This is a genomic window from Aeromonas sp. L_1B5_3 (assembly GCF_963866575.1).
Taxonomy (GTDB): Bacteria; Pseudomonadota; Gammaproteobacteria; order Enterobacterales; family Aeromonadaceae; genus Aeromonas; species Aeromonas jandaei.
The window spans coordinates 1-57671 of sequence record NZ_CAWMDN010000114.1; the positions used below are offsets into that span (position 1 = coordinate 1).

Annotated in this window: 52 protein-coding genes and 2 pseudogenes; 25 read left to right on the plus strand and 29 right to left on the minus strand. The window is 56.6% G+C overall.

The features are described from left to right. Positions 1-323, minus strand: a pseudogene (locus AACR93_RS10800) (tyrosine-type recombinase/integrase); the annotation flags it as partial. A gap of 105 nt (positions 324-428) precedes the next feature. Here AACR93_RS10800 and AACR93_RS10805 point away from each other — a divergent pair. Further along, a pseudogene (locus AACR93_RS10805) lies at positions 429-860 on the plus strand (helix-turn-helix domain-containing protein); the annotation flags it as partial. Between the two features lie 177 nt (positions 861-1037). On the opposite strand, the gene AACR93_RS10810 reads toward AACR93_RS10805, so the two are convergent. From AACR93_RS10810 to potA, 4 genes are all read right to left on the minus strand, one after another. Continuing rightward, positions 1038-2105 (minus strand): extracellular solute-binding protein, encoded by a 1068-nt coding sequence (locus AACR93_RS10810; RefSeq protein WP_082044096.1) that lies wholly within the window; start codon positions 2103-2105, stop codon positions 1038-1040. Positions 2106-2186: 81 nt separating this feature from the next. Further along, positions 2187-2957: a spermidine/putrescine ABC transporter permease PotC gene (potC, locus tag AACR93_RS10815; protein WP_005336644.1), complete on the minus strand. Its 771-nt coding sequence runs from the start codon at positions 2955-2957 to the stop codon at positions 2187-2189. After that, positions 2954-3841 carry a spermidine/putrescine ABC transporter permease PotB gene (gene potB, locus AACR93_RS10820; RefSeq protein WP_043850771.1) on the minus strand — a complete coding sequence of 296 codons (888 nt, stop codon included), beginning with the start codon at positions 3839-3841 and terminating at the stop codon, positions 2954-2956. Before potB ends, potC begins: the two co-directional genes overlap by 4 nt. Continuing rightward, positions 3828-4931: a spermidine/putrescine ABC transporter ATP-binding protein PotA gene (gene potA, locus AACR93_RS10825; RefSeq protein WP_043850772.1), complete on the minus strand. Its 1104-nt coding sequence runs from the start codon at positions 4929-4931 to the stop codon at positions 3828-3830. Before potA ends, potB begins: the two co-directional genes overlap by 14 nt. A gap of 191 nt (positions 4932-5122) precedes the next feature. On the opposite strand from potA, the gene AACR93_RS10830 reads away from it, so the two are divergent. Together AACR93_RS10830 and AACR93_RS10835 are read left to right on the plus strand one after the other, a co-directional pair. After that, a complete protein-coding gene (locus AACR93_RS10830; RefSeq protein WP_043850773.1) occupies positions 5123-5860 on the plus strand; it encodes a hypothetical protein in 738 nt (245 codons plus the stop codon). A gap of 16 nt (positions 5861-5876) precedes the next feature. Beyond that, positions 5877-6566, plus strand: a complete 690-nt coding sequence (locus AACR93_RS10835) for a DUF2987 domain-containing protein (RefSeq protein ID WP_043850774.1) — start codon at positions 5877-5879, stop codon at positions 6564-6566. A 104-nt stretch (positions 6567-6670) separates the two neighbouring features. Here the strand turns inward: AACR93_RS10835 and ttcA are convergent, their stop codons facing one another. The 11 genes from ttcA to ccoN all read right to left on the minus strand — a co-directional run bounded on the left by ttcA (position 6671) and on the right by ccoN (position 16923). Continuing rightward, the gene (gene ttcA / locus AACR93_RS10840; protein WP_005336634.1) at positions 6671-7579 is read right to left on the minus strand and encodes a tRNA 2-thiocytidine(32) synthetase TtcA; all 909 of its coding nucleotides are present in this window, start codon (positions 7577-7579) and stop codon (positions 6671-6673) included. Positions 7580-7653: 74 nt separating this feature from the next. Further along, a complete protein-coding gene (uspE, locus tag AACR93_RS10845; protein ID WP_042031012.1) occupies positions 7654-8601 on the minus strand; it encodes a universal stress protein UspE in 948 nt (315 codons plus the stop codon). A 151-nt stretch (positions 8602-8752) separates the two neighbouring features. Then, positions 8753-9508 carry an FNR family transcription factor gene (locus AACR93_RS10850; protein WP_033113524.1) on the minus strand — a complete coding sequence of 252 codons (756 nt, stop codon included), beginning with the start codon at positions 9506-9508 and terminating at the stop codon, positions 8753-8755. 68 nt (positions 9509-9576) lie between these two features. After that, positions 9577-10263 carry a sulfite exporter TauE/SafE family protein gene (locus tag AACR93_RS10855; RefSeq protein WP_043850775.1) on the minus strand — a complete coding sequence of 229 codons (687 nt, stop codon included), beginning with the start codon at positions 10261-10263 and terminating at the stop codon, positions 9577-9579. Next, positions 10247-10435 (minus strand): cbb3-type cytochrome oxidase assembly protein CcoS, encoded by a 189-nt coding sequence (ccoS, locus tag AACR93_RS10860; RefSeq protein WP_043850927.1) that lies wholly within the window; start codon positions 10433-10435, stop codon positions 10247-10249. The genes AACR93_RS10855 and ccoS overlap by 17 nt, the downstream gene beginning before the upstream one ends. A gap of 138 nt (positions 10436-10573) precedes the next feature. Continuing rightward, positions 10574-12970, minus strand: a complete 2397-nt coding sequence (locus tag AACR93_RS10865; protein ID WP_043850776.1) for a heavy metal translocating P-type ATPase — start codon at positions 12968-12970, stop codon at positions 10574-10576. An 86-nt stretch (positions 12971-13056) separates the two neighbouring features. Further along, entirely contained in the window at positions 13057-13557 is a 501-nt protein-coding gene (locus tag AACR93_RS10870; RefSeq protein WP_043850777.1) for a FixH family protein, read from the minus strand. A 140-nt stretch (positions 13558-13697) separates the two neighbouring features. Then, positions 13698-14678, minus strand: a complete 981-nt coding sequence (ccoP, locus tag AACR93_RS10875; protein ID WP_041207798.1) for a cytochrome-c oxidase, cbb3-type subunit III — start codon at positions 14676-14678, stop codon at positions 13698-13700. Further along, positions 14675-14857, minus strand: a complete 183-nt coding sequence (locus AACR93_RS10880; RefSeq protein WP_041207797.1) for a CcoQ/FixQ family Cbb3-type cytochrome c oxidase assembly chaperone — start codon at positions 14855-14857, stop codon at positions 14675-14677. Before AACR93_RS10880 ends, ccoP begins: the two co-directional genes overlap by 4 nt. Positions 14858-14867: 10 nt before the next feature. Continuing rightward, the gene (ccoO, locus tag AACR93_RS10885) at positions 14868-15482 is read right to left on the minus strand and encodes a cytochrome-c oxidase, cbb3-type subunit II (protein WP_041207796.1); all 615 of its coding nucleotides are present in this window, start codon (positions 15480-15482) and stop codon (positions 14868-14870) included. Between the two features lie 16 nt (positions 15483-15498). Further along, on the minus strand, positions 15499-16923 hold the full coding sequence (gene ccoN, locus AACR93_RS10890; protein WP_042031008.1) for a cytochrome-c oxidase, cbb3-type subunit I: 1425 nt from the start codon (positions 16921-16923) through the stop codon (positions 15499-15501). On the opposite strand from ccoN, the gene AACR93_RS10895 reads away from it, so the two are divergent. From AACR93_RS10895 to AACR93_RS10940, 10 genes are all read left to right on the plus strand, one after another. Then, positions 16915-17082 (plus strand): hypothetical protein, encoded by a 168-nt coding sequence (locus tag AACR93_RS10895; protein ID WP_156033901.1) that lies wholly within the window; start codon positions 16915-16917, stop codon positions 17080-17082. The genes ccoN and AACR93_RS10895 overlap by 9 nt on opposite strands. Before the next feature lie 124 nt (positions 17083-17206). Next, positions 17207-17668 (plus strand): hypothetical protein, encoded by a 462-nt coding sequence (locus AACR93_RS10900; RefSeq protein ID WP_043850778.1) that lies wholly within the window; start codon positions 17207-17209, stop codon positions 17666-17668. A gap of 102 nt (positions 17669-17770) precedes the next feature. Next, a complete protein-coding gene (locus AACR93_RS10905; RefSeq protein WP_043850779.1) occupies positions 17771-18229 on the plus strand; it encodes a GAF domain-containing protein in 459 nt (152 codons plus the stop codon). 101 nt (positions 18230-18330) lie between these two features. Then, positions 18331-18969 (plus strand): RNA chaperone ProQ, encoded by a 639-nt coding sequence (gene proQ / locus AACR93_RS10910; protein WP_043850780.1) that lies wholly within the window; start codon positions 18331-18333, stop codon positions 18967-18969. 8 nt (positions 18970-18977) lie between these two features. Continuing rightward, positions 18978-20993 (plus strand): carboxy terminal-processing peptidase, encoded by a 2016-nt coding sequence (gene prc, locus AACR93_RS10915; protein WP_043850781.1) that lies wholly within the window; start codon positions 18978-18980, stop codon positions 20991-20993. A gap of 129 nt (positions 20994-21122) precedes the next feature. Continuing rightward, on the plus strand, positions 21123-23747 hold the full coding sequence (gene pepN, locus AACR93_RS10920; RefSeq protein ID WP_043850782.1) for an aminopeptidase N: 2625 nt from the start codon (positions 21123-21125) through the stop codon (positions 23745-23747). A gap of 93 nt (positions 23748-23840) precedes the next feature. Next, entirely contained in the window at positions 23841-24062 is a 222-nt protein-coding gene (locus AACR93_RS10925) for a DUF2835 family protein (protein ID WP_043850783.1), read from the plus strand. 278 nt (positions 24063-24340) lie between these two features. Beyond that, positions 24341-29179, plus strand: a complete 4839-nt coding sequence (locus tag AACR93_RS10930; RefSeq protein WP_043850784.1) for an NAD-glutamate dehydrogenase — start codon at positions 24341-24343, stop codon at positions 29177-29179. Positions 29180-29253: 74 nt separating this feature from the next. After that, positions 29254-30264 (plus strand): quinone-dependent dihydroorotate dehydrogenase, encoded by a 1011-nt coding sequence (pyrD, locus tag AACR93_RS10935; RefSeq protein ID WP_033113539.1) that lies wholly within the window; start codon positions 29254-29256, stop codon positions 30262-30264. Positions 30265-30353: 89 nt separating this feature from the next. Beyond that, a complete protein-coding gene (locus AACR93_RS10940; protein ID WP_043850785.1) occupies positions 30354-30890 on the plus strand; it encodes a cell division protein ZapC in 537 nt (178 codons plus the stop codon). 254 nt (positions 30891-31144) lie between these two features. Here the strand turns inward: AACR93_RS10940 and AACR93_RS10945 are convergent, their stop codons facing one another. From AACR93_RS10945 to AACR93_RS10985, 9 genes are all read right to left on the minus strand, one after another. Beyond that, a complete protein-coding gene (locus AACR93_RS10945) occupies positions 31145-32776 on the minus strand; it encodes a methyl-accepting chemotaxis protein (RefSeq protein ID WP_043850928.1) in 1632 nt (543 codons plus the stop codon). Positions 32777-32851: 75 nt separating this feature from the next. Further along, positions 32852-34081 carry an EAL domain-containing response regulator gene (locus AACR93_RS10950; protein WP_043850786.1) on the minus strand — a complete coding sequence of 410 codons (1230 nt, stop codon included), beginning with the start codon at positions 34079-34081 and terminating at the stop codon, positions 32852-32854. Between the two features lie 11 nt (positions 34082-34092). After that, a complete protein-coding gene (locus AACR93_RS10955; protein ID WP_043850787.1) occupies positions 34093-35163 on the minus strand; it encodes a protein-glutamate methylesterase/protein-glutamine glutaminase in 1071 nt (356 codons plus the stop codon). Further along, a complete protein-coding gene (locus AACR93_RS10960) occupies positions 35160-36023 on the minus strand; it encodes a CheR family methyltransferase (protein ID WP_043850788.1) in 864 nt (287 codons plus the stop codon). Before AACR93_RS10960 ends, AACR93_RS10955 begins: the two co-directional genes overlap by 4 nt. Next, positions 36023-36556, minus strand: coding sequence for a chemotaxis protein CheW (locus tag AACR93_RS10965; RefSeq protein WP_033113544.1), 534 nt, complete (start codon positions 36554-36556; stop codon positions 36023-36025). Before AACR93_RS10965 ends, AACR93_RS10960 begins: the two co-directional genes overlap by 1 nt. Positions 36557-36566: 10 nt before the next feature. After that, positions 36567-38243, minus strand: coding sequence for a methyl-accepting chemotaxis protein (locus tag AACR93_RS10970; RefSeq protein WP_043850789.1), 1677 nt, complete (start codon positions 38241-38243; stop codon positions 36567-36569). A 43-nt stretch (positions 38244-38286) separates the two neighbouring features. Continuing rightward, on the minus strand, positions 38287-40461 hold the full coding sequence (locus tag AACR93_RS10975; RefSeq protein WP_043850790.1) for a chemotaxis protein CheA: 2175 nt from the start codon (positions 40459-40461) through the stop codon (positions 38287-38289). Next, positions 40448-40768: an STAS domain-containing protein gene (locus AACR93_RS10980; protein ID WP_043850791.1), complete on the minus strand. Its 321-nt coding sequence runs from the start codon at positions 40766-40768 to the stop codon at positions 40448-40450. Before AACR93_RS10980 ends, AACR93_RS10975 begins: the two co-directional genes overlap by 14 nt. Positions 40769-40783: 15 nt before the next feature. Beyond that, positions 40784-41152: a response regulator gene (locus AACR93_RS10985; RefSeq protein WP_043850792.1), complete on the minus strand. Its 369-nt coding sequence runs from the start codon at positions 41150-41152 to the stop codon at positions 40784-40786. A gap of 250 nt (positions 41153-41402) precedes the next feature. Here AACR93_RS10985 and rlmKL point away from each other — a divergent pair, with 250 nt between their 5' ends. The 4 genes from rlmKL to rmf all read left to right on the plus strand — a co-directional run bounded on the left by rlmKL (position 41403) and on the right by rmf (position 46135). Beyond that, positions 41403-43580 carry a bifunctional 23S rRNA (guanine(2069)-N(7))-methyltransferase RlmK/23S rRNA (guanine(2445)-N(2))-methyltransferase RlmL gene (gene rlmKL, locus AACR93_RS10990; RefSeq protein WP_043850793.1) on the plus strand — a complete coding sequence of 726 codons (2178 nt, stop codon included), beginning with the start codon at positions 41403-41405 and terminating at the stop codon, positions 43578-43580. Beyond that, on the plus strand, positions 43580-43810 hold the full coding sequence (locus AACR93_RS10995) for a glutaredoxin family protein (RefSeq protein ID WP_043850794.1): 231 nt from the start codon (positions 43580-43582) through the stop codon (positions 43808-43810). The genes rlmKL and AACR93_RS10995 overlap by 1 nt, the downstream gene beginning before the upstream one ends. Positions 43811-43883: 73 nt before the next feature. Then, positions 43884-45797, plus strand: a complete 1914-nt coding sequence (gene uup, locus AACR93_RS11000; RefSeq protein WP_043850795.1) for an ATP-binding cassette ATPase Uup — start codon at positions 43884-43886, stop codon at positions 45795-45797. 158 nt (positions 45798-45955) lie between these two features. Beyond that, positions 45956-46135, plus strand: a complete 180-nt coding sequence (rmf, locus tag AACR93_RS11005; RefSeq protein ID WP_005315693.1) for a ribosome modulation factor — start codon at positions 45956-45958, stop codon at positions 46133-46135. Positions 46136-46222: 87 nt separating this feature from the next. On the opposite strand, the gene fabA is transcribed toward rmf, so the two are convergent. The 3 genes from fabA to AACR93_RS11020 form a co-directional block, all read right to left on the minus strand. After that, complete coding sequence (gene fabA, locus AACR93_RS11010) at positions 46223-46783, minus strand: 3-hydroxyacyl-[acyl-carrier-protein] dehydratase FabA (protein ID WP_033113552.1); 561 nt, start codon at positions 46781-46783, stop codon at positions 46223-46225. A 76-nt stretch (positions 46784-46859) separates the two neighbouring features. Further along, positions 46860-48836, minus strand: a complete 1977-nt coding sequence (locus AACR93_RS11015) for a Lon protease family protein (RefSeq protein WP_033113553.1) — start codon at positions 48834-48836, stop codon at positions 46860-46862. Between the two features lie 49 nt (positions 48837-48885). Then, entirely contained in the window at positions 48886-49278 is a 393-nt protein-coding gene (locus AACR93_RS11020) for a helix-turn-helix domain-containing protein (protein WP_043850796.1), read from the minus strand. Between the two features lie 124 nt (positions 49279-49402). On the opposite strand from AACR93_RS11020, the gene AACR93_RS11025 reads away from it, so the two are divergent. The 8 genes from AACR93_RS11025 (at position 49403) to AACR93_RS11060 (ending at position 56274) form a co-directional block, all read left to right on the plus strand. Next, positions 49403-49654 (plus strand): hypothetical protein, encoded by a 252-nt coding sequence (locus tag AACR93_RS11025; protein ID WP_043850797.1) that lies wholly within the window; start codon positions 49403-49405, stop codon positions 49652-49654. Continuing rightward, positions 49641-51113, plus strand: a complete 1473-nt coding sequence (locus AACR93_RS11030; RefSeq protein WP_043850798.1) for a replication initiation factor domain-containing protein — start codon at positions 49641-49643, stop codon at positions 51111-51113. The genes AACR93_RS11025 and AACR93_RS11030 overlap by 14 nt, the downstream gene beginning before the upstream one ends. A gap of 27 nt (positions 51114-51140) precedes the next feature. Next, positions 51141-51461, plus strand: a complete 321-nt coding sequence (locus AACR93_RS11035; protein WP_031227589.1) for a hypothetical protein — start codon at positions 51141-51143, stop codon at positions 51459-51461. 298 nt (positions 51462-51759) lie between these two features. Next, positions 51760-51981, plus strand: coding sequence for a hypothetical protein (locus AACR93_RS11040; protein WP_043850799.1), 222 nt, complete (start codon positions 51760-51762; stop codon positions 51979-51981). A gap of 111 nt (positions 51982-52092) precedes the next feature. After that, positions 52093-53430: a hypothetical protein gene (locus tag AACR93_RS11045; protein WP_156152943.1), complete on the plus strand. Its 1338-nt coding sequence runs from the start codon at positions 52093-52095 to the stop codon at positions 53428-53430. A gap of 3 nt (positions 53431-53433) precedes the next feature. Then, positions 53434-53748, plus strand: a complete 315-nt coding sequence (locus AACR93_RS11050) for a DUF2523 family protein (RefSeq protein WP_043850800.1) — start codon at positions 53434-53436, stop codon at positions 53746-53748. Then, positions 53749-54951: a zonular occludens toxin family protein gene (locus tag AACR93_RS11055; RefSeq protein WP_082044097.1), complete on the plus strand. Its 1203-nt coding sequence runs from the start codon at positions 53749-53751 to the stop codon at positions 54949-54951. 420 nt (positions 54952-55371) lie between these two features. After that, positions 55372-56274, plus strand: coding sequence for a hypothetical protein (locus AACR93_RS11060; protein WP_043850801.1), 903 nt, complete (start codon positions 55372-55374; stop codon positions 56272-56274). Between the two features lie 412 nt (positions 56275-56686). Here AACR93_RS11060 and AACR93_RS11065 read toward each other — a convergent pair whose 3' ends face one another. Next, positions 56687-57595 carry a DUF2971 domain-containing protein gene (locus tag AACR93_RS11065; RefSeq protein ID WP_082044098.1) on the minus strand — a complete coding sequence of 303 codons (909 nt, stop codon included), beginning with the start codon at positions 57593-57595 and terminating at the stop codon, positions 56687-56689. Positions 57596-57671 lie beyond the last annotated feature (76 nt).

Genomic DNA, 57671 nt, shown 5'->3' on the forward strand with positions numbered 1-57671 from the left:
CATCTGGGTGAACAGTTACTTCTGGGCAACTGTGCATAGAGCTCTGGGCTGATGGGTACGCTGCGGCTTTTCTTGCTTTTGGTACGAGTGAAGGTGATGCGGTTGGGGGATACCTGAGACTGGGTCAGCTCCTCCACCTCAGACCAACGAGCGCCGGTGGCGAGGCAGAGTTTCACCACCAACAGCAGATCGGGGTTTGGACTCTCGGCGCAGGCAGCCAGCAGGTGCTTGAGTTCGTCAGGGTAAAGGAAGGCAAGTTCGGCCTCGGCCACCTTGTAGGCTCGCAAACCATCAAGGGGGTTTTCCCCCTGCCACTTCCCTAAATAGCTGTTCCGAATAGTAGATCACTGGAGGAAGGGAACTCAGTCCAGTTTGTGCGATCTCATTAGTCGCCAAACAAAACAAGCCACACCCAAAGGACTGAGTTGATGCCTATCCTACCACCCCTGCCACGGCCACAGCACCTCCGCATTCACAAAATCATCCATGCCACCCGTGATAAAGGACATGCTCGTCGCTTGATGGCCATCTTGCTGTTACATGAAGGACGTACGGTCACGGATGTTCATCACCTTACCGGCGCTGCTCGCTCGACCATCGGCCGTTGGCTTCGGTGGTATCGGGATGAAGGCGTGGGCGCCTTGGAAGCCTTACCGGCTGGCCGTGCCCCAGTTTTACCTATCGCCAATATTGTCACCTTATTAGTGCTGCTCATGCAGTTTTCTCCACAAGATTTTGGTTATCAGCGCAGGCGCTGGTGTACCGAACTATTGGCTATCAAAATCAATCGGTTAACAGGCCTCAACATGGCTGCCTCCACGCTCCGCCGATGGTTACCTCGTATGGGTATTGTCTGGCGCTTTAGCTCTAAAGAGTCCGGTCACGCATTTCAATGCACGCGTGTTCACATTTATCAACTTTTGATATCTGCAGGTGAGGGGCCGTTGTGATTAGGCCTCGCAGAGGTGATGACGAAGAAAAAGGGAGCTATTGCTCCCTTAATTCATTGATCCCGTCAGGGTACGTGAAAAGCCGACTTAACCGGCCTTGGCCACCATGGCTTTCAGCTGCAGGAAGTACTGCTCGTAGAGGCGGGAGGCATCCCCTACATCGGACTGAAACTCACCCTTGCGTTTGATTTCGTCGCTCGGGAAGACCATGGGGTTATTGCGAAACGCCGGGGTGAGCAGGGGAATGGCATCCTTGACCGGAGTGGGGTAGCCAATCGCCTCGGCCACCTTGGCGGCCACATCGGGGCGCATCAGGAAGTTGATCAGGGCGTGGGCCTCTTTCACATGCTTGGCCTTGGCCGGGATGGCGAGGTTGTCCATCCAGAGTACCGCCCCCTCTTCGGGATAGGTCATCTGGATGGAGGGGTATTCGCGCTGGGCGCCGTAGGCCGAGCCGTTCCACAGCATGCCGATATTGACCTCACCGGCGATAAAGGGGTCGGCCGGGTTGTCGGAGTTGAACGCCTTGACGTTGGGCATCAGCTTTTTCAGGTATTCGAACGCTTCGGCGATCTGTGCCTTGTCCCGGGTGTTGGGGCTGTAGCCCAGCTGCACCAGCGCGATATGGAACACCTCGCGGGCATCGTCCATCAGCAGCAGGCTCTCTTTCCACTCCGGTGCCCAGAGCTGCTTCCAGCTGGTAACCGGCTGTTCGATGATATCGGTGTTGGTGCCGATCCCGGTTGCGCCCCAGATATAGGGGATGGAGTAGCGGTTGTCCGGGTCGTACTCGTGGTTGAGCAAGGTTGGGTCGAGGTGCTTGAAGTTGGGCAGCTGGGCGCGATCCAGCTGCTGCAGCATCCCCTCTTTGGCCATTTTCGAGATGAAGTAGGTGCTGGGCACCACCACGTCATAGCCGTCGCCATGGGTTTTCAGCTTGGCGTAGAGGGTCTCGTTGGCTTCGTAGGTGGAGTAGATCACCTTGATGCCGGTCTCTTGCTGGAACTGCTCCAGGAGGCCGTCCGGCACATATTCCGACCAGTTGTAGAAGTAGACCACCTTGTCATCGGCCGCGTGAGCGCTCTGGCTCAGCAGCGGGGTGGTGAGGGTGAGGGCGGCTGCCAGCAGGGCGCCGGCCTTGTGTTGGATTGTCATCAACAACTCCTTGGGGTTATGGGGCCTTGCGGCCCACCGTGACAGAGTTCGCCAAAGATGGCGGGGACGAAACGGGTAGGGTCAACCCTGCCGTTTGCGCAGTAACAGTTGCGCCAGCAGCACCATCCCGAGGGAGGCGACCAGCATCAGGGTGGCCAGGGCGTTGACCTCGGGGGAGACCCCCACCTTGACCATGGAGTAGATCTTGAGCGGCAGGATCTCGTAGGCAGGGCCGGTAACAAAGGAGCTCACCACCACGTCGTCCAGCGACAGGGTAAAGGAGAGCAGCCAGCCCGCCATCACCGCCGGCAGCGCCAGCGGCAGTATGATGCGGCGCAGGATGATCCACTCGCCAGCCCCCAGATCCCGCGCGGCTTCCAGCATCCGCACATCAAAACCGCACAGCCGCGAGTAGACGGTGATCACCACAAACGGCAGGCAGAAGGTAATGTGGGCGATCAGTAGCGACCAGAAGCCCAGCGCAATGCCGGTCACCACAAACAGGGTCAGGAGCGAAATGGCCATCACGATATCGGGGGACATCATTACCACGAACAGCATGCCGCTCACGTACTGCTTGCCGCGAAAACGGTAGCGAAACAGCGCCACGGCGGTGAGGGTGCCGATCAGGGTGGCCGCGGTGGCGGTGAGGGCGGCGATGGTCAGGGAGTGCTGGGCCGCCTGCATCAGGCTGGCGCTGGCAAACAGCTTCTCATACCAGCCAAGGGTAAAGCCGCGCCAGTCGATGCCATATTTCGACAGGTTGAAGGAGTTGGCGATCAGCACCCCGATGGGCACATAGAGATAGCCAAACACCAGTAGCAGAAACAGAGCTTTCAGTGCGCGCATCATGCCAGCTCCCCCTTTTTACTGAGCAGTTTGCCCGCCCGCCAGTAGCAGTAGACCAACAGCGCCATCAGCACCGTCAGCATCACGCTGATGGCGGCGCCAAAGGGCCAGTCACGGCTGTTGAGGAACTGGGTCTTGATCAGGTTGCCGATCAGCAGGTGCTTGGCGCCACCCAGCAAGTCGGAGACGTAGAACATTCCCATCGCGGGCAGGAACACCAGCAGACAACCGGCGATGATGCCGGGCAGGGTGAGGGGCAAAATGATCCGCACCAGCCGCTGCCAGCCGTTGGCGCCAAGATCTCGCGCTGCCTCCAGCAAACGGCCATCCAGCTTCTCGATGCTGGAGTAGAGTGGCAGCACCATAAAGGGGAGCAGCACATAGACCAGCCCGATGATGACGGCCACCTCGGTATACATCATCTGCAGCGGCCGCTCGATAAGCCCCAGATCCAGCAGCCAGCCATTGATCAGCCCCCGGGTGCCGAGCAGCACTTTCAGCGCATAGGTGCGGATCAGGGAGTTGGTCCAAAACGGCACCACCACCAGAAACAGCAGCAGCGGGCGGATGCGTGTTGGAAGATGGGCCAACAGCCAGGCAAAGGGGTAGCCCACTAGCAGGCAGATGGCGGTGGCGAGCAGCGCCAGCCAGAGAGAGTGGAGCAGCACCTCGAAATAGAGCGGGTCCAGCAGGCGGCCATAGTTGCTCAGGGTAAAGAGCGGCGCGATAAGCTCGGACTCGTCACGGCTCAGGAAGCTCACGCCGATGATCATCAGGTTGGGCAGGAAGACGAACAGCGTCAGCCAGCCCAGGATCAGCGCAATGGCCGTGTTGCGAAAGCCGTTGTGGGCAAAGCTGTGCGCTACCCGCAGATTAGTGAGGCTCATAGGGCAGCACCACCTCCCAGCTGTCGACCCAGTGGATCGCCACCTCCTGACCCAGACGGTAGTCAAAGTCAGGGTCATCCTCATCGAAGAACTCGGAGATAAGCAGCTGTTTTCCACTTTCGAGTTCGATCACCGAATCCAGCGTCGCCCCCTTGTAGTTGCGCTCGCGGATGTTGCCCCGCAGCGCGCCGCTCTGATCGTCATCCTGATCGAGAATTCGCAGATCTTCCGGGCGCAGCAGCACCAGCACCTTGTCGTCTGGCTGGAACGGCAGTGTGGTATGGAGCAGGCATTCGCGCCCCTCCACCTCTGCCTGCCAGATACCGGGCTCGCGCTGATTGATCAGCTTGCCATCCATCACATTGATCTCGCCGATAAAGCGGGCCACGAACAGGTTGGCTGGCGATTCGTAGATATCGCGCGGGGTGCCGCGCTGGATGATCTTGCCTCCCTCCATCACCAGGATGCGATCAGACATGGTGAGCGCCTCTTCCTGATCATGGGTAACGAAGACAAAGGTGATGCCAAGGCGACGCTGCAGCGCCTTGAGCTCGCTCTGCATCTGCTTGCGCAGCTTGTAGTCGAGCGCCGAGAGGGATTCATCGAGCAGCAGCAGGCGGGGCTTGTTGACCACGGCGCGGGCGATGGCGACCCGTTGTTGCTGACCGCCGGAGAGCTGATCCGGGCGGCGGTTGGCCAGCTCGGTGAGCTGCACCATGGCGAGGGTCTCTTCGACCCGCTGGCGGATCTCGCTGGCCGCTACCTTCTGCATCTCGAGGCCAAAGGCGACGTTTTCAAACACCGTCATATGGGGGAAGAGCGCATAGCTCTGGAATACGGTGTTGATGTGCCTGTGTTCGGCGGGGATATTGGTGATCTCGTCACCGGCCAGATGGATGGTGCCACCATCGACCGATTCGAGCCCGGCCAGCAGGCGCAGCAGGGTCGTCTTGCCGCAGCCGGAGGGGCCCAGCAGGGTGAGAAACTCACCGTCATAGATCTCAAGGTCAAGGTCGCTCAATATCGCCTTGCCATCATAAAGTTTGCTGATCTTGTTCAGCGCGACAATTACCTGTGGATTGTTCATCATCCGCCAGTCTCACCCCAGCCAGTGGCCATCATGTTGAAAGAGGGCCGCATTCTATGCAGCCAATCCATGAAATTAAAGGCTTTTTGGCCGCAAGTGGTCAGGAAAAACGACTACGAATAGCAGGCCAAGTCGCTATAATGTGCCACCTGATTTGGTCGTTTTCGATGTTGGATAGTCAATTGAGTAACAGAATGCGTATTGGCGGCTCTCTCGAGCAATCTTTGAACAAGGGTTATCGCCTGGACCTGAAAGGGGTCATTCAAGAGGGGTGGCAACAGACTCGCCGTACCGGATTTGGCCTGCTGCTGGCGATTGTCGGCGTCACGGCGATCTGGATCCTGCTCAGCAACATGGTGCTGGTGCCCTATATCGGCGATGACAGCCAGATGAATGTGGCGATGGTCCTGAGCCTGCTGATCACCGTCATCATGGCCCCCATGACCAGTGCCCTCGACATGCTCGGCTTACAGCAGTCGGTCGGCGTGCGCGCCCGGGCGAGCCAGGTGTTCGACTTCTTCCGCCACTTTGTGCGCCTTGGCATGCTGAGTCTGCTCGGCAGTCTGCTCACCAGCCTGTTTGGCCCGCTGTTCGAACTGATTGGGTTGCCGGTGATGTTCTCGTTTATTCCTTCCGCACTGATCGGCATGGGGCTGCTCTTTACCGTGCCGCTGGTGCTGGAGCGCGGCATGACGCCGCCGCAGGCCATTGTGGTCTCGCTCAAGATCTTCTTGCGTGGCTGGCCGAGCCTGGTGCTGTTTCACGGCGTGATGGCTGCACTCTTCTTTGTGGCCCTGATCCCGATGGGGTTGGGTCTTATCTGGGTGGCACCGCTCTACTTCAACTGCAAGGGGATCCTCTATCGGGATCTCTGCGGGGTGGCGGTAGAGGTTAACGAGGTGGCTGAAGGACCCAACCATTTCAATGCATGATGCAAAAGGACGCTGAATGATCTGTCGATATGGAGTGATCTCTACCGTACGTCGTACCCTGCTGGCCAGCCTGCTGCTGCCGACACTGACGATGGCCGGGCAACCTGTGCTGGAGCTGCAATATGGCGCCTTCTACAGCCAGATGAAGACCTTCGCCAAGGGCGAGTTTGGCCATGCCAGACTGGGGTTTTATCTGACCGATCCGCAAAATGGCAAGCGCTGTGCGCTCGACTCTGCCCGGGTCTCGACGCAGGACAAGGATGTGAAGGGGGAGGTGACGATCGACAGCGAACTGCGTCTGCCATTCGATGACGATCTCAATCTCGACAAGGCGGTGGTTGCGGTTGCCCTGAAAGTGCCGCACGCGACCTGCGATATGACGGTGCAGGTGATGGCCGATGCACCGGCCGTTCCCGACATGCCACTGGCTGAGCTTGCCAAGCGTCAGCAGCAGATGCAGCAGCTGCTGGACAAGATGGCTGGCATGGTCGGCAAGTACTTCTTGCCGAAGATGGAGGGTATCCGGATCACGCTGGTCGAGCCGCAGGGGACTGCCTACCTTGTCGATGGGGCCCGGCAGGAGCCCGTTGCGTGGCAGCATGGCCAGTTGCTCTTGAGCAATGCGCAGCTGAGTGTATTTGCGGCGGGTACCTTGCGTCTGCAGGGTGAGGTGTTGCGACTGACCCCCTGGTTGCACAAGGGCTGATGCCGATGGCGCTGTCACGTTGGTAACTGGCAGATCAAGAAAGCAAAAAAGGAGCGATTATCGCTCCTTTTTTATTGTGTGGCGTTTACTACTGTGAGCGCGGCTTAGCGCACTTCAATCACATCCAGCATGTCCATCTCGTCGATGTCCAGCAGCGGTGCTTTTGGCATCTCGGGTGGATCAAAGGCCTTGTCACCACCATCGATGATGCCGGAGTCGCGGTTGATGCTCTTGAAGTCAAACAGCTTGTGGTCGAGCAGGTGGCTCGGGATCACGTCCTGAATGGCGGTGAACATGGTCTCGATACGACCCGGGAAGCGGCGATCCCAATCCTGCATCATCTGCTTGATGGCCTGACGTTGGAGGTTCTCCTGCGAGCCGCACAGGTTGCACGGAATGATGGGGAAGGCTTTGACATCGGCGTAGCGGATCAGGTCCTTCTCTTTGCAGTAGGCCAGCGGGCGGATCACCACGTTCTTGCCATCGTCGCTCACCAGCTTGGGCGGCATGGACTTGAGCTTGCCACCGTAGAACATGTTGAGGAACAGGGTCTCGAGGATGTCGTCGCGGTGATGGCCAAGGGCAATCTTGGTGCAACCCAGCTCCTGAGCGGTCCGGTAGAGAATACCGCGGCGCAGTCGTGAGCAGAGAGAACAGGTGGTTTTACCTTCCGGCACCTTCTCCTTGACGATGGAGTAGGTATCCTCTTCGACAATCTTGTACTCGATGCCGAGGGAGTCCAGATACTCCGGCAGCACGTGCTCGGGGAAGCCGGGCTGCTTCTGATCCAGGTTGACGGCAACCAGATCGAAATGGATGGGGGCACTGGCTTTGAGGCTCATCAGTATGTCGAGCATACCGAAGCTGTCCTTGCCGCCGGAGAGGCAGACCATGACCTTGTCGCCCTCTTCAATCATGTTGAAGTCGGCAATGGCCTGACCTACGTTGCGCCGCAGGCGCTTTTGCAGTTTGTTGAAACTGTATTTTTCTTTGGCGTTCAGCTCTTCTAGCATGCTCGTAAAACCCGGGACACAAATAAGCGCGTTATTATAGCCATGTCCCGGGGGAGGGCAAGGTGCCAGGCACCTTATGATTGATTGCGACGGCTGTCGACCGGGCAGCTGTAGTCGGCCGGTTTGAGGATCAGCAGGTCGCAGGAGAGGCGGTCGATCACATGCTCAGCTGTATTGCCGAGCAAGGCGGCCGAAAGGCCGGTGCGGCCGACGCAGCCCATGATCATCAGATTGGCGTCGAGCTCTTCAGCCATGTCAGGCAGCACCTCTTCCGGCAACCCTTCCGCCACCCGGGTCCAGAGATGGCCGATACCGAACTTGTCGGCATGGCTCAGCAGCAGGGTCTCATGGTGTTTGCGAATAGCCTCGTTGTAGGCGTTGGGATCAAACTCCGGTAGCTCGATGGCCACATTGACCGGGGTACCCGGATAGGTGTTGACCAGATAGAGACTGGAGCCGAGCAGCTCGGCGATATCGCCACCTTCCTGGGTGATCCGCTCGTTGAGCAGCTTCTGATCCGGATCGTCGCTGGAGCAGTTGATGGCGGCGATGATATTGCCGCCTCGTTTCCAGTGCCCCTCTTTTACCAGCAGCACCGGACAGGGGCATTTGCGCAGCAGATGCCAGTCGGTCGGCGTGAAAATGAAGGTTTGCAGGAAGCTGTGATGGTGGGTGGCCTTGACCACCAGATCGTGACGTTGCTCCAGCACCTCCTGAATGACGGATTCGAAGGGCCGGTTGTGCCAGATCACTTTGACCTCGCAAGCAATCCCTTGCGAGCGGTAGGGTGTGAGGATTTCGTCCAGCCACTCTCGCCGTTGGGAGATGACGCCGTTACGCATCTCTTCGCGCTCCTCGACGGAGAGCATGGCGGTCATTTCATATGAGAAGTCATAGATGGTGAGCAGCAGGGTCAGGCGGGCATTGTCGTCCAGCTCGGCGATCTTGACGGCCCGTTCGAGGGCGATTTGACGCTCCTCTTCTGGATTGATAACTACCAGAATATTCTGATATTTGACCATCTTCTCCTCCTTGGAAAAGTCCAATGACGGCAGAATCTTAGTCATTACAGCTTAGCGCAGGAGGAGGGGGGCTGGAACGTACCGGATCACATTCCAGAGGAAAGGATCCGGCAGGGAAAGCGGAATAAAAGCGGGGTTGTAAGGAGAAAAATCAGCCGCAGGGCGGACGGGTAGCTCCGGCCATCATGCCCAGTGCGACCTGATCCAGCACGGTAATGTATTTGCCTTTGACGCTGATGAGACCGGACTTCTGGAAGCGGCCGAGCAGACGGCTGATGGTCTCGACGGTCAGACCCAGATAGTTGCCGATATCGCCACGGGTCATAGCCAGACGGAACTCTTTGGCAGAGAAACCGCGTTCGGAGAAGCGCACCGAGAGGTTGTGCAGGAAGGCGGCGAGGCGCTCTTCAGCATTCTTCTTGGAGAGCAGCAGGATCATCTCCTGATCGCCCATGATTTCACTGCTCATCAGACGCATGATCTGCTGGCGCAGTTTGGGCATCTTGCCGGAGAGATCATCCAGTACTTCAAAGGGGATCTCGCACACCATGGCCGTTTCCAGCGCCTGAGCAAAGGAGGGGTGAGCCTGTTTGTTGATGGCGTCAAACCCGACCAAATCACCAGCCAAGTGGAAGGCGGTGATCTGCTCATCGCCCTGTTCGGTGATGGTGTAGGACTTGATGGTCCCGGAACGAATGGCGTAGAGCGACTTGAACTCATCACCGGCCTTGAACAGCTCCTCACCCTTCTGGATCGGCTTTTTGCGCTCGATGATGCTATCGAGCTGATCAAGCTCGTTGTCGTTCAGGGTGAAGGGGATACAGAGCTGACTGATGCTGCAATCCTGGCAATGAATTGCACAGCCACCGCTCTGGATACGTCTGCCAGGTTTCTTTTCCGGGATCATAGGCTCATACGAATAATTGATTTATATCAAACAAGTTTACCACCAACTCATCCGTTTTGGATAGGGTTTCAAAAGGCGGCTATGCCAACCCACAGGGTATGAACCCCGAACAAAATGAGTAACAGCGCGCCGCCAAGACGCAAACTGCGCAGGGTTAACCAGTATCTGAGGCGGTCAGCAAGCCCCCCCAGTGCGAACAAGGTCGGCAGGGTGCCGAGACCAAAAAAGAGCATGATCAGCGCCCCGCCAGCGGCAGAGCCGGCAGCCGCACTCCAGGTCAGCATGGAGTAGACGAGCCCGCAGGGGAGCCAACCCCAGACCATGCCAAAGGGGAGTGCCTGCAGCGGCGAGGTGAAGGGGAGAAACTTGCCGGCAAGGGGTTTGATATGCGGCCAGAGTTTGGCGCCGAGGCGCTCCAGCAGCAGGATCCCCTGCCACCAGCCGGCCAGATAGAGACCAAGGGCGATCATCAGCAGCGCGGCTATCAGCCGCAGCCCTTGGATGGCATGTTTGCCTGCGCCCAGTTCATTGGTGGTGGCGAGCAGGCCGCCCACCAGCGCGCCTGCCAGCACATAGCTGAGGATCCGCCCCAGGTTGTAGTTGAGCAGGTAGCCAAGCCGCCCCCAGAAGTGCTGCTTGTCGGCGGGGATGGCCATGGAGAGGGCGGCGGAGACGCCACCGCACATGCCGATGCAGTGAGCCGAGCCTGCCAGTCCTGCCAGCAGGGCACCAAGCAGATCAAGGTTGTGAGTCATGGGAGGAGGGCTTTACCACTTTTTGTTGGGGTTCATCTTCATCGAACAGGATGTTGGAACCCTGGCGATCGAGATCTTCAAATTGTTCGGAGCGAATGGCCCAGAAAAAGACCACGCCGGCGATGACGACGAAGAGAATGGCGATGGGGATCAGGACAAAAATTATGTTCATGAGAGGTACCTTGGCATTCATCCGTGGCAAGCGTCCTCCATGGTAACCCCGTTCGGGAGGAGGGCCAGCCGCTATCGGTCAAAAATGTGGCCTGCATCGGAGGCAGGCCACTATTTCAGCTATTTTCTTGCAGTTTGTTTATCTATTGAGGCGCATCGAGTTGGTCACCACGATGAGTGAACTGAGCGACATGCCCGCGGCTGCCAGATAGGGAGGCAGCCAACCACAGGCTGCCAGCGGCAGTACCAGCAGGTTGTAACCTATGGACCAGGTAAAGTTCTCGATGATGATCTTGCGGGTGCGCAGCGCGAGCCTCCTGGCATCGAGCAGACGACTGAGATCATCGGCCAGCAGAATTGCATCGGCGCTGTTTTTGGCCAGGTCAGTGCCGCCCGCCATGGCAAAGGAGGCGTGCGCTCCGGCCAGCACGGGGGCATCGTTGATGCCATCACCCACCATGATGCTGATCTCGCCCTCTGCTTCACGGGCTTTGAGATATGCCAGCTTGCCATCCGGCGTCACCCCCTTGACCAGCTCGTCGACCCCAAGGGTTCGGGCAATCTCGTCAGCCTGGGGAGAGCTGTCACCGGTCAGAATAGTCGTCTGCAGACCGGCAGCCTTGAACGCTTCGATCAACGCTTTGGCATCTGGGCGTAAGGTGTCATCCAGTTCGAAACGGGCGAGCAGTTGCTGTTCGTCGGCAAGGTAGATGGCAAGACCATGCTGGGCGTTATCGTGACTCTCGATACCAAGCCAACTGGCGCTGCCGATACGATAGCGAACACCGTCTACCAGCCCGGTGATGCCGTGACCGATGACTGGTGTGATCTCGCTGGCCTGTGGCAATAGTGCCACTTCATCGGCGGGTAGCCTGAAAGCGCGGGCGATGGGATGCTCGGACTGGGACTCCAGCGCCCGGGCGATACTCAAGCAGCGGTTTGCATCGAGCGTGCCGAGCGCTGTGGTTGCGGACAGGCGGATCTCACCTGTGGTGAGCGTGCCAGTCTTGTCCATCACGATCCGGTTGGCCTTGGTCAATATATCCAGCACATGGCCGCGGCGCAGCAGGATGCCGTTGCGGGTCAGATTGGCGGTCGCCGAGGTCAGCGCGGTCGGCGTTGCCAGCGAGAGCGCGCAGGGGCAGGTAGCCACCAGCACGGCAAGTGCGATCCAGAATGCCTGTTCCGGTTGGTGGAAGTGCCAGAAGGTCCAGACCGCCGCCGCAATGATAAGCAGCACCAGAATAAAGTGGCGGGACAGCTGATCCGCCATCTGGGCGATGGCCGGTTTGTCATCGAGGGCATGATCCTGCAGGCGCATGATCTGGGAGATGCGCGACTCTTCGATGCGGTGGGTCACCCGGATCTGTAGCGGCGCATCGGTGTTGATGGTGCCGGCATAGACCAGAGCGCCGCACTGCTTGAACAGCGGCAGCTGCTCGCCGGTCAGCATCGCCTCGTTGAGGCTTGCCTCTCCCGCCACGATGACGCCATCCGCGGGCAGCATCGCCCCTGCCAGTACCCGCACCCGATCGCCGACTTGCAGGGTCTTGGCTGCCACTTCACGCTCGCCATCCTGGTCGATCAGGGTCGCCATGATGGGCACCAGCCGTGCCAGGTTGGAGCTTGATTCGGAGGCTTTGCGCCTCGCCCGCAACTCAAGAAAACGGCCAAGCAGCAGGAAGAAGACGAACATGGTGATGGAGTCGTAGTAGACCTCACCGGTATTGAACACTGTGGCCCACATGGAGGCGATAAACGCCCCGATCAGTGCCAGCGATACCGAGACATCCATCGACAGATGCCCCTGCTTCAGGCTGCGCCAGGCGTTGATGTAAAAGGGTTGGGCCGAGTAGATCATGATGGGGGTGGAGAGCAGCAGGCTTATCCACTTGAAGTAGACCATGAATTCATCTTCGACGCTGATAAAGAGGTCCATGTAGAGCGCGACGGCGCACATCATCACCTGCATCGACCCCAGCCCCGCCAATGCCAGCCGGAACATGTAGCTGCGCACCTCTTTGGCGTAGAGGGCTTCCTGCTGATGGGTCTGGAAGGGGTAGGCGCGATAGCCAATCTTGGCGAAGCCCTTGAGAATGTCGCTCAGGGAGAGCTGGGCCGGATCCCATTTGATACGGGTGCGATGGGTCGTGGTGTTGACGTTGATGTAGCGCAGACCGCTTAACGTCATCAGATGCCGCTCAATAAGCCAGGCGCAGGCGGCGCAGGTCAATCCCTCTACCGTCAGCTGGATTTCGCGCGTTGTCTCGCGACCCGTGCCGCTGTCGGTGACAAACTCCTGCTGCACTTCCGCCAGATCGTAGTGGGTGAGGGCAGCGAGTTCCTCGGGCACCAGTTCCCCCTTGATGCCGGGGGCGGTGCGGTGGTCGTAATAGCTGGCAAGGCCGCACTCCATGATGGTTTCTGCCACGGCCTGACAGCCGGGGCAGCACATGGGCCTGACGATCCCCTTTATCTCGAGGGAATAGCCGCTATTGGCGGGAACCGGCTCGCCACAGTGAAAGCAAGGGGTCATGATTTATGTTCCCCTAAATGCAGAATGCAAGCTGCACGGTTGCTGGCGAGAATCAGCTCGCCACAGTGAGAACAGCCGGTCATGACTTAGCGTCCTTTCGGATCGAGTTCGACAGGTGCCCGGGTGGGCAGTTGTACCGTCTCTTGCAGGCGCCACTCGTGGTTGAACGCATCCACCCGGATGTGCCATTTACCGGTGAGGGGCTTGTCGAAGTGGAGGCGATAGGTGCCGCTCGCATCGGCGGTGATCATGTGTTCGCTGTCCAGCCCAGCCAGGGTAGGGTGGAAGAGCGACAGATAGAGGGCCTGACCCGGCGGGATGTCACCGCTGACGGGCTTGAGGGTCAGCTCGTGGCTGTTGACCTCAAGGGCGAAACGGATATTGAGGGCTTCGGAGCGATCGAACTTGCTCAAGTCCTGATTGATCTCTTTCCCTTGTTTGTAATAGTCCTCGGCCACCAGATTGACCCCATCCTTGCTGGCAATGATGGAGGTAGAGATGCTGCCGACAACGGCGGCAGTGGGGAGGGCGATGATAAACCAGGGCCAGAATTGGCGATACCAGGGTTTGATTACAGGTTGGGTCATGATGCTACTGCCGTGAAACGAATGATTAACGAGTAAGAGAGCTTTTCTGCAACACAAGATAACAAAAAGCCTCGAGGAGTCGAGGCTTTTTGCTGTGTAATCACGTGTTTATCACATGTTACGACTTATGTGAGCGACCTTTATTTAGCAGGCTGATGGGACAGGCTGTAAACGTAGGAAGCCAGCAGGTGTACCTTGTCTTCACCCAGGATGTCTTTCCAGGCCGGCATCACACCGTGGCGACCGTGGGTGATGGTCTGCACCACCACTTCGCGGGAACCGCCGTAGAGCCAGGTGTTGTTGGTCAGGTCCGGTGCACCAACGGCGATACCGCCCTTGGCATCGGGGCCGTGGCACGCAGCACAGATGGTGAAGCGCGCTTCGCCCTTCTTGGCTTCGACCAGATCGACCTTGCGACCGGAGAGGCTCAGCACATAGGAAGCCACCTCTTGCACACCGTCTTTGCCGAGGATTTCACCCCAGGCAGCCATGATCCCCTGACGACCGCCCATGATGGTGGTCTTGATTTGATCTGGCTGGCCGCCCCATTGCCATTCGCTGTCGGTCAGGTTCGGGAAACCGCGACCGCCGCGGGCATCAGAGCCGTGGCACTGGGAGCAGTTCTGCAGGAACAGACGCTGACCCACTTTCAGGGCTTCCGGATCTTTGGCGATTTCGGTGATGGCACGGTAGGTCTTGCCATCAGCCTCATAGGTCAGTTCACGGAACTTGGCGCCATAGATCTCGTCAGCCTTGGCGACCTCACGGTCGTACTCCACGGCGCGACCTTCAGCCTTGGCTGATTCGGTTGCCGCCTTGGATTCGGCCAGCGAGCGTACGTCCTGGTTGGAACTTTGCCAGCCCAGCAGGCCTTTGAAGTTGCCAAGACCCGGGAAGGCGACCAGATAGACCAGACCGGTGACGATGAAGAAGAGGAACATGTAGGTCCACCACTTCGGCAGCGGGTTGTTGATCTCCTCGATACCATCGAAGGAGTGGCCCATCGGCTTACCTTCTTCAACGCCCATCTTGTCCTTGAGGCACCACATCAGCAGCAAGAAGCAGCCGAGGATGGTCCCCAGGGTGATGACGGTTACGAAAATACTAAACAGAGTGCTCATTCTTGTTTCGCTCCTGCGTTCTTTTTATCAGCACCGGCTTGCTCATCATCGGCAAACACCAGATTGGCGGCCTCATCAAAAGAGGTCTTGCGGCGTTTGCTGTAGGCCCAGACGATGATGCCAATCATGATGGCCATCAACAGCAGGGTATACAGACCGCGAAATGTGCCGTAATCCATCTCAGGCTCCTTATTTCAGGGCATGACCCAGTGATTGGAGATAGGCGATGAGGGCTTCCAGCTCGGTCTTGCCTTTAACAGCTTCCCCTGCCCCCTGAATATCCGCATCGGTATATGGCACACCGAAGTGATCGCGGAACAGCGCCAGTTTTTTGCCAGTCATCTCGCCGGTCAGCACGTTGGTGTCGAGCCAGGGATAGGCAGGCATGTTGGACTCGGGAACCACATCACGCGGGTTGATGAGGTGAGCATGGTGCCATGCATCGGAGTAGCGACCGCCTACGCGGGCCAGGTCCGGGCCGGTACGCTTGGAGCCCCACAGGAAGGGGTGCTCCCACACGCTCTCGCCAGCGACCGAGTAGTGACCGTAACGCTCGGTTTCGGCACGGAACGGGCGGATCATCTGGCTATGGCAGTTGGTGCAGCCTTCGCGAATGAAGATATCGCGTCCTTCCATCTGCAGTGCGGTATAGGGCTTGAGGCCCTCAACCGGCTCGGTGGTCTGCTTCTGGAAGAAGAGCGGGGTAATTTCAACCAGGCCCCCCAGGCTGATGGCGAAGATAATGGCCACCACCAGCAGAGGAACGTTCTTTTCAAGGATCTCGTGACGGTTATTGTTGCTCATTCTTGGACCTCTTCAATCATGCTGGCTGGGCGACAGGTTCCAGGGAACCTTTGGGCGCAGTGATGGTGCGATAGGCGTTGTAGGCCAACAGCAGCATACCGGTGACGAAGAAGCAGCCACCCAGGAAGCGCACGAAGTAGAAGGGATAGGAGGCCTGCAGCGCTTCTACGAAGCTGTAGGTCAAAGTGCCGTCTTCGTTGACTGCACGCCACATCAGGCCTTGCATCACGCCGGAAATCCACATGGCAACGATGTAGAGCACGGTGCCCACAGTCGCCAGCCAGAAGTGGACGTTGATGAGCTTGATGCTGTACATGCGGCCCTGACCGAACAGGTTCGGGATCAGGTGATACACCGCACCGATGGAGACCATGGCTACCCAGCCCAGCGCGCCGGAGTGAACGTGACCTACGGTCCAGTCGGTGTAGTGGGAGAGGGCGTTGACAGTCTTGATCGCCATCATCGGGCCTTCGAAAGTCGACATGCCGTAGAACGACAGGGAGACGATCAGGAAGCGCAGGATGGGGTCATAACGCAGCTTGTGCCAAGCACCGGAGAGGGTCATGATGCCGTTGATCATGCCGCCCCAGGAGGGCACGAACAGGATCAGGGACATGACCATGCCGAGGGACTGGGCCCAGTCAGGCAGCGCAGTGTAGTGCAGGTGGTGCGGACCGGCCCAGATATAGAGGGAGATCAGCGCCCAGAAGTGGACGATGGAGAGACGGTAGGAGTAAACCGGGCGTCCAGCCTGCTTGGGCACGAAGTAGTACATCATCCCGAGGAAGCCAGCAGTCAGCAGGAAGCCTACCGCGTTGTGGCCATACCACCACTGCACCATGGCGTCCATGGCGCCGGAGTACATGGAGTAGGACTTCATGGCGCTGAGCGGCACTTCCATGTTGTTGACGATGTGCAGCACGGCGACCGTGATGATGAAGGCGCCGAAGAACCAGTTCGCCACATAGATGTGGGAAGTGGTGCGCTTCATCAGCGTGCCGAAGAAGACAATTGCGTAGGCGACCCAAACCACAGTGATAGCCAGGTCAATCGGCCACTCCAGCTCGGCATACTCCTTGGCGGAGGTGTAACCCAGCGGCAGGGAGATGGCAGCCGACAGGATGATTGCTTGCCAGCCCCAGAAGACGAAGGTCGCCAGCGGGCCACCAAACAGCCGGGTTTGGCAGGTGCGCTGAACAACGTAGAACGACGTTGCCATCAGAGCGCTGACGCCAAAGGCAAAAATCACCGCGTTGGTATGGAGGGGCCGCAGACGACTGTAGGTCAGCCACGGAGTGTCGAAGTTAAGAGCAGGCCAGATAAGCTGGGCTGCGATCAGTACGCCAACCGACATGCCGACAATTCCCCAGACAATCGTCATGACGGTAAACTGGCGAACAACGGTGTAGTTGTACTCAGGATGGTTAGTTGTATGGCTCATCGTTATATTCCGCTTCCGATGCTGCTGTTGTTTGGTTTTTTGTCCGGCAAACCGGACGGGCTTCATCGCGCTATCTTCAACCACTTGTTAACACCTGTTAACGAAAGGAAAAGTAAAAGATGGCTAAATGAAAACTCCATGGGAATGATACTGAACTGACAGGTAAAATAACAGTATAAACAGTGATATATTTGGCTCCGCTCGGTCTCGTTGACACGCTTGTTTTACCTTGTGCGAGATCAAAAAAAGACCATTTTTATTACATCTTTACAGGGTGTTTTTGATGAAAGAGAGACTGACTGCACAGAAAGTAATGCATCTTGTGCTAGTGCTGGCCGTTTTGGTGGCGTTGGTGAGCTATCGCACCTGGTTTGCAGCCGATAACGCACAAAATTCCGAGCCAACAAAAGATCAAATTTGTGATCTTTCCCACAGCAGTTGTGACCTATTAATTGGTGAAAAGTCGATGGCAATTGCTATTTCACAATTACCTGTGCGCGCCGAACGCGATTTTATTATTCGATTGGAGGGCGGGGACCCCGGGATTAAACCGATCAAAGCCTGGCTCGAGGGGCGAGATATGTTTATGGGCACCATCCCTGTTAATTTTGAATCAAGCGGCAATGGCTGGCAGGCAAATGCGCTGGTAGGAAGCTGCACATCCCCCATGATGGTCTGGTTGCTCAATATTGAGTGGAGCAATGGCCAGCGCCAACAGCTGGCACTTTCAGTCGCTCGAGAATAGTGATGTCGTGGCAGGGAAGGGGGACTCTGGAAAAAATATTTGAAATTTTTGTCTCAGAGGTTACCTTCCCTTCAGTCTACAGGGAGTGAAGTGCATTTAATCATGAGTGACAAGAACGCCTTTTATCGTACCCTCAACCGGCAAGCGCAGGCGCTGCTGGAAGGGGAGCCAGATCTGATCGCCAAACTCGCCAACCTCTCCGCCTTGCTCAATCAGGAGTTGACTGGTATCAACTGGGTCGGTTTTTATCTGTTGCAAGGGGATACCCTGGTGCTGGGGCCCTTCCAGGGCAAGCCTGCCTGTGTCCGGATCCCGGTTGGCCGTGGTGTCTGCGGTACGGCTGTTGCCCAAGGCAATACCCAGGTGGTGGATGATGTGCACCAGTTCGAGGGACATATTGCCTGTGACGGTGCCAGCAACGCTGAAATTGTGATTCCGCTGCGCCGGGGTCACGAGATCATCGGGGTGCTGGATATCGACAGTCCGATTTTTAACCGTTTCGACCAGGAAGACCGGATTGGTCTTGAAGAAACGGTGCAAATTTTGGAAAGCATGCTTTAAGTCATTGCTAGATGGTTCGCAAAAGGCCCCAAGCTCTCTATAATGGGGCCTTTGTTGTGCTCGGGAAGTGCCCGTGCGTTTATTGAAAGCCAAGGTTATACATGGAAAACACTGAGAAGCTGAAGAACAGTAAAGAGATCGTTGCCTACCTGGTCGAGAAATTCCCGGCCTGCTTCGTTGCTGAAGGAGAGGCCAAGCCGCTCAAGATTGGCATCTTCCAGGATTTGGCCGAGCGTCTTGCTGACGATGCCAGAGTCTCCAAGACCATGCTGCGCTCCGCACTGCGTCAATACACCTCCAGCTGGCGCTATCTGCATGGGCTCAAAGCCGGTCAGGCTCGCGTTGATCTGGATGGTAACCCGGGCGAACTGCTGACCGAAGAGCACATCGAGCACGCCAAGCAGGCTCTGAAAGAGAGCAAAGAGCGCGTCTTTGCCAGCCGTCGCACCAATACCAAAGAGAAGGATGAAAAGGCCAAGAAGCCGCGTCGTCCTGCTCCCCGCAAAACCGAAAAAGCTGATGTAGCTGCCAAGCCGAAAGCGCAGGAGAAAGCACCGGCCGCTGAAGCTCCGCTGGTAAAAGTGGATGCCGCTACGCTGAAAGTGGGTCAGGGTGTGCGCGTTGTTATGGGTAAATCCCCGGTTGCGGCCACCATCAAGGAAGTGACCAAAGATGATGTACAGGTCCAACTGCAGACCGGCATGATGCTGCGGGTCAAATCAGAGCACTTGGTTCTCTAAGGAGACAAATGTTGAAGCATGGCGTAATTCGTTTTTCCCTCGTTGCCTGTAGCCTGGCGTTTGTCGGGCTTGCACAGGCCATCGAGCCGGTGCTCAAGGAGAGTGATTTGCCTGTGTTGGCTCAAGAGAGCCAACATGCTACGGCCAGCAAGCGAATTACCAATCTGTTTACCCGCTCGCACTACAAACAGTTCAAGCTGGATGATGCCTTCTCCTCCGTGATCTTCGACAAGTATCTGGAGAACCTGGATTACAGCCGCAACCTGTTTTTGGCCTCTGATATCAGCCGTTTTGAAAAGTACCGTAACGGTTTTGACACCGACCTTGAAAGAGGCCGTCTGGCGCCCGCCTACGAGATGTTCAACCTGAGTCAGCAGCGACGTTATGAGCGGTACGAATACGCCCTCAAACTGCTCGATACTCCTTTTGATTTCACCCAGAACGACAACTATGTGTTTGATCGGGAAGGGGCGGCTTGGCCAAAAGATGAGGCTGAACTCAATGAGTTGTGGCGTCAGCGGGTCAAGTTCGATGCCCTGAGCCTCAAGCTCAGCGGCAAGGAGTGGCCCGAGATCAAGGAGCTGCTTGGCAAGCGTTACAACAACGCCATCAAGCGGATGTCCCAGACCGAGAGCGAGGATGTGTTCCAGCTCTTCATGAACTCCTTCGCTCGTGCCATCGAACCGCACACCAGTTATCTCTCTCCGCGCAGTGCCGATCGTTTCAATACCGAGATGAACCTCTCGCTCGAGGGGATTGGTGCCGTGTTGCAGGCAGAGGATGATTTCACCGTCATTCGCTCGCTGGTTCCCGGCGGCCCGGCTGCCAAGTCCAACCGCCTCAAGCCCGATGACAAAATCACCGGGGTAGGGCAGGACGATGGCAAGATTGTCGATGTGATCGGCTGGCGTCTTGATGACGTGGTCGAGCTCATTAAGGGGCCCAAGGGGAGCAAGGTCAAGCTGGAGATCCAGCGTGGCAAGGGGGCAACTGCCAAGACCGAGCTGATCGACCTGACCCGCGACAAGGTTCGCCTCGAAGATCGCGCGGCCAAGTCCAAGGTGATTAACGCCGAAGGCAAGAAGATCGGTGTCATCGAGATCCCGAGTTTTTACGTCAATCTGCATGATGATGTGATCAAGGAGCTCTCCACCCTCAACAAGCAGAAGATCGACGGCCTCATCATTGATCTGCGCGGTAACGGCGGTGGTGCCCTGACCGAAGCGTCTGCCCTGAGCGGCCTCTTCTTCGGCAGTGGCCCGGTGGTTCAGATCCGTGATCACATGGGTCGTATCACGGTCAACGGCGACGATGATGGCAACGTCTATTACGGTGGTCCGATGACTGTGCTGATCGACCGCTACAGTGCGTCGGCTTCCGAGATCTTTGCGGCAGCCATGCAGGATTACGGCCGGGCCCTGATCCTCGGTGAAAACTCGTTCGGCAAGGGGACGGTGCAGCAGCATCGCAGCCTCGCCAAGGTCTACGACTTCTACGAGCAGCCGCTGGGTCACGTGCAGTACACCATCGCCAAGTTCTACCGGATCAACGGTGGCAGTACCCAGAACAAGGGGGTTGCACCGGATATCAGCTTCCCGACACCGGTTGCACCGGAAGAAACGGGTGAGAGCCGCGAGTTCAATGCTCTGCCTTGGGACAAGATCGCGTCGGCCAAGTATGACAAGCTCGGCAACTTTGCCAGCCTGCTGCCCAAGCTGAAGTCGGCCCACGATGCACGCATCGCCAAGGATCCCGAGTTTGCCTACGTGATGCAGGACATTGCCGACTACAAAGAGGAGAAGGACAAGAAGTCAGTTTCCCTCAATGAAGCGGTACGTCTGGCAGAGCAGGCCAAGCAGGATGAGAAAGCGCTCAAGCGTACCAATGAGCGACTGGCTCGCCTTGGCAAGCCGCCGGTGAAGAGCCTGGATGAACTGCCTGCCGATTTTGAGGCTCCTGACGAATATCTGGTCGAAGCGGCCAATATTACGGCAGATCTGGCCAAGACCGGCAAACGCAGCTGATCTGACTGAGATAACGAGCAAGGGCGACGCAAGTCGCCCTTTCTTTTTGTCTGCTGCAAATTGTTTGACCCTGCCAGTTGGTTGTGACAGCCTCTTTCTCGCCTTTAACAAGCGTGGAAGCAGACAATAATGAACGATCACTCCCAGGCCATGACGGCCAAATATCGTCAGGACTATCAGGCACCGCTCTACTGGATCGACACCATCGACCTCGATTTCCAGCTGCAGGAGCCACAGACCCGGGTCACTGCCATTACCCGCATCCGCCGCAACGGCGAGCACAATGCGCCGCTGGTACTGGATGGTGAGCAGCTGACGCTAGAGAGCATCGCCATCGATGGCATCCCCTGCGAACACTACGAGCAGGGCGAGAGCTCCCTGACCATCTTCAATCTGCCCGCCGAGTGCGTGTTGACCATCGTCACCCTGCTGGATCCGGCCGCCAACACCGCGCTGGAAGGGCTCTACAAATCGGGTGATGCCTACTGTACCCAGTGTGAAGCGGAGGGCTTTCGCCGCATTACCTACTATCTGGATCGCCCCGACATTCTGGCGCGCTACAGCACCCGCATCACCGCTGACAAAGCCAAATATCCCTTCCTGCTCTCCAACGGCAACAAGGTAGATAGCGGCGATCTGGGCGACGGTCGCCATTTTGTGCAGTGGCAGGATCCGTTCCCCAAGCCCAGCTACCTGTTTGCGCTGGTGGCCGGTGATTTCGACGTGGAGCGCAACCATTACGTTACCAAAAGCGGTCGCAAGGTGGCTCTCGAGATCTTCGTCGACAAAGGCAATCTGGATCGCGCCGGTTTCGCCATGGAGAGCCTCATCAACTCCATGCGCTGGGACGAGCAGCGCTTTGGCCTCGAGTATGATCTCGACATCTACATGATCGTGGCGGTCGACTTCTTCAACATGGGCGCCATGGAGAACAAGGGGCTGAATATTTTCAACTCCCGTTTCGTACTGGCCAACCCGGCGACCGCCACAGACAACGACTACAACGATATCGAACGGGTGATCGGTCACGAATATTTCCATAACTGGACCGGCAACCGCGTCACTTGCCGCGACTGGTTCCAGCTCAGCCTGAAAGAGGGGTTGACGGTGTTCCGGGATCAGGAGTTCTCCTCCGATCTGGGCTCTCGTGGCGTCAACCGCATCGACAACGTGCGCACCATGCGCGGGCCGCAGTTTGCCGAAGACGCGGGCCCCATGGCGCACCCCATCCGTCCGGATGTGGTGATCGAGATGAACAACTTCTACACCCTGACCGTCTATGAGAAAGGGTCGGAAGTGATCCGCATGATGCACACCCTGCTGGGTGAGACCGCCTTCCAGGCGGGTATGCGCCTCTACTTCGAGCGTCACGATGGCTCGGCGGCCACCTGCGATGATTTCGTGCAGGCGATGGAGGATGCCTCCGGGGTCGATCTCGGTCGTTTCCGCCGCTGGTACAGCCAGTCCGGCACCCCCGAGCTGACCGTGACCGACGAGTACGATGCCGCGAGCGGTGTTTACCGTCTGCATGTGAGCCAGCATACCCCGCCGACTCAGGATCAACCGCAAAAGCTGCCGCTGCACATTCCGCTCGATATCGAACTCTATGACGAGCAGGGCACCGTTATTGCGCTGCAGTATCAGGGCAAGGCTATCGGCAACGTGCTCGACGTGCTGGAAGCAGAGCAGACCTTCCTGTTCGATCAGGTGGCGGTCAAGCCGGTTCCCTCCCTGCTGCGGGACTTCTCCGCGCCGGTCAAGCTGCACTTTGATTACAGCGATGAGGCGCTGGCCTTCCTGATGCGGCATGCCCGCAACGAATTTGCCCGCTGGGATGCGGCCCAGATGCTGATCAACAAGGCAGTTATCGACGGGGTAGCCCGGGTGAAGCATGGACAGGGGGTTGAGCTCTCCCAAACCCTGCTGGCAGCCTTTATCGCCATTCTGGAAGATGCCGAACTCGATCTGGCGCTCAAGGCGGAGATCCTGACCCTGCCGGGTGAGGCGACCCTGGCCGAACTTTTTGAGGTGGCGGATATCGATGCCATCCATCAGGTGCGTAACGAGATCACGACCTCGCTGGCGCAAGCCTTTGGCGACCAGCTGCTGGTGACCTACGAGAGCCTTCATCTGCCGGGTTATCAGGTGGCGCATGCCGATATGGCCAAACGCGCGCTCAAGAGCGTGGTGCTCGGCTATCTGGCGGCTCTCGATGCCGGCAGTGCTGACCTGCTGGTGCGCCAACAATATGCCGCTGCGGACAACATGACCGACACTCTGGCGGCGTTGCAGGTAGCAAACAGCTATCTGTTGCCGTGCCGCTCCGAGCTGCTGGCCGATTTCGAAGGCAAGTGGGCCCGGGATGGTCTGGTGCTGGATAACTGGCTGCGTCTGGTGGGCAGCAAACCGGCGGAAGATGTGCTGAGCGAGGTGCAGCAGGCGATGGCTCACCCGACCTTCAGTATTCGCAACCCGAACCGTCTGCGTGCACTGGTCGGCAGCTTTGCCATGAACAACCAGGTGCAGTTCCACGCCATCGATGGTCGCGGCTATCGCTTCCTGACCGATCTGCTGATCGAGCTCAACGAGGTCAACCCGCAGGTCGCTTCCCGCCTCATCACCCCGCTTATCCAGTTCAAGCGACTCGATGAGGGGCGCAAGGCGCTGATCCGTGCCGAGCTGACCCGCTTGGCCAACCTCGAGGGGTTGGCGCGGGATCTGTTCGAGAAAGTGAGCAAGGCGCTGCAGCAGTAACATTGACGGGGCAGGGGAGTGTCATCCTTTGCCCCGTTTTTTGACCCTCTCTGCTTGCCAGCGGGGTAAGCAGGGCATTTATCGGGAGTAAACGTGAAGCAATTTACCTTTCGGCTGTCGCTGAGCAGTGACGAGGTGATGTTGATGTATCAGGGGCACGCCAGACGGCTGGTAGTGCGCTGTGAACAAGGGCTGACCATCGAGCTTGGCATCGATAAAATCCGGCCTTTTGTCGCTATCAGCGGGGTACATGGCTATTTTCGTCTCAAAACGCAGGACGATTATCGCTTTATCAGCCTCGAACGCATAAGTTAACAAAAAACGAACAGTTTACCGACTGATTATCTGATTATGCTCACTATCTATCCGGAAAAGTGGCACAAAGGCAGTGGGAATTTCTGTTTTTTTGCCTGTTGGCAAAATATCTCACAGTTTAAGCCGTGATCTGCACCTTGTTTTTAACAGTCCGTTAGCATCTCCTCTCGCCTTCCTTGATCCAAGCCATTACACTTCGCAACAACTCTGCACCAGCGGGTAACCAGGGTGGTTGCCTCTGCGTCGGTGGTTAATGTCGTCCGATAAGGAATATAAAAATGGCATTGAAAGACGCCCCTACCTCAGTTCTGCTCGAAAACGTTCTCGGCCTGATCCATCAAAAACTGCCCAAGAAGAGTGCCTCTCTGGTCGAATGCTTCGTGGCCAAGTTTTACGGCAACATGGCGAGCTCCGACATGCATGATCGCAACGACAGCGATCTCTACGGCGCGGCGCTTAGCCTCTGGAATGCCCTCAATCAGCGTAGCGGCACCGAACCCTATATCCGGGTCTACAACCCCGAGCTGACCCGCCATGGCTGGCAGTCCCCCCACACTATCGTCGAGGTGATCCTGCAGGATTCCCCCTTCCTGGTGGACTCCATCCGGATGGCGCTCAAGCGTCTCAATATCACCGCCCACATGATGCTGCACCAGCCGCTGCACCTGATCCGCGGCGAAGAAGGCAAGATCAGCGCCATTCTGGATCTCGACAATACCGACGGGCAGACATCGGTCGAAACCGCCTTCCTCATCGAAATCGATCACCTTACCAGCGAAGCGCAGATGGAAGCGCTGGCAGCCGAGCTCAAATCTGTGGCTGGCGAAGTTGCGCTGGCGGTCGGTGACTGGCAGCCGATGTTGGCCAAGCTCAATGAAATCATCGACGAGTTGCCCAAACGGAATCATCCGGTGAGCCAGGAGGAGGTCAACTCCTGCATCGCGTTTCTCAAATGGGTGGCGGCCCATAACTTCACCCTGATGGGCTATCGTCGCTACGACGTCAAGGCGGTGGAGGGGGATCACGAGATCCTGCCGCAGGCCAGTTCCAGCCTCGGTCTGATGAAGAACTCCATCAAGGATGAGGGGCAGCGTCTTGGCAATATGCCGGCCAGCGCCCGTCACGCAGCGCTGAGTCAGGATCTGCTGATCCTCACCAAATCCAACAGCAAATCCCGTGTTCATCGCCCGGCCTATGTGGATTACATCGGCATCAAGCGCTTTGACGAGCATGGCAAGGTAGTGGGGGAAGATCGCTTTATCGGTCTGTATGCCTCCTCCATCTACAACACCAGTGCGACCCAGATCCCGCTCATCAGCCATCGTCTCGAGCGTATCATGGCCTCCTCCGGCCATGAGAAGGGCTCCCACGCCTACAAGGCGCTGCTGAACGTGCTGGAAACCTATCCCCGTGACGAGCTGATCCAGGCCCGCGAAGAGGAGCTGCTGGCTACCGGTCTGGGTGTGCTGGAGATGCAGGAGCGGGACATGCTGCGCCTCTTCGTGCGCCGCGATGTCTATGGCCGCTTCTTCTCCTGCATGGTTTATGTCACCAAGGAGCGCTACAACACCGCGCTGCGGATCAAGACCCAGCAGATCCTGCAACAATATTTCGGCAGCAGCGAAGAGGTGGAGTTCAACGTCTACTTCACCGAGGGCGTGCTGGCACGGACTCACTACATAGTGCGGGTTAACAACAACAACGTGGATGTGGATGTGAACGAAGTACAGAACAACCTGATTGAAGCGGCCCGCAGCTGGGACGACAGACTCGACTCCGTGCTGCTCTCCCACTATGGCGAAGCGCGCGGCAACGAACTGCGTCGTCGTTTTAGCACCGCCTTCCCCCGCGCTTACAAGGAAGATGTGCTGCCGGGCTCTGCCGTGGCCGACATCATGGCGCTGGACAATCTGAGCGAAGCCGAGCCGCTGGGCATGTTGTTCTACCGCGCTCAGGAAGAGGAGAACGATCGCCGGGTACGCCTCAAGCTGTTCCACCGCACCGAACCTATCCACCTCTCCGACGTGTTGCCGATGCTGGAGAACATGGGACTGCGGGTTATTGGCGAGACCCCCTATCAGGTGCGTACTCCGGCGGGCGAGCTGTTCTGGATCCTCGACTTCTCCATGCTGCTGCACAGCGATCAGCCGTTCGATCTGGAGCAGAGCCAGCAGCGTTTCCAGGAAGCCTTCGCAGCCATCTGGAACAAGCAGCTGGAAGATGATGGCTTCAACCGACTGGTGCTGGGGGCGGGTCTCACTGGCCGTCAGGTCTCGGTGCTGCGCGCCTATGCCAAATATATGCGCCAGACCGGCGTCTCCTTCAGCCAGTCCTATATCGAAGAGACCCTGACCCGCTATCCCGATATCGCCGGCCTGCTGTTTGGACTGTTCGAGCAGCGTCTCAATCCGGCCATGCCCCGCAATGCGGAAACCGGGGCCAGACTGCACGAGGAGCTTGCCGCCAAGCTGGATCAGGTGGCCAACCTCGATGACGATCGCATCATTCGCCGCTATGTGGAGATGATTGACGCCACCCTGCGCACCAACTACTACCAGCTGGACAAGGCGGGCCACATCAAGCCCTACATCTCCTTCAAGCTGGCGCCGTCCAGCATCACCGACATGCCGCTGCCGCTACCCAAGTTCGAGATCTTTGTCTACTCGCCACGAGTGGAAGGGGTACACCTGCGTTGGGGCAAGGTAGCCCGTGGCGGCCTGCGCTGGTCCGATCGCAAGGAGGACTTCCGCACTGAAGTGCTGGGTCTGGTCAAAGCCCAGCAGGTGAAGAACACCGTCATCGTGCCGGTGGGGGCCAAGGGTGGCTTCTACTGCAAACAGATGCCGACGGGAGCGCCCCGCGCCGTTATTCAGGAAGAGGGCAAGGCCTGCTATCGCCTGTTTATCCGCGGTCTGCTCGATGTGACCGACAACATCATCGCAGGCGAGGTGATCCCGCCCAAGGATGTGGTGCGTCACGACGAGGATGACTACTACCTGGTGGTGGCTGCCGACAAGGGGACGGCCACCTTCTCCGATATCGCCAACGAAATCAGCCTGGAGTATGGCCACTGGCTGGGTGACGCGTTCGCCTCCGGCGGTTCGGTCGGTTATGACCACAAGAAGATGGGCATCACAGCGCGCGGCGCCTGGGAGTCGGTCAAGCGCCACTTCCGCGAGCTGGGTATCAACTGCCAGACCACCGATTTTACCTGCGTCGGGATCGGCGACATGGCGGGCGACGTGTTTGGCAACGGCATGCTGCTCTCCGAGCACACCCGACTGGTTGGCGCGTTCAACCACATGCACATCTTCGTCGACCCCAACCCGGATTCGGCCAGGAGCTTTGTCGAGCGCAAGCGTCTGTTCGAGCTGCCGACCTCGACCTGGGATGACTACGATAAGAGCCTGATCTCGGCAGGGGGCGGCATCTTCCTGCGCTCGGCCAAGTCCATCAAGCTCACCCCCGAGATGCAGATCCTGCTCGGTACCGACAAGGCCAGCATGGCGCCGAACGAGCTGATCAAGGCACTGCTTTGCCTGAATGTCGACCTGCTGTGGAACGGCGGTATCGGCACCTACGTGAAGAGCGCCCGCGAGAGCGACGCCGAGGTCGGTGATCGCAGCAACGATGCTCTGCGGGTCAATGGCCGCGATCTGCGTGCCCGTATCGTGGGTGAGGGCGGTAACCTCGGCTTTACCCAGCTTGGCCGGGTGGAGTACGCCAGTCAGGGCGGCCGTATCAATACCGATTTTACCGACAACGTGGGCGGCGTGGACTGCTCCGATAATGAGGTGAACATCAAGATCCTGCTGAACCAGTTGGTGGCAGCCGGGGATATGACCCTCAAGCAGCGTAACCAGATGCTCTATGAGATGACCGATGATGTGGCGCAGATCGTCATCACCAACGCCTATCGCCAGTCCCAGTCCATCTCGGTCACCAGCTTCCGCGGCTCTGAACAACTCAAAGAGCAGCAGCGCTTTATTCAGGGGCTGGAGCGGGAAGGCAAGCTCGACCGTGCTTTGGAGTTCCTGCCATCTGATGAGGAACTCTCCGAGCGGATGGCGGCAGGGCAGGGGCTGACCCGACCCGAGCTGGCGGTGCTGGTGGCGTACGGCAAGATGGTACTGAAAGAGCAGCTCAACTGCCCGGAAGTGACCGACGAGCCGTTCCTCGCCAACATGCTGGTGACCAGCTTCCCGCCCAAACTGCAGCAGCAGTTCGGTGTGGTACTGGCCCAGCATCCGCTGCGGGGCGAGATCATTGCGACCCGGGTCGCCAACATGCTGGTCAACGACATGGGGCTCAACTTCGCCAGCAGGATGAAGGACGAGACCGGAGCCTCGGTCGCCGAAGTGGCCTGCTGCTTTGCCATGGCCCGCGAGGTGTTTGGCATGAACCGGCTGTGGCGCGACATCGAAGGGTGCGACAACCTGGTGGGGGCAGAGACCCAGCTCGAGCTGATGTTCTACAGCCGCCGCATTGTGCGCCGCGCCACCCGCTGGTTCCTGCGCGCTCGCAACCGCAGCTGGAGCATCAGCGAGAACATCGCCTTCTTCCGTCCGGCCTTCGAAACCCTCAGTCAGCACCTCTATGAGGTCATGGATGAGAGCGAAGTGGCCGAGCACAAGCTGGCAGTGCAGAAGCTGGTGGAGAAACAGGTGCCGGAGGCCATCGCCCGTCAGGTCGCCCATATGAGCAGCCTCTTCTCCACTCTGGATCTGGCGCAGATTGCCGCGGAGCATAAGACCGACATCCTGCGCGCCGCCAATGTCTACTACCGCCTTGGCGCCAAGCTGGATTTGCACTGGTTCCTCGACCAGATCAACCATCAGCCGGTGGGCAACCACTGGCAGGCGATGGCGCGGGCCTCCTTCCGCGAAGATCTGGACTGGCAGCAGCGCAGTCTCACTTCCGTGGTACTGGAAGGGTGCAAAGATCAGGGAGAATGCGCTACCATACTGGCCGACTGGATTTCGGAGCATGAACAACTCTTGTCCCGTTGGACCCATATGTTGGCCGACTTCAAGACCACCAGCACTCACGAGTTCGCCAAGTTCTCGGTGGCCTTGCGAGAGTTGAACCTGCTCCAGTTGAATTGCCGATCACTGTAATTGCCTGAAAGCATAACAGCGGCATAACACCCAAAGCCCCGGCCAGTTGCCGGGGCTTTCTTTAAGGAGCAAAGATGTTGTACCCCATCGCTAGGCATTTCCTGTTCAAACTCAATCCGGAACAGGCTCACGATCTCTCCATGAAATATTTGCCCCGCCTTCTCGGTACGCCACTCGATTGTTTCTTCCGCCAGAATTTGCCGAAACGCCCCGTCACTGTCATGGGGCTTTCTTTTGCCAATCCGGTGGGGTTGGCGGCCGGTCTGGATAAAGATGGGGAGTGTATTGATGCACTGGGGGCCATGGGATTTGGCTTTATCGAGGTAGGTACCGTTACCCCCAGACCGCAAAGCGGCAATGACAAACCGCGCCTGTTCCGGGTTATTCCGGCAGAGGGGATCATCAACCGGATGGGATTCAACAACAAGGGGGTTGATCATCTGGTCGCGCGGGTCAAAGAGGCCAAATATCAGGGGGTAATTGGCATCAATATCGGCAAAAACAAAGATACCCCCATCGAGCAGGGCAAGGATGATTACCTCTTCTGCATGGACAAGGTGTATGACCATGCCGGTTATATCGCCGTCAATATCTCATCCCCCAACACCCCGGGTTTGCGTTCGCTGCAATATGGCGAGGCGCTCGATGAATTGCTCGCCGCGCTGAAAACCCGCCAGCAGGAACTGGCCGCCCAATATAAAAAATATGTGCCGCTGGCGGTAAAAATTGCGCCGGATTTGAGCTTCGAGGAAATAGATCAGGTTGCCGCTTCGCTGGTTCGCAATGGCATCGATGGTGTTATCGCCACCAATACCACCCTCGAGCGCGAGATGATTTACGACATGCCCCATGCCGGTGAGGCGGGTGGCCTGAGTGGCCGTCCGCTGCAGCACAAGAGTACCGAGGTGATCCGTCATCTGGCCAAAGCGCTTGATGGGGCTCTGCCAATTATCGGGGTCGGTGGTATCGATAGTGCCATGGCGGCGCGGGAAAAATTGGCTGCCGGAGCCAGTCTGGTACAAATTTATAGCGGTTTTATTTATAAAGGACCGGGTCTGGTCAAAGAGATTGTGACCAATATTTAAGAAATAGTTGGGGAGCCCTTTATTTGACGTTGCTGATTTCCTGCATATGGAATAAAGTCAACTGGTAATTATCAAGTAAGGGCTCCCGCATGCTTATCCAACCGACCGATAGCTGGCAATGGCACTATGATGCCCAGAATGACCGTCTGATGTTGGACCTGTCTGATAACATGCTGTTTGCCACCGAATATAAAGGGCGGCAATTGGTACCAAGTTCATTTACCACCCAGCCTTTTTGTGTCGATGATGCGGCGCTCTATTATCAATTGATGGATAAAGCGGCAGAACTGGCGTGGAGTATTCCTCATCAGGTTCAGTTGGTGCTTAATGCCATCGCAGTGAGCCGTTTTTATAAACCCCTGATGCCACAAAGCTGGTTTTTTGGTGAACAGCACCCGGTTATATCGCCACAAAATGGCGATCTGGTCTGGATGAATACGCCCCACGGCAGAGGGGAGTTTATGGTCATTGAAGCGGGTGAACAGGCGAGTGTCTGCATGAACCTGACTCAGGATTTTGTACTGACAACCAGCAAAACCTTGTCCCGTTTTGGCGTTATCAAGGTGATGAATAACCGGATGACCCCTCGTATTGTCCTGACTGAGCAATATCGTCAGGTCAGCTAAAATCGTCAGGTCAACTAAAAGCGGCGCCCTGTCGCCGCCATTCTCAGTTCCATTTATCTGCCTCTATTTCCTCACAGTGTTACCCCGTTATTTGCTTATATTTCATTTTCCCGGAGAGTGATGCCGCCGTTGTTTGGCAAATGGCTTGATTGTGTGTCTGGTAATCGAGACTGGGCGTTGCCCTGAGTGAAGTTGAAATAAAAAAGTGGCGGGATTGCCCGCCACTTTGCATCTGATCCTGTTTTGAGCCCGTTTTACACCTTGAAGAAGCGGATCCCCTCGTCGAGCTGCTTGATGATATCGGTCAGCTGGGAGGCATCGTGGTTGACGCTCTCGGCGGCCGAGACGTTTTCCAGCGACATCTGGGTGATCTCCTCGACCGACTGGGCGATCAGCTGGCTGGCTGCCGCCTGCTCATGCAGCATGGAACTGATCTCCTGAATAAGGCCCACCACCTTGCGGGAGCTCTGATCGACCTGGGCCATGGTGTGGCTGGAGTTGTCGGTGGTTTCGCGTACCGTGCCCATGCTGTCGGAGCAGGCGTTCATTCCCTTGACCGCGCCGGTTGCACCCTGCTGGATTGACTGGAGCATCTCGTTGATCTCCTGGGTAGCCTGCGTGGTGCGGGCTGCCAGAGTGCGCACCTCGTCGGCAACGACCGCAAAGCCGCGGCCCATGTCGCCAGCCCGGGCGGCCTCGATAGCCGCGTTGAGCGCCAGCAGGTTGGTTTGATCGGCGACCCCCTGGATCATCACCGAGATCTGGCTGATGCGAGTGATGTCATCAAACAATCCCTGTACCTGTTTGGCGGAATCGTTGACCGCATTGGTCACGCGCACCACCTCCTGCGACGCCCGCTTGACCTGCTCCTCACCGGCGTGAGCGATTTCACCGGACTCCATGACCACGCTGTTGGCCTGATTGGCAAAGGAGGAGAGCTGGGAGACCGAGGTGGTCAGCTCTTCTACCGATGCGGCTGTGTTGGCGGTCGCCAGTGATTGCTGCTGGGAGCTGGTGTTGACTTGCTGCGCTGCGGCAACCAGTTGGGAGGAGCTGGCCGTGAGCCCTTCGGCGGCTTGCTGCATGGTGGATACGATGTTGCGCAGGCTGCGGCGGGCATTGCCCATGGAGATCTGCATCTGGGTGATCTCGTCTTGCCCGTCACGATTATCACTGCCAGTGAGATAACCGGCGGCCAATTGTTTCAATTCTTCCATGATGTTGCCAAGCGGCAGGTTGATGCTCTGGCTAAGCAGCCAGCCAAGCACTACCGAGAGGGCGACTGATATTGTGATGATGGTGTAGGTTGCAGTGGAGATATCGGCAACGATCACGTCGCTATCGTCATAGGCTTGTTTAGCCAGCCCCTGGTTGATATCCACCAGCTTGCTGAGCAGGTCATCGGCGACCTGAAACGTCGCAGCCGCTTCCCCCTTCATCAATTTGACGGCGGTGTCGTTATCATTGGCGTAGCTGGCTGCCATCGCTTTTTTGGCCGCCTCTTTGTAAAGGGGCCAGGCGCGATCAAAATCTGCCAGCGCCACTTTTTCCGGTTCGGTCAGTTCGGTCGCCCGGTATTGGTTGAGCAGCTCGTTCATCTTCTGCTCGTAGCCATCCATTTTATGAGAGATGGCATCCATGCCCGGTTTGGTTGGCTCAATCACATAATCAAACAGGGAGCGGTTGTGATAAATAGCCTGCATATTGGCGTTGGATAGATCCTTTATCGGGACCAGCATGTTGAGATACATGTCATTCAACATGTCGTTGACGGTCGAGGTATTTTGTTTGCCGTAAAATCCCACCCCGATCAGGATCAGGTTGACTAGCAAAAAGGCGAGCATCAGTCGCATTTTTATCGATACAAGACGGATCAGATTTATCATATAGAGCCTCATGCTGATGTATTTGCATTCCATGCCGAAATTACACGACACCTTAAATTTAAGTTATTTTCCCAATCAGGGTTGGTCTTCCGGATAAATTGTATGTTTTGCCTGCCACTCGCCGAACCAGTGGGCGATCTGTTCAACCGGCAGCGGGCGACTGATGTAATAGCCCTGGGCCAAATCACACCCCAGCAAGGCCAGTTGATGCCAATCCTCTTCGCTCTCAACCCCCTCAGCGACGGTTTTGAGCCCCAGTTTCTGGCTCATCACGATGGCGGAGGTGAGGATGGCCAGCTTCTTGGGGCTGGTATGGGCATCGTGGACAAATTCCTTGTCTATCTTGATTTCGGTAAACGGGCAGCGGGACAGCTGCTTCATCGAGGAGTAGCCGGTGCCGTAATCGTCCATTGCCACACCGAAGCCACGCAGCCGCAGGCGGGCGAGGGTACCGAGCGACACGGCGAGGTTGGACATGAAGGTGGTCTCGGTGACTTCGATGATAATGGCCTGACAGGGCAGGCGATGGCCCTGCACGACCTCCACCATGGTTTCCACCAGCTTGTCGGTCGTCAGCAGCGAGACCGGCAGGTTGATGGAGCAGCTGAGCTGGCCAGCCTGCAGGGTGAGCCTGTTGAGTGCCTCGCAGGTGGCTTGCAAGAAGGCGTAGAAAAAATCGAGCGCCAGCTGCCCCTCTTCCAGATGATGAACGAAACAGACCGGGGGCAGGGTGCCATGTTCGGGGTGATGCCAGCGCACCAGCGCCTCAAAGCCATAGAGGCTGGCATCGCTCATGTTGATCTTGGGCTGCAAAAAGGGAACCAGCTGGCCTTGCTCCAGAGCATGGCGGACATCGTCGCTGGTGAAGGTGAGCTGCATCCACTTGTTGTTTTCCCGATGGATCCGCGGATCGCAGTGCTGCAGCATGTTGCGCAGATCCTGGGCTCTGAGCGGTTTGGCCAGTACGCCGATCACCTCCAGCGTGCCGGCATCGGCGATGGAGTGGATAACATCCAGTACATCCCGATCCACGGCGCTCATCACGGCGACAAACATCTGATAGCCTGTGTGCTTCTCCAGCTGGCTGATGAGCTCGACCCCATCCATTCCCGGCATGTTGAGATCGGTCAGCAGCAGATCGACATGCTCCAGTTGCTCCAGCTTGTTGAGGGCATCCTGGCCATCGCTGGCGAGATGGATCTGGCCAAAGCCCAGTTCTTGCAGCAGACAGGTCACCTCATACTGCTGGGTACGGGAGTCATCGACCACCAGGGCGCTGCGGCCCTGCCATTGTTCTAGGGACATGGTGGTTCCTCTCAATCGGGACGGCCAAGCGTCTGGGTTATCTGGGCAAGGGACATCACTTCATCGATCCCGCCGTGGGCGATTGCCTCCTTGGGCATGCCAAAGACCACGCAACTCGCCTCATCCTGTGCGATGGTGCGAGCGCCGGTGTCATGCAATTCGCGCATACCGCGGGCGCCATCATCCCCCATGCCGGTCATGATGACCCCAAGGGCGTTATGACCGGCACTGACCGCCACCGAGCGAAACAGCACATCGACCGAGGGACAGTGACGAGAGACGGGGGGGCCCTCTTTCACCTCAGCCAGATATTGGGTGCCGCTGCGCTGGATCAGCAGATGTTTGCCACCGGGGGCGATCAGCGCCACCCCGGGCAGCAGGCGATCGCCGGTGGCCGCTTCCTTGACTTCGATCTTGGAAAGGCCGTTCAAGCGCTCCGCAAACGAGGCAGTAAAGCGCCCCGGCATATGCTGCACGATGGCAAGCCCCGGGCAGGTGACCGGCAGTCTGGTCAGCAGATATTCAAGGGCCTGGGTGCCGCCGGTGGAGGTGCCAATGGCGATGATCCGGTCGGTAGTGCGAAATTTGACCCGCTCCGGCGGGGGCGAGAGCATGGCATCGGCGGTGCGTTTGGGAGGGGGAGTAAAACCGGGCTGCTGGTGGTCTGGCAGCAGGTTTCGCAGCTTGGCGTTGACGGCGGTACGGATCTCCTGAATCAATTCGTTGGCCGATTGCTGCAGGAAGCTTTTGATGCCGACCGCGGGCTTAGTGATGATGGAGATGGCTCCGGCAGCCATGGCATCCAGGGTAATGGCTGCCCCCTCTTCGGTCAGGGAAGAGCAGATGATGACCGGCGTCGGGCGCTCGCTCATGATCTTGCGCAGGAAGGTGAGGCCATCCATACGAGGCATTTCGATATCGAGAATGATCACATCCGGCCAGCTCTTCTTCATCTGCTGCATGGCGAAGATGGGATCGAATGCCGCCCCCATCACTTCGATATCGGCGGCCTTGCCCAGCATCTGGGTCAGCACTTCCCGCACCAGTGCCGAGTCGTCCACGATCAATACCCGTATGGTCATGTTTCATCCTTAAAAAGCTGAGGTTGGCAGCGATAGCGCGAAGGGGCCTCCTGCACCAGTGGCAGATCCTGCTGACGGATGATCTCCGAATGGCCGACCAGCAGATAACCACCGGGCCTGAGCAGCTCACACAATTGGGAGAGCACCTGGCCTTTGGTCTCTTCGTTGAAGTAGATAAGCACATTGCGCAAAAAGATGACGTCGAACTCCCGCTCGATAAAGTTGCTGCAGGTGAGCAGGTTGAGGTTGGAGAATGACACTTTTCTCGCCAGCTCGGGTCTCACCCGCACCTTGCCCGCATATTCGTCGTGACCGCGCTGGAAATAGCGCATCCAGAGGTGGGGCGGGACATGCTGGGCCCGCTCCACGGCATAGATGGCACGTTGGGCAAAGGGGATCACCCGGGTGTTGATGTCGGTGCCGTAGATCCGCCAGCGCTCGTTGATGCCGAGCTGTTCGGCCAGCACCATGGCGGCTGAGTAGGCCTCCTCACCGGTGGAGCAGGCGGCAGACCAGACCCGCAGTGGTTGATGGCGGCTAGCGTGCAGTTGTTCGGCATGGTGTTTGAGCCAGCTGAAGTGTTGTGCCTCGCGGAAAAAATAGGTTTCGTTGGTAGAGAGCAGGTTGATGGCGAGCTGTCGCTCCTGCACATTCTGTGGCTGGTTGATCCGCTCCCAGTAGCCGTAGTAGCTGGTGAGATTGAGCGCCCGCAGCCGCTTGGCGAGGCGGGATTGCACCAGCGCCCGCTTGCAGGGAGCGAGATCGATGCCGGCGGCGGTGAAGATAAAGCGCCGGAACAGTTCGAACTCTCTTTGGGTGAGCACCGGCCCCTGATCCGGGGTGGTGAGGGATGCCGCCACTAATAGCCCCCTTGCTCGCTGTTGAAGAGCTGGCTGGTGGTGGCCTCGGCCATGGCGCTCAGCTCGGCGATGGAGAGCGCCTTGTGCATGTCGAGCAGAATGGCGAACTGCTGGGCGATGGTGACCACCCCCTGGATGAAGTCGCCGCGAATATGGGCGCCAAAGGTCGGGGCTGGCTCTATGGTGTCGGTGGCAATCTCCAGCACCTCGCAGACGGAGTCGAGCAGCATGCCGATCTCCTGCTCTTCGCCATTGCTGTTGGGCAGCGAAAGGATCGCGACACAGGTGGTGGGCTGGATCGGGGTCTGCCCCCGGCCAAAGCGGATCGAGAGGTCGATGACCGGCACCACGGCGCCCCGCAGGTTGATGATCCCCCTGACAAAGCGCGGCATCATGGGCACCGGCGTCATCCCCTCGAACTCGATGATCTCGCGGATGCAGCCGATATCGACCCCGTAGAGCTCCCCTCCCAGCATGAAGGTCACGCAGTGGAAGTGGGAGGTGACAGTATCAGGGGCATGTGTTGTGCGCATTGGGCTGCTCCTAATAGTTGCTGAACTTGCCATCGTCTACTTCCCGCTCCAGATCGTCGTCATGGTGCAGGTGTTGGTTCAGCGTGCTCTTTTTCGGGATGGCCGGTCTGGCACTGTAACCGGCGGCATGAAACTGGGTGGGCTGACGGTTGTTGCCGCCGCGCAGGGTGAACTGCTGCATCAGCTCCTGCAGTTGCAGAGCGGTGGAGCTCAGCTCTTCCGAGGTGGAACTCAGCTCCTCGGCCGAGGCAGCGGAGGCCTGCATACCATCACTGATCTGGGTCACTGCAATATTGATCTGGGAGACGCTGGCCCGCTGTTCACGGGAGGCCGATGCGATCTCCTGCACCAGAGTGGCAGTCTGATCGATCCCCGGCAGCATCTCCCGCAGCAGGGTGCCGGCCTGTTCGGCAACGCTGACCGAGCGGCCAGCCAGCTCGCCAATCTCCTTGGCGGCATTTTGCGAGCGCTCCGCCAGTTTGCGTACCTCGGCCGCCACGGTGGCAAAACCCTTACCGTGTTCACCGGCGCGGGCCGCTTCAATGGCGGCGTTGATGGCCAGCAGATCGGTCTTGTTGGCGATGTCATTGATGACGGTGATGCGCGAGGCGATCTCCTTCATGGCGTGAACCATCTCGCCCACCGCCTTGCCGCTTTCGGTGGCACTGCTGGCCGCCTTGGTGGAGATATTCTCGGTGACCTTGGCATTGTCGGCGTTCTGGCTGACGGTGGCCGCCATCTCCTCGACGGAGGCGCTGGTCTGCTCGACGCTGGAGGCCAGTTCGGAGGAGGTTTGCGACAGCGAGTTGGCGGTGGCAGCGACCTGTTCAGAGGCCGAGCCGATGGCCTCTGACATGGCGCCCACCTCGTTGAGAATATCGGAGAGGCGATGAGCCATGCTCTTGATGGCAAAGAGCAGGCTGCTGCTGTCATCGCTGCGCAGCTTGACCGGGGTCGAGAGATCCCCGGCGGCGACACGGGAAACCACCTGCACGGTATAGGAGGGGTCGCCACCCAGCTGGCGCAAGATGCTGCGGGTGACCAGCATGGCCAGGATGAGACAGATAACAAAGGCAGTGCAGGAGATGAGGATCAGCAGGCTCAGGTTGTCCTGATAGATATCTTCACTCTCTTGCAACGACTGGGTGGCGAGGCGGTCATTGATATTGACCAGCTCGGTCAGCAGATCATCTGACTTGTCAAAGGCTGGACGGCCTTGCTCGGCCATGATCTGGGCGGCCTTCTGGTTGTTGACATTGTCGCCGGTGTCCGACTGCGCGGTGCGCATGATGATATCGGCATAGGACTTGTAGGTGACCCAGGATTGATCGAAGCGGGCCAGCGCATCGATTTCCGGTTGGGTCAGATAGGTTTTGCGATAGGTATCGAGCAGTTTGTTGAGCTGACTCTCGTAACGCAGGATGTTGCCTGCGTTGAGCTTTCTGCTCTCCTCCTTGGTCTCCAGCACGTAGCGATAGAGAGCCCGGTTCATGTAGATCGCCTGCATGTTGGCGTTGGCCAGATCCCGAATGGGCACCAGTTGGTTGGCGTGCATGTTTTTAACCAGTAGTGCCATCGTTTTGGTGGAGTAGTAGCTGGTGACGGTCAAGGTCACCAGCAGCACCATCAAAATGGAAAACGAGAGCACCAGTTTTGTTCTGACTTGCAAGTTGTGAAACCAGTCCATGGTTTTGACTCCGTTAAAGCGGTTGATAACAGTATGTGGTCAATCAGGTTCGGTTGCCGGAGATGGCATCTGCATGCTGATGGATCAAGTGCAACTCTCGTCGTCTGGCCAGCTCGATAAGCTGTGGCACATCAAGAATGAGGGCCGGCTGGCCATTGCCCAAAATGGTTGAACCGCTGACATATCGCAGCGTCCTGAACAGCTCTCCGAGTGGTTTGATCACCGCCTGCACTTCGCCAATCAGACGATCCACCACAATGCCGGCTCGGTTGTCGGCATAGTCGACGATAACGACAAACTCGGGCTCGTCGGCGGGGGGAAGGGCAAACAGCTCGCGCAGTACGATAAAGGGCACCCACTCGCCGCGGATATTGATCTGGCGCGAGGGGGTATCGAGGGCATCCGGCGGCAGGTCAATGCACTCGAGCATCATGTCGAGGGGGATCACCAGAGAGGAGTGATCCACCTCGATGCGAAAACCGTCGATGATGGCGAGGGTCAGGGGGAGCCGCAGGCGAAACGTTGTGCCACGGCCAAGATGGCTCTCGATGGTGGTCTCGCCCCGCAGGGACTCCAGATTGCGTTTGACCACATCGAGCCCGACACCGCGACCCGAAAGATCGCTGACACCGCTGGCGGTTGAGAAGCCGGGTTGGAACAGGAACTGGAATATCTCCTGCTCGCTCAGGACTTTTCCCTCCTGAGCCATGCCCATCGTCTGGGCCTTGGCCAGGATCTTGTCGCGATCGATGCCGCGACCATCGTCGCTCACTTCAACCACTACGGCGCCTGCGTCGTGATAAGCGTTCAGGGTGATCACGCCGCCAGCCGCCTTGCCAGCCTCAAGGCGCTGCGCCTCATCCTCGATGCCGTGATCGACGGCGTTGCGCACCAGATGCATCAGGGGGTCGGTCAGCTTCTCGACCATGGATTTGTCGATATCGGTTTCGGCGTTGTTGATGTGCAGGCTGATGTTCTTGCCGGTCTGCTGGGAGAGTTCGTGTACCAGCCTCGGAAAGCGGTTGAAGATCTCGTTGATGGGCACCATGCGCAGGGTAAGGGCGTCGTCGCGGATCCCCTCGACCAGCGTATTGACGGCGGCCACCGACTCGACCAGCTCGGCATCTCCTCGCAATCTGGCCTGCAGGGTTGTCGCTGAGGTGGCGATCACCAGTTCGCCGACCCGGTTGATCAGCCTGTCCAGTTTCGCCGCCTCAATGCGAATGTAGTGCCCTTCACTGCGCAGCGGGGCGGGCTTGGGCTGAGGTGTTACCGGCAGTTCCGGCTCTGGCTGCGCAGGTTGTGACACTGATGCTAAAGGGGGGAGGGATGCGCTGTCTGTTTCGCTGGTTTGGCCACGGCGATAGTCGCCCCGCTCAATGGCGGCCGCCTCTTCACGGCTCAGGACATCGGCAGCCTCCCAGCGGGCAAGCTGGGCCGTCAGCGGTTCGTTGCGCCACTGGGCCAGCCGTTCACCTTGCGCAGCAAACTCGGCGAGATCCTGATGAGGCGTCAGCAGGCAGATGATGCTGGCATGAGCGACAAAGTCGAAGGTACTGCGGATCCGCTCGGGAGACTCAGCACTGCGCAGGCCAATTTCATAGCCCAGGAAACACTCAGTCGGGTCGAGCAATTGAAGGGGCGGCCATTCGTGCCAGACCGGTTTGATGAAGACGATCTCGCCCAGATTGCCGAGATAGCGGATAAAGGCCAGCAGGTCGAAGCCATCCTGATAGAGCGCGGGATAAAAACGTACAGAGAGGTGCCAGCGCTTGAGATCCTGTGAAGGGGGCACGCTTTGTGGCGGCACTACGACCGGTTGGGTTGGCAAACTTTGATGGCCCTGCAGTTGGGAAAGCAGGGCCAGGATCTGTTGGGTTTCGGTCTGCGGCAGCTCGGGGTTGTGCTCCGCCCCTTGCAACAGGTCGCGTAGCTGATCATTGCAGGCCAGCAGCAGGTTGATCAGATGCTCATCGAGCTGCAACTCGCCGCTGCGTAGCCGTGCCAGCATGTTCTCCATGGCGTGGGCGAAGCGTACCAGCATGGTGAGGCCCAGCATGCTGGCTGAACCCTTGATGGTATGGGCGGTACGAAACATCAGATTGTTGGTTTCGGGATTGGCCGGATAGCTTTCGCGATCAAGGAGCGCCTGCTCCAGATGATCACACTGCTCGTAGGCCTCCTCGAAAAAGAGGGTGCGCGCTTTATTGACGTCCATCTGGCCCCTCCGCTCTGGTCAGGGAAGAAAGCAACCCGAGCTGGCCCAGCGCCAGTTCGGCTTCACTGCCATCTCCCGTCTTGATCCGCAGCCGCTTGCCCTGGCTATTGGCCTCTTGCTGGAGGAGGGCGACAAGCTGGGCACCGCAGCTATCGAGCGCCTCAAGCTGGCTCAAATCCAGCAAGGCAACTGGAAAGTTGAGCAGACTGAAGAGATCGTCTTGCAGCTCTGCCACCGTCATGACGGTGAACTCCCCCGTGAGAATGGCTGTTGGGGGTGCGTGCATAATATCCAGTTCAAAGCTCATACCTTGTGCTCCCTATCATGGTTGCACCACCTTGTAGACGTCATCGATAAGCTTCAGCGGCTCGAATGGCTTGGTCAGCCAGACACGGGCACCGGCATCGAATCCCTCCTGGCGGATCTCGGGCGAGTCTTCCGTCGTCAGCATGATGAACGGAATATAGCGGGTGGTTGCCTGTGTCTTGAGATGGCGCAGCAGTGTCATCCCGTCCATGCCCGGCATGTTGAGATCGGAGATGATGAGATGTACCCGCTGGCCATCGAGACGGGAGAGGGCCGCGTTGCCATCATCCGCTTCGATCACGCTAAAACCGGCGCTTTGCAGCGTCATGGTAATGGTGGCTCTGATGCTGGCGGAGTCTTCCACAACAAGGATGGTTTTGGTCATAAGGGTGACTCGTTCACTGGCGTTATTTGTATCCGGGTAACATGGGTCGAGGCTTCCTAATTGTTGTCCAATAAGTTGATGTGTGTGGATTTTTTAAAACTGGATCGACGTGTGCAGGACAAAAATCGGGGAAGGGGGGGACTGGCGGTTTTTAAGGTTCTACGGAAAGGGGTCAATAGACGCTTGTTGCACCGTATCTCCTGTCATTGTCAGCCACTTTTGCATGCTCAGAGTGACCTGATGAGGTATAATGCGGGACTATTTTTATGGGTTCCCCGTGAGCGTGATGAAAGAATTTTTTGCAACCTGCCCCAAGGGGCTGGAAAACCTGTTGGCCGACGAGCTGACCAATCTGGGCGCAGAGCAGGTCCGTGAGACCGTGGCTGGCGTCCACTTCAAAGGCGAACTGGCGGTGGGCTACAAGGCCTGTCTCTGGAGCCGTCTGGCTTCCCGCATCGTACTGGTGCTCTCCGAGTTCCAGATGAACGACGATCTGGATCTCTATCTGGGCGCGCATACCATCCCCTGGGAAGAGCACTTCTCCGGCACCGCCACCATTGCGGTGGACTTTACCGGTACCAACGCCTCCATTCGCAATACCCAATATGGTGCGTTGAAGATCAAGGATGCCATCGTCGATCGTTTTACCAAGCGCGGTCATGTGCGCCCGGACGTGGACAAGAAATCGCCGGATATTCGCATCATGGCGCATCTGGGCAAAGGCAAGGCCAATATCACGCTGGACTTGTCAGGCCCGGCGCTGCATCAGCGTTTCTATCGTCAGGGCACAGGTGAAGCACCGCTCAAAGAGAACCTGGCGGTCGCCATGATTGCCCGTAGCGGTTGGGCCGGCGAGCCCATGATGGACCCGATGTGCGGTTCCGGTACGCTGTTGATTGAAGCGGCCTTTATCGCTGCCGATATGGCGCCGGCGCTGCGCCGTGAGCGCTTCGGTTTTGATCGCTGGCTGCAGCACGATAGCGAGCTGTGGCAAAGCCTGATGATGGAAGCGCAAGTGCGAGCCAAACGTGGCATGCAGCGCTGCGAGGTGAAACTGTTCGGTTGTGATGCCGATTCGCGCGTGCTGCTCAAAGCCCGTGACAACGCAAAAGCCGCCGGTGTCGCTCACCTCATCACCTTCAAGCAGGCCGATGTCACCAAGCTGGAAAATCCTCTGCAGATGCCTGCAGTGGAAGGGGAGGCCCGTCAGGTCGGCATGCTTATATCCAACCCGCCCTACGGCGAGCGTCTTGGCGAATTCCCGGCCCTGCTGGAAGTGCATCAGGCCCTCGGCGATGCCTTGCGTCGCAGCTTCCAGGGGTGGAGAGTCTCCATTCTGTCCGCATCTCCCGAGCTGCTCAGCTGTCTGCGCCTGCGCGCCGACAAGCAATATCGCCTGTTCAACGGTGCCCTTGAGTGTCAGCTGCGTAACTACCAGATCGCGCTCGATGCCGTCGCCTCGCAAAAAGAGGTGGCGCAGGACTTTGCCAACCGTCTGCGCAAGAATCTGAAGGCGCTCGAGAAGTGGGCCAAGAAAGAGAATCTCGACTGCTACCGTCTCTACGACGCCGACCTGCCTGAGTACAACGCCGCCATCGACCGCTATCAGGACTATCTGGTGGTGCAGGAGTATGCGGCGCCCAAGGATATCCCCGCCCAGAAGACCCGTCAGCGTCTGCTCGACATGGTGCAGGCCGCCATCAAGGTGACCGGCATGGACGGCGAGAAGGTGATCCTGAAAGTGCGCGAGCGTCAGGAGGGCAAGCAGCAGTACCAGAAGCTCTCCGAAGAGCAGCATCGGATGGAAGTGCAGGAGTATGGTGCCCGTCTGTGGGTCAACCTCTACGACTACCTCGATACCGGTCTGTTCCTTGACCACCGTCAGACCCGCCGCATGCTGGGTCAGATGGCCAAGGGCAAGCGCTTCCTGAACCTGTTTGCCTATACCGGCAGTGCCACCGTGCACGCGGGTCTTGGCGGTGCAAGCGAAACCACCACAGTGGATATGTCGCGCACCTACCTCAACTGGGCACAGGACAACATGCGCCTCAACTCGCTGGTGGGCCGTCAGCACAAGTTTGTCCAGGCCGACTGCCTGAAGTGGCTGTCGGAAGCGGACGAGCAGTACGACCTCATCTTTATCGATCCGCCCACCTTCTCCAACTCCAAGCGGATGGACGAGAGCTTCGATGTACAGCGCGATCACCTGCTGCTGATGCAGCACCTGAAACGGCTGCTGGCTGCTGGTGGCACCCTGGTCTTCTCCAACAACAAGCGCCACTTCAAGATGGATTTGGCCGGTCTTGAGGCCATTGGTCTTAAGGCGCAGAACATCACTGGCAAAACCCGGCCGAAGGATTTCGAGCGCAACCAGCACATTCACAACTGCTGGATCATCACCCATGCCGATAGTGGGGCTGAGGCCTGATGCTGACCCTGTTTCACACCGACGGTTGCCACCTGTGTGAGCAGGCGTGGGCGCTGGTGGAGGAGGCGGGGGCAGGCGATGTGACCCGCCGCTGCGACATCATGGACGATACCGGCTGGCTTGAGGCCTATCGGGTGCGTATTCCGGTGCTGCGGGACGAGGCTGGCCGCGAGCTGGGCTGGCCCTTCACGCTGGTGGAGCTCAAGGGCTGGCTCGCTCGTCAGGGTTGATTTGTGATTTGACGATGAAACGGGGGCAGACCCAGTCTGTTGCCCGTTTTTTCATATGAGATAAGGAACGAACATGGCTCTTTTAACATTGCACGGCGGGTGTCTGTCGTTCAGTGATTTTCCGTTGCTCGACAAGGCCGAGCTGACCATCGAGCGAGGCGAGCGCCTCTGTCTGGTGGGCCGCAACGGGGCGGGCAAGTCCACCCTGATGAAGGTTATTGCAGGCGAATTGCCGCTCGATGATGGCCGTCTGGTGTTGCAGCAGGATCTGAAAGTGACTCGTCTTGAGCAGGATCCGCCCACCTCGAGCGAGCTCACCGTGTTTGATTACGCCGCCGAAGGGCTGGCCGGCGTCGGTGAGCTCCTCAAGCAGTATCACCACGTCTCCATGGCGCTGGCGAGTGACCCGTCCGATGCCAACATTCGCAAGATGAGCCAGCTGCAGGAGCAGCTTGATTATCAGAATGGCTGGCAGTACGAGACCCGTATCAATCAGGTGCTGACCCTGCTTGGTCTTGATCCTGACGTGACCCTCGACAGTCTCTCTGGTGGCTGGCTGCGCAAGGTGGCGTTGGCCCGTGCATTGGCATGCGATCCCGATCTGCTGCTGTTGGACGAACCGACCAACCACCTGGATATCGAGGCCATCAACTGGCTGGAAGAGTTCCTCAAGGATTTCCGTGGTGCCATCGTGTTTATCTCCCACGACCGTGAGTTTATCCACAAGCTGGCGACCCGGATCATCGATCTGGATCGCGGCGTGATCACCTCCTGGCCGGGTAACTATGATGAGTACCAGCAGGGCAAAGAGGAGTGGTTACGGGTCGAAGAGCTGAAAAATGCCGAGTTCGATCGCAAGCTGGCTCAGGAGGAGGTGTGGGTACGCCAGGGGATCAAGGCGCGCCGCACCCGTAATGAGGGGCGAGTGCGCGCCCTCAAGGCGATGCGCATGGAGCGTACCCAGCGTCGCGAGCTGCAGGGTAAAGCCAAGTTGCAACTCGACGAGGCGAGCCGCTCCGGCAAGCTTGTATTCGAGGCGGAAGGGCTGGGGCTCGACTTTGGTGATCGCACCCTGTTCGAGGGGCTGGATCTGCAGGTGCTGCGTGGCGACAAGATTGCGCTGGTTGGCCCCAACGGATGCGGCAAGTCGACCCTGATCAAGCTGTTGCTGGGCCAGCTAGATGCCACTCGTGGCTCGGTACGTCAGGGCACCAATCTGGAAGTGGCCTACTTCGATCAGTACCGCGAACAACTCGATCCCGAGCAGACGGTGGTGGACAACGTCGGGGAGGGCAAGCAGGAGGTGATGGTGCGCGGTCGCTCCCGCCACATCCTCGGCTACCTGCAGGACTTCCTGTTCGAGCCCAAGCGGGCCAGAACGCCGGTCAAGGCGCTCTCTGGCGGTGAGAAAAACCGTCTGCTGCTGGCCAAGCTGTTCCTTAAACCCAGCAACCTGCTGATCCTCGATGAACCGACCAACGATCTCGACGTCGAGACTCTGGAGCTGCTGGAAGAGCTGCTAGCGGACTATCCGGGCACTCTGCTGCTGGTAAGTCATGACCGTCGCTTTATCGACAATACGGTAACCGGTTGCTGGCTGTTTGAGGGGGATGGCCGCATCAGCGACTACGTGGGCGGCTATGCCGACATGATGGCGACCCGCGAGCAGCAGCGTGTTCAGCAACAGACCAAGAGCACACCGGTCAAGGCGCCAGAGTCGGTCGTTGCCGTTGCGCCCGAAGCGCCGAAGAAAGGCAAAAAACTCTCCTACAAGCTGCAGCTTGAACTGGATGGTCTGCCGGCGCGTCTTGAGCAGCTGGAAGCCGAACTTGACGCGCTGCAAGGAGAGATCAACCAGCCCGGTTTCTTCTCCCTGCCAAGCGAGCAGACCCAGCCCAAACTGGCCGCATTGAGTGCCGCTGAGACCGCGCTGGAGGAGGCATTTGCTCGTTGGGAAGAGCTGGAAGGACTCAAAAATCAGGAATAAGTTTCCTGTAATTTAAATTTAATTGAGTTCAGTGCCTTATGTCACAGAGGGGGGTTAGCATGGAAATTTTTGTTTGACCCTCCCTCCCTGCTGGGGTAAAGATGAAAGCGACCGATGAAGAATTGGTCGCTTTTTTTGTTCCACGAAGAGGGTCGTAGATGATGAAGAGACAGAAACGGGACCGTCTGGAAAGAGCTCGTGCTCGTGGTTATCAGGCTGGCGTGGTCGGCAAACAGAAAGAAGCGTGTCCGTATCAATGTCTGGATGCCCGTGGGCACTGGCTTGGTGGTTGGCGAGATGCCATGGAAGGGCGGGGCTCAGGCCTCTTCATGAAGTAAGTTACTTCATTACACTCATTATAAAAGGAAAGGGGCCGTTGTGGCCCCTTTGCGTTGTGGCTTTCGCCACATTCAGGTTCGCATCAATCAGAATGCGGTGGTGTCCTGGAACAGGCCCACTTTCAGGTCGGTTGCGCTGTAGATGGGGCGACCGTCAACTTCAACGACACCATCGGCAATGCCCATCACCAGTTTGCGATTGATGACCCGCTTGAAGGTGATCTTGTAGGTCACTTTCTTGGCGGTCGGCAGGATCTGGCCGGTAAATTTCACTTCACCGACACCCAGCGCACGGCCTTTGCCCGGGCCGCCTTTCCAGCCGAGGAAGAAGCCAACCAGCTGCCACATGGCATCCAGACCGAGACAGCCAGGCATCACGGGATCACCCGGGAAGTGGCAATCGAAGAACCAGAGATCGGGGGTAATGTCGAGCTCTGCCAGGATCTCGCCCTTGCCGTGCTCGCCACCGTTGTCATTGATCTTGACGATGCGATCCATCATCAACATGTTGGGGGCGGGCAGCTGACTGTTACCCTCACCAAAGAGTTCGCCACGGCTGCAAGCCAGCAGCTCTTCACGGGTAAAAGAGTTCTTGCCCTGTTCACACAGGGAAAGGCGGGCTTCCAGGGTCGAATTGTCTACGGTCACGCTGAGTTTCCTTCAAATGAGTAAAGCTGCGCCAATTTAGCGTACAGATGTGCGCTAAACAACTCCGATCACTTCATTAGCGGCCAAACAGCCGATCAAGAAGGGCGCGTAGCAGCCCGACTTTCGCCGTGCTGCCGTTCAGCTCATCCAGTCGCTCCTGAATGCGGCCGAACAGGGTATCGGGCATGTCAGGTTCACCCGCCACACAGCCAGTCAAGAGCTCGATGGCCTCTTCCACATGATCCACGGGGTGGATATGGAACTGGCCCGCTTCGACGGCGGCGATCACCTCATCAGAGAGGTTGAGCTGCTGGGCGTTGGTGCCGGGCAGCAGGATGCCTTGCTTGCCGGTCAGACCGTGGATCTTGCACACCCGGAAGAAGCCTTCGATCTTCTCGTTGACGCCGCCAACGGCCTGCACATTGCCAAACTGGTCGACTGCACCCGTTACCGCAAAGTGCTGATAAATGGGCTGGCGGGCGAGGGCAGAGAGCAGGGCACACAGACCGGTCAGCGAGGCGCTGTCGCCATCAATTTCGTGATAGGACTGCTCGAACACCAGATTGGCGGAGAGAGGAGAGGGGTTCTCGGCACCAAACTTGTTAGAGAGGTAGCCGTGAATGATCATCATCGCCTTGGCATGGATGTGGCCGGCCAGCTCTGCCTTGCGTTCGATATCCGCCACGTCGCCATCACCCAGATGAACGGTGGCGGTCAGACGTACCGGTTCACCGAAGTCATATGGGTGACCGGAGACCTGAATGACGGAGAGACCATTAATTTGGCCAATCTCTTCACCATCGGTCTGCAGCAGGATCTGCCCATCGATAACCCCCTGATCGGACTGTTCGACCAGATAGTTGAGGCGGTAATCCTGCTCCTCAAGCGCGCCGCGGATATGCTCGTCGGTGACGACGTCAGCTTCCAGTTCGCGTGCCAGACTATCAGCCATCCGCATGATGGCGGAGAGCTGCACCTCGGAGAGGGAGAGCCACTCCTGATGATCGCACAGACGGCTGGCGTGACGGCATAGCGCGGCGAGGGCGGCAGGAGTGAAATCCAGCAGTTCCCAACGTTCGCGCAGCCAGGCGAGATATTGCAAAAACTCCTGCAGATCTTCTTCGATGTTCACTTCAGAGACTAGGTCTGCGCGCAGGAAGATACGCTCGGACATATCCCGATCCAGCATCTGGAACTCGGCCACATCGAGACGATCACCCACCAGAATGAGCTTGAGCTTGATGGGGGTCGCTTCCGGCGTGAAGAAGGGGGTCAGCGTCTTGCCTTCCTGATAGGCGTTCCAGTCCAGCTCGCCTTTTTGCATGGCGTTTTTGAGCTTGAACCAGAGGTGGGGCTGATCGAGCAGTTCATCCAGTTGCAGGATCAGATAACCGCCGTTGGCCTGACGTAGCAAACCGGGCTCCAATAGGTGCTGGTTGGCATAGACGGAGCCTTGCTCGGTCTGGTAGTTGATGGAGCCAAACAAAGTATCCCAGTTGAGGTCACGGCCGTAGATCACCGGCGCTTCCTGCTCTTCGTGATGAATGAGCAGATTGATCAGCACCGGATGCTGGAATTCCAGACCCAGCGCAACATGAGCGGCCAGATCGGAGAGGAAGTCATCGATCTTGGGATCGTTGTTCTGCTTGCGCATGATGCGGGTCACCAGACGCTCGGCATCAAGGTGGTGGCTCATCAGCTTGAGCAATTCGCCAACCATCTCGCAGAACTCGATACCAGTGCCTGGTTGCAGGCGCAGCCAGATCGGTTTAAAGGGGTTGTTGAGGTTCTCGGTGTAGCAGAGGTCGAACAGATCGCCATCCTTGCCGTTGGAGGCGGCAATCAGGGTACGGCAGACATCTTCGTAATCGGCGCCGGGGAACCCGTTGAGCAGCATGACCGGGCAGTCACCATCAAAACTGGCTAACCGTTTGATGGCAGAAATGGCTCTGGGTTGCAGCGCAGCAAACGGAATGGGTTCTAGCTCGCTGAGGGTTGGAAACTGTTCAATCGCAAAAGCAGGTTTTAATTGTTCTGATGTTAATTCAGCCACTTAAGACATCCGGTCGGAGAGAGGATCAATTGTTGCCATTATACACAGTTCACTTAGTGGGAACAGAAAACAAGATATCGCATTTAACATAATATGTATTATGCGCAGTCATGTCAGTCCCGTGGCTAGGGGTCAGGAACATAGCAACCGCAAGGGCTACAGCCGTGCCTGTACCTTTTGTGTACTTCGCTAAAATGTCATACCAAGCGCGTTTTAGCTCTGGATCTGTCTCCCTGACAGCGGCCAGATTTAGCAGCACTTCTTGCACGTCCAAGCCGATTTCCTCGGCAATCTTTTTTGCTGTTGCATCAGTGAGTTGCACCTTACCAGTGGTCAAACTGGAGATGTGCGATTTGGTAAAACCAAGCTCAGCGGCGACTTGCTGATATTGGGTGAGCTTTTTGGTTCTCATGTACGCCTGAATCAGGGCTTTTGAGTCCATTTTGCTGTTTCCTCGCTTGCTTCAGTGGGCATATCACACACTTATTTGGGCTAAAAGTCACCCGTTGTTAGTTAGATTTAGATCTGATTCAATCCAGTCAGTTCATAATAAATCTTATCTACCTATGACCCACTTTAGCCCACAAAACCTTGATCTGCCTGCTCTCATTGAGCGCAAGGTCTATTGGCAGGCTGAGCCGACTGGCGATTACTCCGCCTGCATCGCGGGTCAGGTCGAGATGTTCCGCGACCTGCACGAGCTGCGGGTCTATCTGTCCATGACGTACCCCGATACCGTCTTTGAACTGGTCGAGGTCACTGAGGACACATGGCAAGGGTTCTATGATCAGGGAGTCTTTTTCGATGACTGGTCATAACTCTGTAATGCCGATAAATAGCGTTATCGGCAACAAAACCCTGATCGATTATCTGTCCTTCACCTGGGCACCGGACGAACTGCGCCGGATGACCGAGCTTGCCAAGCAAGGCGCACTGCTCAAAGCCATTCCGCGCTTTGACACCCAGAACAAAGCCATCCAGGCTGCGTTCGCGGCGCCTGCTGTCGAGGGCCTGCGCTATCTGTGGAAGCGTCCCAGCGGGTTCAATCCCCTCGCCCGCTTCGACAAGGTGACAGAGCGCCTCTGTGACAAGGCCGCGCCCTTGCCCTTGGTCAAGGCGCCCTCCCCTGTATGCACTCCCTCTATGACCGAAATGATGGAGCAGGCGCTCCACTCCGGCTATAAGTCCCGCGCAGACATGCGCAAGGAGCTGAAAGCCGTCTGCTCTACCCTGCTGGAGTTCTCCCAGTTTGAGGTGGTCGAGGGTGCCAAGTATTGGGAAGCCTACAACGACTTGATCGACAGCTACGGGGTGCAGTTTCTCGATGCCCTGTGCTGCGCCGAGATCGAGTTGTGGCTGGAAGAACTCAATAACAAGATCGGGGTGCCCATCCCTGCCCCGCGTTTCTCTATGCGCCCTCGCCGTTCCGGTTTGCACGGTTACGCCAACTCGGCCGACCTGCTCTGTGATGGTCTGCCCTGCGGCCTGATTGGCTGGGGTGCTGCCAACCATGGTTGCATGGTCAGTTTTTCCGGCGTGGGTTGTGCAGCCCTCGATTTCCAAGCTTTGCACAACGTTATCTCTCACATTCCAGCCGTCCGTATCACTCGGGTGGATTTGGCGCTCGATGACTACAGCGGCGAGGTGATCTCCTATCAGGGAGCGATTGCCGGCGCCGAGGCTGGCGAGTTTCATCCAGAACGGGGCCGCGCTCCGTCATGGATGAAAATCGAATCGGGCGAGTTTGTGATTGCCGAAGTCTCCAAGGGTATCGCCAAGCGGTACGGCATGGCGCCGACCAAGGGTTGCTCTTTCTATGTGGGCAGCCGGATCAACGGTAAGTGCGCTCGGATATATGAGAAAGGAAAACAGATGCAGTCGGCAGAATACCCAAACTGGGTTCGCGCCGAAGGCGAGTTGCATAATAAAGACCGGATTATCCCGCTCGATGTGCTGATCAATCCCGACCCGTATTTTGCGGGGATGTATCCGCAATTTTCAAAATGGCTGGATGAAGTCAAACAGGCCGATATTACTCCGGTTCGTGTGACCACCTTTAAAAACAAATTCAAGACCAGTCGGGACAACGCTGTTTTTAATATGTCTCGGATGGCAGGCCGCCTTGTTAATTGGTTAGCAAATATCGAGGGGCTGTCCCCTGCGGTGATTGTTAACCAATTAACAGCGCATCTGGGAGAAGATGATATTCCCGCGCGGTTAAGAATGCCGTTACCTCCCGAGATTATATCGGGAGAACACAATCTAATTTCGACCTGATAATGGTTCTTCAACGAGGTAAATAATATGTCCCTGCTCACTGGTATTTTGGTAACTCGCGTTACTCACGGCTTTGGTGTATCCCGTAAATCCGGCTCTCCGGTGCCTTATGATTTCGCTCAGGTGGAATATCTGGCTCCGGCAAATAACGTCAACAAACCCGAGTGCAATATCACTTCTTGGGGTTATGAAGTCCGCCAACTGGCCCTTCGCAACGATGCCGCCACCATCAAGGAGATGGCCGATTGCCCGAAACTGGTGGCGATTGATCTGGTGCTGGAAGCCGACCCGCAGAACCCGACCCGCAACGTTGTTGTCGGCTACCAAGCCAGCAAAAAACCGGTTTAACCACCGCGCCGCGAGGAGGAGGAGCGAGAGCGCGCAGCGAGCGACGACGAGGGCGCGACCATGCTTTGTCTTGATATCACCGCCGAAGGATATGCCCGTTTATCCGAGGGGGATGCCTGTCACTACGTGCTCCTGACTGCTCAGGAGCATTCAAGACTCACGGATATATCAAACTGGTTTCAGTTCGATATATCCACTGTGGGAATAGCCTTTGGCTCTGGCCTTGCTATCTGGGTCTTAGGCGTAAAACTGGGCGCAATTGCCCGTGTAATTGTTGGTGCAAAACGAGGATAAAATAATGAAAAAAGTATCAGGCTTGTTCCGTAATGCGTGCATTGCGGCTGTGTGTGGTCTGTCTGCCAATGCGGCAATGGCCGAGGGAACTGGTCTTGCTGATGCGGCAGGTAAAGCGATGGATGCCGCCCAGGCTGACGTAACCGCCACCTCTCCGAAGGTGCTGCTGGTTGTCGCACTGGTGACCGCTACTGGTATCGTGATCTCCCTGATCCGTAAAGCCTAAACCATGTCCCTGCTTATCGGGACACTCTGGTTTTTGTTCTTTGTCGAGGGATGGCGAACATCCTTCTCTATTTAAGGCGGCTCCGGTCGCCTTTTTTATATTGGGGGCCATGTGCGCTTAGGTTGGCTTTTACTGTTATTTCCATCGGCGGCATTTGCAATTGCGGGCTGCCCTGTCGGTGTCCAGTTGGGAAACGTGACGATTGCCACTCGGTTGCCTGTCTGCCTTAAATTCGATTCATCACAACTGGGTGGTTGTTTGGTTGATTGCAAGGGCGTGTGTGTGGAATTGCCTTTAGCCAATACCAAGGGGCCAGTAGAGACGACCGGAACGGCCTGTAATTGGACTGAAAATGGCAGTGGTAACGGCGACTCCGACGGCAGCGGCAATACACCGGATGAGGGCAATAATTCGGAAAATGGTGGTTTGCCCAAGGATTGGGATTTCTTTGAACCGGTGATTGGTGATGCAACAGGGACTTCTGTATCCGCATCTATTGCCAAGCTCAATAAAAACCTTGGTAAGAATATTGGTGCGCTTACCCAAAATAACGACATGTTAAATAAGCGGGTAAACGAGATCAGCGGCGATACATCACGCATCGTTAATGCCACGGAACGCGCCAAGGATTTATTACAGGAGATGGCTGATTTCCAGCGCTTTGCCAATTCCAAGCTGGAGGGGATTGAATTGTTCTCCTCTCGCTCGGAAAACTATCTTCAACAAATCGCCATGAAAGCGGGTGGCTCCGGTTCGGGCTCCGGCTCTGGTGGTTCGTCTGCTGGGGATAACTCCAATATTCATGGCGAATTGAAGCAGTTTCATCAGGATATGTTTGGCCCTGACTTTGCCCAGAACAATATGGGCGCCAATATGTATGGCCTCTTGAATGGCTATTCGTATGACATCGGATCGATTAAAGAGAAGATCCACACACTAAACAGTAACTTCAATAACTTCTACTGGAATACGGCACCGGATTTAAGAAATAACAGCATCGAGATGAACCGCAATTTACGCACGATTGCCGAAGCTATCCAGAAAGGCGGAATTGGTACTGGCGGCGGCGGCGGTGACGGTGGCAGCGACATCGATTATGGGAAAATGCCCGGATCTGCGGCTAACCCCTTGGCCGTCAAGCAAGCGACCTACAAGGGGCACTGTGAGGGTGATGGCTGCTTTTTCGATGCACAGAGCCAGCAAAAAGAGCTGGATAAACTCAACAAGTCCCTTACCGACAAATATGCCGATATAGGCAAAGAGGTGAAAGAGCTCTTTAACTTCAACTTGTCCGGCTCTGCTGGGTATATGGAGTGTTTCGACTTTTTCAGTTATGGCGGCAGGGATTTTAAGGTCTGCCCATCATCAAAAGAATATTGGGACATTATCGCGGCACTGATGATGTTCATTTTCTACTTTATCGCGTTCACAATCATATTTAAGAGGTGAGTCATGGAGTGGCTAAGCGACTTCTTTGGGGCGTTCTTCAACGATATTTATCAGCTGGCTGTCCAGTTCGGGGCATGGCTGGCAATCAGAATGGCGGTGCAATGGGTAGAGTTTAAATTGTTTATGCTCTCCTTCTCGTGGGATGTGGCCAAGCAAATATTGGTGAACGTTCATTTTAGCGAGATGGTTTCGCAATCCTTCAACGCCCTCCCCGCACAGTTTCGCGGGATGCTGCTCTATATCCATCTGGATAAGGGGCTGGCCATCCTGACGCAAGCCTTTGTTACCCGCTTCCTGCTGAACATCATGGGGTGGTAAATGTCGATCAAGATCCACCACGGGGCGCCAGGCTCTTACAAATCATCCGGCGCCATTCACACCGATGTGATCCCCGCCATCAAGGCAGGCCGCCACATCATCACCAACGTTCGCGGGTTCACCGCCGAACGCTGCAAAGAGGTACTGGGTAAGGCTGTGCCCGATGAGTTCAAGGTGACTTATATCGACACGGAAGCCCAAGAGGGCCGCGACCACTTGGCCCGCTTCTACCACTGGGCACCGAAGGGGGTGTTCTTTCTGGTCGATGAAGTGCAGCGGATCTTCCCGCCTGCATGGCGCCAGAGCGACCTAGACCGACTCGATTATCCGGGTGGGCCGGAAGTTGCCAAGGCTGACGGGCGACCGGAAACCATAGATGTTGCCTTTGATATGCACCGTCACCACAACTGGGATTTCGTCTTTACCACCCCGAACATCAAGAAGGTTCACGCCGTGATCAGGGCCGCGTCAGAGACGGCGATCAGACACACCAATATGAAGATATTGGGCTTTGGGAAGCGTTACAAAACGGTCTTGCATCTTGCGGACAACAGCGGCGCGTCTATGTCCGATGTTCTGCAGGCCAAGCCATTCAACAAGGTGCCCAACTATGTTTTCAAACTCTACGACTCAACTACAACAGGCCAAGTCACGGATACAATCGCGGGTAGCTCGATTCTGCGTGATCCTAAAATTCTGTTTTTTCTGGGTGTTATTGGATTCTGTCTCTATTTTGGCCTCATCAAGCCGGAATATATTGATAAGCCTAGCAAGGCCCCTGCGCCCTCTCCTGCCGCTGCTGCGACTTCTGGGGCGGTGGGTGCTTCGCCCACTGCTGGGGTACGTCCTAGCGGCGCTCCTGCTGCGTCTGGTGGCGGGGTTCTTTCTGTAGGGCCGTTTGCAGGCCATCGCCTGATCATCAGTTGCCATATCCTGATTAAAGACAACCTCGGCTCTTATCGGGTCGAGTATTGCTTTGCCCTGCGCAAGGGGGACGAGGTTGCGCCCTTGGATGTAGAGGATTGGCCAGAGGAGCTGGCCAGCGTCGATGCGGTGAGCGGCTGCCATGCTGTAGTGAAGTATCAGGGCCAGCCTGTGGACGTGTACTGTGATCCAGAAGGTGACGCTATACGCCGGAAATATAACGCCGCCCTCTTTGCGGGGGCTGATAGCAAGATGAAATCAAGCGATGACCGGACATAAATAACATCCAACTGCGTCACTGCATTGTTTATATTAAATACAGATGTCAATGCTACAAAGAACAGGGGCGGTAGCCCCTACAAGCCGCCCTCTGCTGTCCATTTGACCTCTAAAAGCCTCGCGGCGGAACACGCCCATCTACCCCAGAGACTGGATCACCCCCTTCCCTGCCAAACCGTCTTTAGCTGCCCGAATAGACGAAAAATGCGAGGGTGCTAGCGAAGCGACGCTAACCCGCTGCAAATTTTTCGGGAACCGCAACAGCAGGAGTAATCACTTCCCTGCCCCATCACTCAATAGCGCCGTATCAGTCTGCGGTGCTGGCCGTCATGATAATCAGGCACGCCCTACCTCATTCAAATTTGGTCTCGCCTGTAGCTCATGGCACAATGCCCGCTTAGTTTTTGGTGTGAGGGAAACATGACTCCGGCTCAGATGAAGCAATACGGTAAGGGATTGGGCCTGTGGCAAGACAAGAAGTTGGCCACAGGTGAGCCGATCCAGTACACGAAAAAGGATAACGGTGGCTTCGTGCAACTGGTTAAGAAAGCCGAAGGCAAATGGATTGAATCGGAGAACGAGTGTAAGAAACCGTTCAATCCGATAGAAAATGGCGTATTTGTCTGGACGGAAATTAAAGGTGCCGGACATGCTTTTGTTTCAGTTCATGAAAGCAATAGCCCGTTCGTCTACACCTATGGCCGTTTTGGTCGCGTAGGGAACCCTCGCGGGGCTGTTGGCGATGGCATCCTGAATTTCTTCAAGTATGAAGATGCCAGAGAATATTACCGTGATGAACTTTATAGCAAATCAGCCAGAGTATTTATGATCACTGATGCTGACCCTGCCATTGCCAGAAAATATTTTGAGCGCCTTTGGTCTAATGGTGTACCTGCTGCCCCCACTCCTGATATGGGCGCAATGACAAAGAAAAATGGCCACACCATCGATAGATATGATGTGACAGGAAAAAACTGCACAACACACACCACTGATGGTATTAAAATGGCAGGCTCCTCTGTTTTTAAAGGAGGATACACAACGAATTCTCAAATGCGGATTGATTCGGAAGAGGATTTTGCTGTTCCCGTATCTTTGCAGCGTTATTTAATTAAGAAAAGTTCAGAAAAATCTATGCAGGTAGTAGAGGTGACTGCTGAGTTTAGAAAGCAATATCCGAATACTACCAAGGTTGCTCCTGCACATGATGATTCTTTCCTGAGTACCTTGGCTGAGGTTGCATCAGCTATAGGTAAGCTATCACCTTATTCAGGTGGTTCAGTTGGTGGCGTATTAGGTGGGGTATCTGATGCTATCAAGTAAAGTTAAAACCATCATACGATGGTCTTCTATTGTAATTGTTGGCCTTGGCTATTATGTCTGGCTCGGTCTGGCTTCTTTACCATTTGGTCATATATCAGAGAAAGAGAGTGTTTTACTTTCTGGGCCAATTACCTTAGAGCAGCACCGAGCAATATTGGAAAGCGTTATGGATGCGACCAATACAGTTTACAGCGCTGCGATGTGGGGCTTCTTGGTATGTGTCAGTCTTATATTGCTAATCTATAGCAAGGTTCGATAGAGCTTGATAGGCGGCATAAAGCCGCCCATCTACCCAAGAGACTGGATCACCCCCTTCCCAGCCCCATCACTCAATAGCGCCGTGGTCTGGTAGTCCTATATTGAGAGGTTTGCTGGCAAGCAATGAAAGGAAATATTGATTACAGTTTGACATCTACATGGATGGTGAGTGCAATAGTTCTATTTGTAATTCAAAATGGCTTTTGCTCAACATGCATTCATATATTTTCACGTGACTTAATTTGCTCTCGCTATTTTTTACTTCTTGAATTAATTCATTTTTTTGATTTGTATCAAACTTACAGCCAATGTATATTGAGTCAATTTTTGATGTATCTACTTTTTTAAGGAAAACACCATCTTTGTTATTTGAGTATATTACGGAAAGATCCATCATGCCTTCGCTATTGCCTTCATAAGTCAAATCATCAACCTCTACAAGCTCATAGTGCTCTATCAATTCATTAATGTCGCTCATATCAGCGTATCCATTGAGTAGTTTAAATCGGTCAGCCGTTCTTGTAGCTATTATGCATCTGTGTTCTTTCTCGTACATCCAATCGTTACTCTTTGTTATTAGCTGTTGTCTTATATAGTGGTCTCTTGCCGCGTAGCCATTCATTATCCAGTTACTAGTTACGGCTGGGCGATGTGAGTCATAGTTAACCTTGATAGGAGTATAACTTTCTATGGTTGTGTTGATATTGGCTTCTTTTTTGAATAAATCTGGTTTCAATCCTATGCATAAACCTTTATGCTCATTTGCATAATGGGCCCACATTAACAAATTTCTTGGCGTTTCACTTAAGGCCACTATACCAAACTGATTGATATGATGAGTTGTGCTGTTTGATGCGATCCTTCTCACTAAATCCAAATTAGAATTGAACGTCGGTCTTGAAATAAGGTCTTTTTCCAAAGACTCTAGTATATTGTTTTTAACTGAACCATTAAGCTGTGCCTCAAATGGGTCATTTAATGTCGCTGGTGTAGATAGTCTCAAATAAAGATTTTTAATTGATTCCAACCCAAAGTATTTTGTGTATTTATAATAAATTTCCATATATAGCTCATGAGTGTAACTGTGGCCCCCCGTATAGTAATACGGGGGGAATTCTACTAGCAACACATCCAAGGTA

Coding starts and splice junctions, on each gene's coding strand:
- AACR93_RS10985 (WP_043850792.1), bottom strand. CDS start 41,152: ATGACCAAAACCATCCTTGTTGTGGAAGACTCCGCCAGCATCAGAGCC.
- AACR93_RS11055 (WP_082044097.1), top strand. CDS start 53,749: ATGTCGATCAAGATCCACCACGGGGCGCCAGGCTCTTACAAATCATCC.
- AACR93_RS10940 (WP_043850785.1), top strand. CDS start 30,354: ATGCTTATCCAACCGACCGATAGCTGGCAATGGCACTATGATGCCCAG.
- rmf (WP_005315693.1), top strand. CDS start 45,956: ATGATGAAGAGACAGAAACGGGACCGTCTGGAAAGAGCTCGTGCTCGT.
- ccoO (WP_041207796.1), bottom strand. CDS start 15,482: ATGAGCAACAATAACCGTCACGAGATCCTTGAAAAGAACGTTCCTCTG.
- ccoS (WP_043850927.1), bottom strand. CDS start 10,435: ATGAACATAATTTTTGTCCTGATCCCCATCGCCATTCTCTTCGTCGTC.
- potA (WP_043850772.1), bottom strand. CDS start 4,931: ATGATGAACAATCCACAGGTAATTGTCGCGCTGAACAAGATCAGCAAA.
- pepN (WP_043850782.1), top strand. CDS start 21,123: ATGAACGATCACTCCCAGGCCATGACGGCCAAATATCGTCAGGACTAT.
- AACR93_RS10810 (WP_082044096.1), bottom strand. CDS start 2,105: ATGACAATCCAACACAAGGCCGGCGCCCTGCTGGCAGCCGCCCTCACC.
- AACR93_RS10835 (WP_043850774.1), top strand. CDS start 5,877: ATGATCTGTCGATATGGAGTGATCTCTACCGTACGTCGTACCCTGCTG.
- ttcA (WP_005336634.1), bottom strand. CDS start 7,579: ATGCTAGAAGAGCTGAACGCCAAAGAAAAATACAGTTTCAACAAACTG.
- potB (WP_043850771.1), bottom strand. CDS start 3,841: ATGAGCCTCACTAATCTGCGGGTAGCGCACAGCTTTGCCCACAACGGC.
- AACR93_RS10970 (WP_043850789.1), bottom strand. CDS start 38,243: ATGGACTGGTTTCACAACTTGCAAGTCAGAACAAAACTGGTGCTCTCG.
- proQ (WP_043850780.1), top strand. CDS start 18,331: ATGGAAAACACTGAGAAGCTGAAGAACAGTAAAGAGATCGTTGCCTAC.
- AACR93_RS10855 (WP_043850775.1), bottom strand. CDS start 10,263: ATGACTCACAACCTTGATCTGCTTGGTGCCCTGCTGGCAGGACTGGCA.
- uup (WP_043850795.1), top strand. CDS start 43,884: ATGGCTCTTTTAACATTGCACGGCGGGTGTCTGTCGTTCAGTGATTTT.
- AACR93_RS11025 (WP_043850797.1), top strand. CDS start 49,403: ATGACCCACTTTAGCCCACAAAACCTTGATCTGCCTGCTCTCATTGAG.
- AACR93_RS10965 (WP_033113544.1), bottom strand. CDS start 36,556: ATGCGCACAACACATGCCCCTGATACTGTCACCTCCCACTTCCACTGC.
- AACR93_RS11020 (WP_043850796.1), bottom strand. CDS start 49,278: ATGGACTCAAAAGCCCTGATTCAGGCGTACATGAGAACCAAAAAGCTC.
- AACR93_RS10895 (WP_156033901.1), top strand. CDS start 16,915: ATGGCTCATCGTTATATTCCGCTTCCGATGCTGCTGTTGTTTGGTTTT.
- AACR93_RS11030 (WP_043850798.1), top strand. CDS start 49,641: ATGACTGGTCATAACTCTGTAATGCCGATAAATAGCGTTATCGGCAAC.
- AACR93_RS10850 (WP_033113524.1), bottom strand. CDS start 9,508: ATGATCCCGGAAAAGAAACCTGGCAGACGTATCCAGAGCGGTGGCTGT.
- ccoN (WP_042031008.1), bottom strand. CDS start 16,923: ATGAGCCATACAACTAACCATCCTGAGTACAACTACACCGTTGTTCGC.
- AACR93_RS11040 (WP_043850799.1), top strand. CDS start 51,760: ATGAAAAAAGTATCAGGCTTGTTCCGTAATGCGTGCATTGCGGCTGTG.
- uspE (WP_042031012.1), bottom strand. CDS start 8,601: ATGGTCAAATATCAGAATATTCTGGTAGTTATCAATCCAGAAGAGGAG.
- AACR93_RS11060 (WP_043850801.1), top strand. CDS start 55,372: ATGACTCCGGCTCAGATGAAGCAATACGGTAAGGGATTGGGCCTGTGG.
- AACR93_RS10930 (WP_043850784.1), top strand. CDS start 24,341: ATGGCATTGAAAGACGCCCCTACCTCAGTTCTGCTCGAAAACGTTCTC.
- pyrD (WP_033113539.1), top strand. CDS start 29,254: ATGTTGTACCCCATCGCTAGGCATTTCCTGTTCAAACTCAATCCGGAA.
- AACR93_RS10870 (WP_043850777.1), bottom strand. CDS start 13,557: ATGACCCAACCTGTAATCAAACCCTGGTATCGCCAATTCTGGCCCTGG.
- AACR93_RS10980 (WP_043850791.1), bottom strand. CDS start 40,768: ATGAGCTTTGAACTGGATATTATGCACGCACCCCCAACAGCCATTCTC.
- AACR93_RS10830 (WP_043850773.1), top strand. CDS start 5,123: ATGCGTATTGGCGGCTCTCTCGAGCAATCTTTGAACAAGGGTTATCGC.
- AACR93_RS11035 (WP_031227589.1), top strand. CDS start 51,141: ATGTCCCTGCTCACTGGTATTTTGGTAACTCGCGTTACTCACGGCTTT.
- AACR93_RS11065 (WP_082044098.1), bottom strand. CDS start 57,595: ATGGAAATTTATTATAAATACACAAAATACTTTGGGTTGGAATCAATT.
- potC (WP_005336644.1), bottom strand. CDS start 2,957: ATGATGCGCGCACTGAAAGCTCTGTTTCTGCTACTGGTGTTTGGCTAT.
- AACR93_RS10995 (WP_043850794.1), top strand. CDS start 43,580: ATGCTGACCCTGTTTCACACCGACGGTTGCCACCTGTGTGAGCAGGCG.
- rlmKL (WP_043850793.1), top strand. CDS start 41,403: ATGCGGGACTATTTTTATGGGTTCCCCGTGAGCGTGATGAAAGAATTT.
- AACR93_RS10905 (WP_043850779.1), top strand. CDS start 17,771: ATGAGTGACAAGAACGCCTTTTATCGTACCCTCAACCGGCAAGCGCAG.
- prc (WP_043850781.1), top strand. CDS start 18,978: ATGTTGAAGCATGGCGTAATTCGTTTTTCCCTCGTTGCCTGTAGCCTG.
- AACR93_RS10975 (WP_043850790.1), bottom strand. CDS start 40,461: ATGGACGTCAATAAAGCGCGCACCCTCTTTTTCGAGGAGGCCTACGAG.
- AACR93_RS10955 (WP_043850787.1), bottom strand. CDS start 35,163: ATGACCATACGGGTATTGATCGTGGACGACTCGGCACTGGTGCGGGAA.
- AACR93_RS10945 (WP_043850928.1), bottom strand. CDS start 32,776: ATGATAAATCTGATCCGTCTTGTATCGATAAAAATGCGACTGATGCTC.
- AACR93_RS10900 (WP_043850778.1), top strand. CDS start 17,207: ATGAAAGAGAGACTGACTGCACAGAAAGTAATGCATCTTGTGCTAGTG.
- AACR93_RS10865 (WP_043850776.1), bottom strand. CDS start 12,970: ATGACCCCTTGCTTTCACTGTGGCGAGCCGGTTCCCGCCAATAGCGGC.
- AACR93_RS10880 (WP_041207797.1), bottom strand. CDS start 14,857: ATGGATTACGGCACATTTCGCGGTCTGTATACCCTGCTGTTGATGGCC.
- ccoP (WP_041207798.1), bottom strand. CDS start 14,678: ATGAGCACTCTGTTTAGTATTTTCGTAACCGTCATCACCCTGGGGACC.
- AACR93_RS11050 (WP_043850800.1), top strand. CDS start 53,434: ATGGAGTGGCTAAGCGACTTCTTTGGGGCGTTCTTCAACGATATTTAT.
- AACR93_RS10950 (WP_043850786.1), bottom strand. CDS start 34,081: ATGTCCCTAGAACAATGGCAGGGCCGCAGCGCCCTGGTGGTCGATGAC.